Below are 57,671 nucleotides of genomic sequence, written 5' to 3' on the forward strand. Positions count from 1 at the left end.
GTAGTCCGCCGGTGTATCCGAGGAGTACCGGGTCGGTCAGAACCGGCAGGAACGGATGTCGGAGGCGAGAATCGCCTTCGCACCCATCTCCACGAGCTGATCCATGACGCCGTTGTGCGCCTTGCGGGGCACCATCGCACGCACCGCGACCCAGTTCTCGTCGGCGAGCGGCGAAACGGTCGGCGACTCCAGCCCGGGCGTGATCCGCACCGCCTCGTCGAGCAGCGCGCGCGGGCAGTCGTAATCGAGCATCAGGTACTGCTGCGCGAAGACCACACCCTGGATCCGGGCGACGAGCTGATTGCGCGACCGGTCCTGCGGGTCGGCGCCGTTCGCCTCGATGAGCACTCCCTCGGAGTCGCACAGCGAGTCGCCGAATGCGATGAGATCGTGCTGGCGAAGCGTTCGCCCCGAGCCGACGACATCGGCGATGGCGTCGGCGACGCCGAGCTGGATCGAGATTTCTACGGCGCCGTCGAGCCGAATCACTTCGGCTTGGAGGCCGCGGGACTTCAAGTCGGCCAGCACGAGGTTCGGGTACGAGGTCGCGATCCGCTTGTCGGAGAGATCCTCGACCCGCCAGTCCCGGCCTGCGGGCGCCGCGTAGCGAAAGCTGGACCGGCCGAAGCCGAGCGCGAGCCGTTCCTGCACCGGCGCGCCGGAGTCCAGGGCAAGGTCGCGACCGGTGATGCCGAGATCGAGCTCGCCCGACCCGACATAGATCGCGATGTCCTTGGGCCGCAGAAAGAAAAACTCGACCTGGTTGACGGGGTCGAGCACGGTGAGGTCGCGGGAGTCGGTGCGGCGGCGATAGCCGGCCTCGTCGAGGATGTGGGCGGCGGACTCGGAGAGCGAGCCTTTGTTGGGCACCGCGACGCGGAGCATGAAATCGGTCCTTTCGAAGTGGTCGGTCACCATGGGCGCGACCTGGTCGCGACGGTGTCGAAACGGCCGTCTACACGGCGGTGTCGATACGGCCGTCTACAAATGTCGGTAGACGTCTTCGAGGCTCAGGCCTCGACCGACCATCAGCACCTGGACCCAGTACAGCAGCTGGGAGATTTCCTCGGCGAGGGATTCGTCGCTCTCGTGCTCGGCGGCGAGCCATACCTCGCCGGCCTCCTCGAGCACCTTCTTGCCCTGGGTATGCACGCCGGCGTCCAATGCGGCCACGGTGCCCGAGCCCGCGGGGCGGGTGACGGCACGGTCCTGGAGCTCGGCGAACAGGGACTCGAAGGTTTTCACGAGGAGCCATTGTCTCAGGTCGGCTGCGCATCCGAAAATCCGCCCAAGCCCGCCGGTGTGCGGCGCGCGCCCATGAGCGGGCGCCGTCCTAGGGTCGGTGTCGTGGTGGCTGGGGTCATGCGCGCGCAGGTGCAGCACTGGATCGACGCCGGTGCCGCGCGGGGACAACCGCACCTGCTCGGGATCACCGGGCCGCCCGGCACCGGAAAAACGACGCTGACCGCCGCGATCGTGCGGTCCTTCGGCGCCGAACGGGTCGGAGTGCTGCCGATGGACGGCTTCCACCTGGCCAACGCGGTGTTGGAGCGGCTCGGCCGACGCGCGCGCAAGGGGGCGCCGGACACGTTCGACGCGGCGGGATTCGTCGTCGCGGTGCAACGCGTTGCGGCGTTGCGCCCGGGCGACCCGCCGGTATATGTGCCCGACTTCGACCGCGCCCTCGACGAGCCGGTCGCAGGATCGCACGCATTGCTGGCCGGGCTTGGATTGATCGTCGTCGAAGGCAACTACCTCGGGCTCGATACCGCGCCGTGGTCGCGCATCCGCGCGCTGCTCACCGAACTCTGGTATCTCGACAGCAGCACCGACGAGCGACTCGCCCGGCTGACCGCGCGGCATATCGCCGGTGGCCGCTCTGCGGAGGCCGCCCGGGTCTACGCGGCGGAGGTGGACGGGGCGAACGCAGGGCTTGTGGCGGACGCGCGCACCAACAGCGACCGCGTGCTCGGCGGCGAGATCCTCGCGGAGTTCGAGTGAGTCGGGTCAGCCCATCGCGTCGGCGTACACGCGACGCAGACCGGCGACATCGAGTCCGACCAACGACTCGCGCAGCACCACGCCAGGGCGCGGCACCACCGCCACCGTGGACGGAACCACCAGTACGGCGCAGCCCGCGGTTTCGGCCGCATGGGTCCCGGTCGGCGAGTCCTCGACGGCCAGGCAGCGCCCCGGATCGAGACCGAGCAGTTCCGCGGCACGCTCGTAGGGCTCCGGCTCGGGCTTGCCCGCCCTGACCTCGTCCCCACACACGACGGCGTCGAAATACTCGCGGCCCAGCGTGTTGAGCGCCTTCTCGGTGAGCACCCGTTCGGTGTTCGTCACCAGAGCGGCGCGCAGACCGGCGGCACGCACGGCCCGCAGGAGATCCTTCGCACCGGCACGCCACGGCAGGCCGGCGTCGAACATCTCCCCCACCCGGGTGCGTAGCCACTGCGCGGATTCCTCGAACGCGTCCGGTGTCGGGTCCACATCGCAGTAGGCGAAAACCTTGCTCAGCGCCCCGTACATGGAGTTGCCGAGGGTGGTTTCCCGGACCGCGGGGGTGAGCCGACGGCCGAGCCGCTCGGACAGGTCGTAGACGGCGTCGTCCCAGAGCACTTCCGAGTCGAGCAATGTGCCGTCCATATCCCACAGCACGGCGGCCAGGTGAGTGCTCACGCGGACCCTGCGGGATGTTCGGACTCGGTCCGGAAACAGAGGCAAAAGAAGTGCCCGGCCGGATCGCGGAACACCCGGAAACCGGGGTGCTCGGCGGAATCGTCGACGACCTCGGCGCCGAGTTCCACCACCCAGGCCTGGGCGGCGTCCATGTCGGTGACCTCGAAATCGAGGTGCGTATGCACACCTTCGGCCGGCCAGTCGAGCGGTGTGAAGTACGGCGCGAGCTGGAACGCCAACGCATGCCCGGCGGCACTCTTCGCGACGACCCAGTCTTCGTCCGCTCGGACGATCTCCCATCCGAGCACGGCGGAGTAGAAACGGGCCAGACCGATCGGATCCGGGCAGTCCAGGACCGGGTACTCGAGTTCGATCGACGGGCGCGTCATGCGTTGAAGTATTTCGCTTCCGGGTGCAGCAGCACGAACGCATCCGTCGATTGCTCCGGGTGCAGTTGCAGCTCCTCCGACAAGCGGACGCCGATCCGTTCGGCCTCGAGTAGCTCGACGAGCTTGGCCCGGTCGTCGAGGTCCGGGCAGGCGCCGTAGCCGAACGAGTACCGCGCACCCCGGTAGCCGAGCTTGAAATACTCCTGCACATCGGCCGGATCGTCGTCGGCGACCGCGTGGCCCTCGACCGTCAGTTCCTCGCGGACCCGGCGATGCCAGTACTCGGCGAGCGCCTCGGTGAGCTGCACACCGATGCCGTGCACCTCGAGGTAGTCGCGGTAGTTGTTCGCGGCGAACAGTTCGTTGGCGAAATCGGCAATCGGCTGCCCCATCGTCACCAGCTGGAACGGCAGCACGTCGACCCGGCCCGACTCGCGAGCATCGTCCCAGGACCGGATGAAGTCGGCGATGCACAGGAACCGGTCGCGCTGCTGGCGCGGGAAGGTGAACCGGAAGCGTTGCGTCGCATCGGGTTTGGGCTCGGTGAGCACGATGACGTCATCGCCCTGCGATACCGCCGGGAAGTATCCGTACACCACCGCGGCGTGCGCGAGCACACCGTCGGTGGACAACCGGTCGAGCCAGTAGCGCAGGCGCGGGCGGCCGTCGGTTTCGACGAGATCCTCGTAGCTCGGACCGTCGCTGCCCTTTTGACCGCGCAGGCCCCACTGCCCCAGGAACAGCGCCCGCTCGTCGAGCAGGCCGGCGTAGTCCGACAGCGAGACGCCCTTGACGATGCGGTTGCCCCAGAACGGCGGCGTCGGCACCGGGACGTCGGCCGCGACATCGGAACGCTCGGGCACCACGATGGGAACCTCTTCGGCCTTGCGCTTTTCGGCGATCCGCCTGCTGCGTTCGTGGCGAGCCTTGCGCTCGGCGGCCTTCTCGCGCCCGGCGATCGCCTCCGGCGAGTCCGGGTCCAGACCGCCGCCGCGCTTGCGGGTCATGATGGTGTCCATCAGCCGCAGGCCTTCGAACGCGTCGCGGGCGTAGCTGACGTCGCCTTCGTAGACCTCGGTCAGGTCGTTCTCGACGTAGGACCTCGTCAGCGCCGCACCACCGAGCAGCACCGGGAACTGTTCGGCCACTCCCCTCGTGTTGAGTTCCGCGAGGTTCTCCTTCATCACCACGGTCGACTTCACCAGCAGCCCCGACATTCCGATGACGTCGGCGCGCTTGTCGACCGCGGCTTCGAGAATCGACGAGATCGGTTGCTTGATCCCGAGATTCACCACCTCGTAGCCGTTGTTGCTCAAGATGATGTCGACCAGGTTCTTACCGATGTCGTGCACGTCGCCCTTGACGGTGGCGAGCACGATCCGGCCCTTGCCGTCGTCGTCGGTGGCTTCCATATGCGGTTCGAGATACGCGACGGCAGCCTTCATCACCTCGGCGGACTGCAGCACGAACGGCAGCTGCATCTGGCCCGAACCGAACAGCTCGCCGACCGTCTTCATGCCGGACAGCAGCGTCTCGTTGATGATCTGCAGCGGCGGCGTGGTCTGCATCGCTTCTTCGAGGTCGGTGTCGAGCCCGTTGCGGTCACCGTCGACGATGCGCTGCGCGAGCCGTTCGAACAGCGGCATCGCGGCCAGTTCGTCGGCCCGCGAGGCGCGCGCGTCGGCAGCGGAGACACCCTCGAACAGCGCCATCAGCGTCTGGAGCGGGTCGTAACCTTCACTGCGACGGTCATAGACCAGATCGAGTGCCACCTCGCGCTGTTCGTCGGGGATCCGGCTCATCGGCAGGATCTTCGACGCGTGCACGATCGCGGTGTCGAGGCCGGCTTCCACGCACTCGTGCATGAAGACCGAGTTGAGCACCTGGCGCGCCGCGGGACTGAGGCCGAAGGAAATATTGGACAGACCGAGGGTGGTCTGCACGTCCGGGCGCCGTTCCTTCAGCTGCCGGATCGCCTCGATGGTCTCGATGCCGTCCCGGCGGGACTCTTCCTGCCCGGTGCCCAGGGTGAAGGTGAGCGTGTCGATGATGATGTCGCTCTCGCGCAGCCCCCAGTTGCCGGTGATGTCCTCGATCAGCCGCTCGGCGATCTCGACCTTCTTCGCGGCGGTGCGGGCCTGCCCCTCTTCGTCGATGGTCAGCGCGACCACAGCGGCACCGTGCTCGGCCACGAGCGCCATGGTCTGCTGGAACCGCGACTCGGGTCCCGCGCCGTCCTCGTAGTTCACCGAGTTGACCGCACACCGGCCGCCGAGGTGTTCCAGCCCGGTGCGCAGCACATTGGTCTCGGTGGAGTCCAGCATGATCGGCAGGGTCGACGACGTGGCCAGCCGGCTCGCCAATTCACCCATGTCGACGGCGCCGTCGCGGCCGACATAATCGACGCACAGGTCGAGCATGTGGGCGCCGTCGCGGGTCTGGTCCTTGGCGATGTCGAGGCATTTCTGCCAGTCCTGCGCGAGCATCGCATCGCGGAATGCCTTGGAGCCGTTGGCGTTCGTCCGTTCGCCGATCATCATGATGCTGGCGTCCTGCTCGAACGGCACGGCGGTGTACATGCTCGCGACGGCCGGCTCGTGTACCGGTGTGCGCGGCGCCTTTTCGAGACCGTGCACGGCCTCGGCGACCTGCCGGATGTGTTCGGGCGTCGTGCCGCAGCAGCCACCGACCAGGGAAAGCCCGAACTCGGTGACGAATCCGCTGAGCGCGTCGGCGAGTTCCGCTGCGCCGAGCGGGTATTCGGCGCCGTTCGCGCCGAGCACCGGCAGGCCGGCATTCGGCATGACCGAGACCGGGACGCTCGCGTGCCGGGACAGGTGCCGCAGGTGCTCGCTCATCTCGGCCGGGCCGGTGGCGCAGTTGAGCCCGATCATGTCGATACCGAGCGGTTCGAGCGCGGTGAGTGCGGCGCCGATCTCGCTGCCGACGAGCATGGTTCCGGTCGTTTCCACTGTGACGTGGGCGATGATCGGCAGCCGTAGCCCGAGCTGCTGCATCGCCCGCTGCCCGCCGATCACCGCCGCCTTGACCTGGAGCAGGTCCTGGCAGGTTTCGATCAGCAGGGCGTCGGCACCGCCGTCGATCATGCCGAGGACGGCCTCGGTGTAGGCGTCGCGCAGCGCGGCGAACGGCGCGTGGCCCAGCGACGGCAGCTTGGTGCCCGGCCCGAGCGAGCCGAGCACGAAACGCGGGATGCCGTCGCGGCCGGGACCCATCTCGTCGGCGACCTCGCGCGCGATCCGGGTGCCCTTCTCGGACAGCTCCCGGATCCGGTCGGCAATGTCGTAGTCGGCGAGGTTGGGCAGGTTGCAGCCGAAGGTGTTCGTCTCCACCGCGTCCGCACCCGCCTCGAAATACGCGCGATGGATATCGCGCAGCACATCGGGCCTGGTGTCGTTGAGGATCTCGTTGCAGCCTTCGAGGCCCTGGAAGTCGTCGAGCGTGAGATCCGCGGCCTGCAACATCGTGCCCATCGCGCCGTCGCCGATGAGGACGCGCTTCGAGAGCGCATCGAGCAGGGCGGAGTGGAAGGGCAATGGCATGACAACAGGGTAATGGCTAGCCCGAACACTCCCGGTCCGCGGCCCACGCCCATCCGACCCGACTAAACTCGGGGCACCGAGTGGTCGGAGACAGGATGACCGCGTTGCGCTTCGGCGTCCACCTCCCGCAGATCGACTTCGGCGATCAGGCGTTCCACGTCGATCGCCTGGTCGAGTACACCGAAACCGCTGTCGCGCTCGGTTTCGACGCCATCGCTGCCAACGATCACCTGCTGTTTTCCGCCCCCTGGTTGGACGGGCCGACCGCACTGACCGCAGTCGTCGCGTGCTCCGCGGACGCGGCGCTGTTCACCACCGTGAGCAACCCGGTACTGCGCGGCCCGATGGCACTGGCAAAGACGCTGACCTCGATCGATGTCCTTTCCGGTGGGCGGCTCGTCGCCGCGATCGCCCCCGGGTCGTCGGCGGCGGACTACCGCAGCGCCGGGATACCGTTCGAGCAGCGCTGGCCACGATTCGACGAGGCGGTCGCCGCCACCAGGGCGATCCTGGGCGGCCGCGACTTCACCGGTCGGTACTACACGGTCGACGCCGAACCGCGCGCCGAACCGGTGCGCGGCGACGGCCCGCCGATCTGGATCGGGAGTTGGGGCTCGCCGGCCGGTCTGCGCCGCGTCGCCCGGTACGCCGACGGGTGGCTGGCCTCGGCCTTTCACTCGAGCACGGCGACCATCGCGGCCGGCCGCGACCGGTTGGACGACCTGCTCCTCGCCGAGGGCCGCGATCCCGCCGACGTTCCGCTCGCGGTAGCCACGTTGTGGTTCCACATCGCGGACGCCGACGACGCGGCCCGAATTCTGCGTGAACGCGTGGCGCCCGCGCTCGCCCAACCGGCCGACGCCCTGGCCGAGCGGGTCGCCTTCGGCCCGCCGCAGCGGGTGGCGCAACGCCTCGCTGGTTTGCATGCCGCCGGCGCGGGCCGGGTGTTCGTCTGGCCGGTCGCCGATGAGATCGACCAGTTGCGCCGCTTCGCCACCGATGTCGTACCGCTGCTGACCGGGTGACTCGGTCCGCGATCCCCGTCCGGCGCCCCGCATCCCGCGCAACGCTTACGCTGGCGTGGTGAGTGATGCAGAGTTTCCGGCAGTGCCGGAACCCGAACTGCCGAAGCTGCGTGACCCGTTCCTGGTCGCAGCGTTCGAGGGCTGGAACGACGCGGGCGATGCCGCCAGCGGGGCAGTCGAGCATCTGGAACTCATCTGGGACGCCGAACCGCTCGCGGACCTCGATTCCGAGGACTACTACGACTACCAGGTCAACCGGCCCACGGTGCGTCAGGTGGACGGGGTCACCCGCGAGATCCAGTGGCCGTCTTCGAGTCTGTCGGTGTGTTCGCCGCCGGGCAGTGACCGCGACGTCGTGCTGTTGCGCGGTATCGAACCCAATATGCGCTGGCGCAGCTTCTGCTCCGACCTGCTCGATTTCATCGATCAGCTCGGCGTTTCCACGGTGGTCATCCTCGGTGCGCTGCTCGCCGACACGCCGCACACCCGCCCCGTCCCGGTCACCGGCTCCGCGTACAGCAAGGAGCAGGCCGAGCGGTTCAACCTCGAGCAGACCCGCTACGAGGGCCCGACCGGAATCACCGGCGTGCTGCAGGATCAGTGCGTCAATGCCGGTGTGCCCGCGATCTCGTTCTGGGCCGCGGTCCCGCACTACGTGTCGCAGCCGCCGAACCCGAAGGCCACCATTGCGCTGCTGCGCCGGGTCGAGGACGTGCTCGACATCGAGGTGCCGCTCGGCGAACTGCCCACGCAAGCCGAGGAATGGGAGTCCGCAGTCAGCGACATGACCGCGGACGACGAGGAGATCAGCGAGTACGTGCGCTCGCTCGAGGAACGCGGTGACGCCGAGGTCGACATGTCGGAGACCATCGCGAAGATCGACGGCGACGCGATCGCAGCCGAGTTCGAGAAGTACCTGCGCCGCCGGGGACCGGGGAACTTCGGGCCCTAACCCGTGATCTCGACGAAGCCGTTCGGCCGGGCGGCGCTCTACGTCGGTGGATTCCTCGGCCCGTTCGGCGGCGGCGTGGTCAGCGCCATGTTGGTGGAAATGGGCGACGATTTCGACGTCAGCGTCGGGACCGCGGCCTCCTCGCTCACTGCCTACCTGTTCCCGTTCGCGGCGCTGCTGCTCGTCTCCGGCACCCTCGGCGCACGCTGGGGCGCCCGCCGCACTGTCCGGATCGCCTACTTCGTCTACATCGTCGCCTCGCTGACCTGCGCGCTCGCCCCGGTATTTGCGGTCCTGCAGGCCGGTCGCGTGCTGCAGGGCTGCGCGAATGCGTTCACCACGCCGTTGCTGATGGCGGCGCTCGCCGCGTCGACCCCGGCGCACCGGCTCGGCCGCGCGCTCGGCACCTTCGGCGCGTTGCAGGCGGCCGGACAGACCAGCGCACCGCTGGTCGGCGGTATCGCCGCGGAAGTCAACTGGCGGTGGGCGTTCGTGGTGATCGCGGTCGTCGCCGCTGCGCTGTGCGCGGTCGGCGTGCCGAAGTCCATGCGCCCGGACGGCTCCGACACCGAACGCTCCGAAACCGCACGCTCCGATACCCCGGCGCAGCGGCCACGACTGCGGGAGGCGATGCGCCCGGACGTACTGCGGATGGGCGGTGTTGCGCTGCTCGCGTGGGGTGCGCTCGGCGGACTGAGCTTCCTGGTGGCATTCCGGGTGCAAGACGATTTCGGCCTCGGCCCGACCGGTCGCGGCCTGGTGCTGACCTGCTTCGGCCTCACCGGCATCGTCGCGGCGCGGCCATTGGGGTCCGCGATCGACCGGATCGGCCCCCGGCGCGCGGTGCTGATCGGGTCGCTGTCCGGTGCGGTCCTGATCGCGACGACCGGGACCGCCGGCCTCCTCGCGGTCACCGTGGCGTCCTGGGCGGCGGCCGGTATCCCCGGACAATTGATGCTGGTCGGGGTCAACTCCGCAGTGCTCGGCTCCGGCGGCCCGAACCGCGGTGGGGCGGTGTCGGTGGTGCAGTCGTTCCGTTTCGCAGGGGCGGCGCTGGCACCACTGGTGCTGACACCGATCTACACCGAACACGCGGCGGCGAGCTTCCTCATCCCGGCGGTGCTGCTGGCCGTGCTCGCGCCGTTGCTCATGCCGAGACGCGTGTGACGGCTCGGTCAGACGTTCACATCGAAGCCGAGATCGACATCGCAGGCGGCTTGCCCGCCGCGGATTCCCCAGTTCTCGGTCGCGCTCTCGCGCAAGACGATCGTGACGTGGTTCGCGGGAATGCCGAGCGCCCCGAATCGGCCGACGATCTCCCGATAGAGATCGCGCTTGGCTTGCACGGACCGACCGGTGAAGCAATCGATGGAGACGAACGTGTACCGATCGGGATTCGTCAGGCCCGGTGAGTACGACAACCGGTGCGGCGCGTGTACGACCAGCCGCACATGCTTGTCCTGCGGCGGAATACGGAATGCGGCGACGAGCGCGCCGTGGACCGCATCGATGATGGCCGTCTCTTCCGCCTCGGTGTACTGGCGGCGAACCTCTATCTGTGAACTCGGCACGGTCATGATCCTCACACGGTCGAGTCCCCTCGTTCGACCCGTAGCTGGCCGTCAGCTGATCGGCACAGCCGATTGTGGTGCTGCCTGGATCGGTTCGGGTTGTGCGGGCTGCCAGCCCGGGCCACGGAACACGTGGCCGAAGCGATCCCGCCAGCGGCCCGCGGTGCGGACGTCACGCCAGATGTTGGCGTATTCACCGAAGGCGACGCGCACGGGATTGAACGTGTCGATGTTCTTGGTCAGTCCGTAGACGGGCCGTTCGCGCTCGCCGGCGAAGGTACCGAACATCCGGTCCCAGATGATCAGGATGCCGGCATAGTTCCGGTCCAGGTATGCCGGGTTGGACGCGTGGTGCACGCGGTGATGCGACGGCGTGTTCCAGATGAATTCGATGGGCCGCCAGAACTTCCCGACCCGCTCGGTGTGCACGAAGAACTGATAGAGCAGGCTGATCGATTGCTGCAGCAGGATCATCCACGGCGAGAAGCCGAGGAACGCCAGCGGCAGCCAGAACGGCAGCGAGGTCATCGGTGTCCAGGTTTGCCGCAGCGCCGTGGACAGGTTGAAGTAGGTGCTCGAGTGGTGCACGACGTGACTGCCCCACAGCACCCGCACGGTGTGATGTAGCCGGTGGAACCAGTAGTAGGCGAAGTCGTCGAGCAGGAACAGCGCGATCCAGGTCCACGGGTTTGTCGCCGACAAGTGCACCGGTGCAACGAGATACGCGGCCGAGTACACGGCGATCACGACCAGCTTCCAGCCGATGTTGATCACCACGTTGCCCAGCCCCATGCCGATGCTCGTCGAGGAGTCGCGCAGGTCATAGCCGCGGAATTGGCCGGATTGGTCGTCGTCGCGCAGGAAGCGGAACGACACGCCTTCGATGAGCATGGCGATCACGAAGACCGGGATCGCGTGCGCGATGAGATCGAACACTGGCCGGGCTCCCTATTTCGTCGCGACGAGGCGGTCGAGCCGATCGACTACACCACCGAGCAGGTCGGTCGCCATCTCGTGTGCGCGATCCGCGTCTCGGTGTGCGAGATGGCCGGCGAGGACGACGAGCGCGTCGCCGTCGGCGTACTCGTCGAGCAGTCCGGCGATCGTCTCCGGTCCGATCGCGTCGATCGCGGCGACGAGTGTGTTCAAGCCGAGCCGGTAGGCGATGTTCGCGCTGCCGTCGACGACCGCGGTCCAGAAGCGCAGGTTGGCAACGACCAGCACAACCGGATCCGAATCGGGTGGCGGGTAGCTGCGTGCGAGTTCGCCGATCCGTTCGATCGCGGCGTCGGTTCCGGTTTCGGCGCATAGTCGGGCCGCGTCGGCGCCGATCGAACGTCGCATCCGAACCATGTCGCGCAGGATCTGCACGGGATGAACCGGCGCGATTCGCGCGATGTCCACCAGGACGTCGAGGCCGGCACTGGTCCGCCAATCCAGCACACGCGTCGCGCCGCCCTGGGTGATCTGCACCAGTCCGCTCTGCTGCAGGCGCTTCAACGCTTCTCGCACGACATGCCTGCTGACCTGGAAGGACTCGGCGAGATCGCGTTCGGCGGGCAGCGCGTCGTCGGCGACGAAGCGGCCGGCGAGGATCTCCTCCACGAGCTGGGCGTACACCGCGTCGGACAGTGCGGTGCGCGAAACGGGTCCGATGGGCACAGGAAAAGGGTGCCGACCGAATGGCTCACTTGTCAACTGGTTGGACCAGTTGAGTTGTACTAACTAGTCGAGTCCGGTACGGCCCGCGGCCCAGTAGCCCTTGCCCTTTGTTCTCCGGGCCTTGCGCTTCCGTTGTCTGGCGTCGCGTCGCGTCGCAGCGCGTGCAAGCCAGGTTGTTTTGGGTGCTCGCGGCGGCCGACGAAAAACCCGCACCGGCCACTCGTGCGGGGTATGACGTCCCGGCCGGCGCGCCAGGAAGGATCGGCGTCATGAGTAGTCCGGACGACGCTGTCGGGGGTCGGCGGCGACTCGGCACAAGCGGTGTCACCGGACGCACCCTCCCGCGCCGTCGGCTACCGGAAATCGAGTGCATCCAGCAACGCCTTCCGCCGGTGCCACCGGTCAGACGCCCGGTACCTACATCACACCGACACCGCCCAGACCTGACAACACGGCGTACGAGGGTGAGAGGTCTTCCTGACTCCGCCGTTACGTCGCGGCAGTCACGGCGTGACGTCGCAACAGCACAGTCATGCCCATGGGCAGTACTCCGCGATTCCTCCAGGGTGTCTTCGCGTTCAAGGGCACCGGTCTCGACGACCCGCAGCCGATCGACGTATCCACCTCATACACAGTGCCGAGCGGGATCATCGCGCAGCCGTTGTATTTCCGCGGCGGAAACTCGTCGGGCGAACTCGTCGTCGTCACCCTGCTGCGCGACGGCGCACCGATGCGGATCTTCCCGATGGGTGCGCGGTCCTCGGTGAACGTGCCGCTGCGGGTGGTCGAGGATGTGGATCCCGATGTGGTACTCGAACTCGTCATCGCCGCGCCGGCCGGCTGCACCGGTGAGGTCGTGGTCGACTTCGGCCTGATGGAGATCTGATGCGCTTACTCGTTGTCGGCAACGGAATGGCGGGCGCACGCACCGTCGAGGAGATCATCACCCGCGACCCGGACCGCTTCGAGATCACCATGATCGGCGATGAGCCCTACGGCAACTACAACCGAATCATGTTGTCGCACGTGCTGTCCGGCGAGTCGAGCACCGACGACGACGATCTGATGCTGAACCCGATGAGCTGGTACACCGAACACGGCGTCACGCTCTACTCCGGTGACCGCGCGATGCAGCTCGACCGGTTCGCGAAGCAGGTCACCTGCGAGAGCGGCCGCGTCGTGGACTACGACGTGCTGATCATTGCTACCGGTTCGAACACGTTCTTCCCCAACATGGACGGCCTGCGCGAACCGGACGGGCGGCTCGGACGCGGCGTGTTCGGTTTCCGCACCATCGCCGACACCAACGGCATGCTGCAGATGGCGCACTCGCGCGACGACATCCGCGCGTGCGTGATCGGCGGTGGACTGCTCGGCCTGGAGGCCGCATACGGGCTGCGGACCCAGGGCCTCGACGTCGACGTGGTGCACTCCCCCGGCCACCTGATGAACCAGCAGCTCGACGAGCGCGGCGGGCATCTGCTGCGCAGGAAGATCGAAGCACTCGGCGTCGGCGTGCACACCGCTCGACGTACCACCGCGGTGCTGCGCGACGACGCCGGCCGAGTGAGTGGAGTCGGCTTCACCGACGGAAGCTCGCTACCCGCCGACATGGTCGTGGTCACCGCAGGCATCCGACCCAACGTCGAGTTCGGCCGCCGCGGCGGCCTGGTGGTCGAGCGCGGCATCGTCGTCGACGACCAGATGCGCTGCGAGGACGAAGCATCCATCTACGCCGTCGGCGAATGCTGCCAGCACCGCGGCGAAGTGTACGGTCTCGTCGCTCCGCTGTGGGAGCAGGCCGTGGTCCTCGCCGACGTGCTCACCGGGTCGAATCCCGACGCGGCGTACCACGGTTCGCGGCTCACAACCAAGCTCAAGGTGGCCGGTGTCGATGTCGCGGCGATGGGCGTGCAGGGTCCGGAGCGCGACGACGACGAGTTCGTCCAGTTTTACGAACCGCGCACCGGTACCTACAAGAGCGTCGTTGTGCGCGACAACAAGCTGATCGGCGCCACACTGCTCGGCGACGTGAGCAAGGTCGGTTTCCTCTCGCAAGCCTTCGACGAGAAGGTGCCGCTGCCCGAGGAACGCATTTCGATGCTGTTCGACCTCGGCACACCGAGCGCGGCAACCGGCGCCGCGGAATTGGCCGACGACGCGCAGGTGTGCAACTGCAACGGCGTGAGCAAGGGCGACATCGTCGGATGTGTGCATGCCGGTGCGTCCACCGTCGCCGAGGTCGTCGCCAAGACCCGGGCGGGTAAGGGCTGTGGATCGTGCAAGGGACTGGTCGCCGACATCGTTGCGTGCGCGGCGGGTGGCGCGCTCGCGGTCGATCCCAGCGCGGACTGGTACGTGCCGTGCATTCCCATGTCCAAGCCGGAACTGATTGCCGTCGTGCGCGAACGCGGTCTGAAGTCGGTCTCGGAGGTGTTCGCGAAGCTGTCCACCGAGGGCGAGGTGGCCACTGCGAAGATGCCGCTCGCATCGCTGCTGCGGGTGGTGTGGGGCTCGGACTGGGTGCCGGAGTCGGGCGCGCTGTTCATCAACGACCGCGTGCACGCCAATATTCAGCGCGACGGCACGTTCTCGGTGGTGCCGCAGATGAAAGGTGGCGTCACCAACCCGGATCAGTTGCGCCGCATCGCCGATGTGGCCGACAAGTACGCGATCCCGATGGTGAAGCTCACCGGCGGTCAGCGCATCGACCTGTTGGGCGTGAAGAAGGAAGACCTGCCCAAGGTGTGGGGCGATCTGGACATGCCGTCCGGGTACGCGTACGGCAAGAGCTTCCGGACCGTGAAAACCTGTGTGGGAACAGAGTTCTGCCGGTTCGGACTCGGTGATTCCACCAACCTCGGCATCGCGATCGAGGAACGGTTCCAGGGCCTCGAGTCCCCCGCAAAGCTGAAGCTCGCCGTAACCGGATGCCCGCGCAACTGTGCGGAGGCGTTGTGCAAGGACTTCGGTGTCGTCGCGATCGGGGACGACAAGTGGGAGATCTACGTCGGCGGCGCCGCGGGGGCGCATATCCGCAAGGGTGATCTGTTCGCGACCGCGACCGGTGCCGACGAGGTCCTCACCTTTGCCGCGCGCTTCATCCAGTACTACCGGGAGCACGGGAAGTGGCTCGAGCGCACCTACACCTTCGTGCCGCGGGTGGGTATCGAGGAACTGCGCCGGCTGTTGATCGACGACGCGGACGGGATCTGCGCGGCACTGGAGGAGCGCATGGACACCGCGATTGCCGGCTACACCGATCCGTGGTTGGAGCGGGCCAAGCCGCGTTCACCTGCCCAGTTCCAGCCGGCGCTGCCGCTGCTGCCGCTGCCGAAGGTGCCGGTCCGATGACCACGGCGACCGGGACCTGGACGAAGGTCGGTGTGGTTGGCGACCTGACGCCGGGCGAGGGACGCACGTATGTGGTGGCGGGCAGCCAAGTGGCGGTGTTCCTGCTCGCCGACGGCACCCTCCGCGCGACCGCCGCCGTCTGCCCACACCGCGGCGGGCCACTGGCCGACGGCCAGATCGACGGCGCGGTCGTGGTGTGTCCGCTGCATCAATACGCGTTCTCGCTCGACACCGGCATCTGCGCCGATAACGTCGGCGCGGTCGCGGTCTTCCCCGCCAGGGTGGTAGCGGACGCGATCGAGATCGGCGTACCCGGCGCGTAGTAGAACCTTCCTATCCAATATTGAGAGCGCTATTCTCGCCTGGACAGCAATTGACAGCTGAAGGGCGGTGCAGTGTGGCGCTGCAGTTCATCTACCACTACCCGGAGACCGCGGGCGCCGAGGGCGACCTGTTGGACGCGGGCGACCTGCGCGAAGTCGCAATCACCGCCGAACGCGTCGGGTTCGATGCCCTCTCACTGAGCGAGCACCCGGTACCGGGAGCACGCTGGCTCGGCGCCGGCGGGCACCAGACGATCGACCCCCTGGTCGCGCTCGGCTACGTGGCCGGTGCGACCACCCGGCTGAAGCTGCTCACCTACCTCGCCGTCGCGCCCTATCGCAATCCATTCCTGCTGGCCAAGGCCGCCGCGACCTTGGACAAGCTCTCCAGTGGACGCGCGATCCTTGGGCTCGGTGCGGGATATCAGAAGAGTGAGTTTCACGCACTCGGTGTCGACTTTGCCGAACGCAACGCACTATTCGACGAAGCGCTCGACGTGCTGCCCATGCACTGGAGCGGCGAACCGTTCAGCTATCAGGGACTTCATTTCAACGCCCGCGACGTGGTCGCGCGGCCGCGGCCCGTGCAAGATCCGATCCCGATCTGGATCGGCGGCAACTCGCAGTTGAGCCGCCGCCGCGCCGCGGAGCGGGCGCAGGGCTGGATGCCGATGTCGGGTGGCGCGGAACTCAGTACAACGGCACGAACGCCGTCGCTGGGCGGCGTGTCCGATCTCGCCGCAGCCATCGCGGAGCTCCGCGAGAAGGCCGCCGCGACCGGACGTACCGACCACATCGATGTCGTGTACTCCTACAGCGGCAACGGCATCGATGCGCCGACCGTCGATGCGGACCGGCATCGTGACGCGTTCGCCGAGCTCGAAGCCGCCGGTGTCACCTGGGTGGTCGTCTCCGACCGCACCGCAACGGCCGCGGCGACCTTCGAATTCATCGAATCCTTCGGCGCCACCTACCTCGCATGAGCACGGAGATCGATCCGGTGACCCAGACCGATACCGCGGGCTGGTTCGAGCGGCGCAGCGGCTTGGCCGGGACCGTCGCGCTCATCACCGGCGGCGCCGGAGGTCTCGGCGCGGCGATCGCCCTCGACCTGGCCGCCAACGGTGTTCGCCCTGCGGTCATCGACCTCGACCCGACGGCGGTCGACGACCTGCGGGGGACGCTCGCCGAGCTTGGCCACGACTCGATCGTGCAGCACGGCGATGCCCGCGATCCGGACGCGCTCGCGGCCTTGTTCGCCGCCGTCGATGACAGGTGGGGGCGGCTGGACACGCTGGTGAACGTCGTGGGTGGGACCTTCCGTGCGCCGTTCCTCGACACCACGCCGAAGGGCTGGGACGCGTTGCTGCGCACCAACCTGCACCATGTGCTCTATGCCTGCTCGGCAGCAGCACCGCGGATGCAGACGGGGGGTCGCGGCGGCAGCATCATCAATATCACCACCATCGAAGCGCACCGGGCCGCACCGGGATTCGCGGTGTACTCCGCCGCGAAGGCCGCCGTCGAACAGTTCGCCCGCACCCTCGCGGTGGAACTCGCGCCGGACGGCATCCGGGTCAACAACATCGCTCCCGACTACGTGCCGACACCCAACCTCGCCCGGCTGTCCAATGGCGAGGACCCGATGTCGGATCCGGTCGGCGGTGCGGTGGCGATTCCGATGGGTCGCGTCGGCCGGGTCGAGGACGTGTCGGGGTGCGCGGTGTTCCTCGCGTCCGCGCTGTCCTCGTACGTCACCGGAACGACACTGCACCCCGACGGGGGCACCTTCGCCTCGTCGGGGTGGTTCAACTGGCCGGGTGAGGGCTGGGCCAATCACGTTCCGCTGGAACACCTGGGGCGCTGACCGACGCGGGGTTCGCGAGTCGGCGACTCGCAAACCCCGCGCGGTTGAGCTCTATTCGACGAAGCCGAGGTGCCGCAGCAGGTCGGCGTGCGCGAACTGACCGTAGTACTCGCGCATGTGCGCGATCTTGCCGTCGCGGAACGTGACCCGGATCGCCAGCCGGTTCTCGTACGTGTACCCATCGGCGAGTTTCCCGATCATCTTCTCCTCGATGATGGCAACGTCCGGGTCCGCCGTCTGATGGAAGACGAGATCGGTCACGCCGAGCTCCGTCACTGCGGCCGTGAGGCCGCCAAAAACGGCACGCAGCGCGTCGCGGCCGGCGATGACGGCATCGAGGCCCGGCACCGGCAACGCCGCCTCGTATATTCCATCCTCGCACCAGGTTTCGATGAACTCGTCGACCCGGCGGGCGAAGAGCAACCCGCTCGATCGTGTCCACAACTCCTCGTTGCGGGTGCGGACGGCAGCCAGGTCGGCGTAGTTGGTTTCCGTGGTGGTCATCGTGCTCTCCTATCGGGTTGGGTGTTGCGTCTTTGCTGGGCCAGAACCCTGCGGGGTCAGAATCCGGCGCGCGGGAGCGGGCTTGGGGTGCCGTGAATCCGGCTGGCGTAGCGGCGGAACGAGCGCCGCGCGAGCGGCGGCAACACGACGCGGACGGGAGCGGAAAGCTTCGCCGATTCGAGTGCGATGACGTCCGGGTCGCCCTCGTAAAGCATCATTCCGAAGCCGACCAAGGTCATGCGCTTCGGAATCGAGGACATCCCCAGTTCGGTGAAGTGGTCCCACTCGGCGGCGGTGACGTGTCGCGCCATGATCGGCAGCAGGCGCGTCTCCTCGGCCTCGAGGTGCTCGACGAGCGCTGCCGACAGCACGGTGAGCAGGTCCGCGAGTTCCGCGCCGTCCGTCGCCGCCGCGCTGGCTCGCCACCGATTCGTCGCGGCCGGAACCTGGTCCAACAAGCTCGCGACCACCTCGTGCTGGGATTCCATCAGGTGCACCAGCGGTGCGAGGCGATCCGGAACCCGCTCCAGCAGCGGCTCCCACAGCACCTCGTCCTCGATGGTGTGGTGATGGTGCAGCAGCGAGGTGAACAGCAGCACGTGGTCTGCGACGACGCCGGCCCGCCGTCGGTCGCCGTCGCGCACTGCGCGCACCGCGGCGGGGGCCAGCCCGATCTCGCGTCGGAAGCTCGTGTGGGCGACGAGCATCATTCGCACGTCCGTCAGTCCCGTCCCGTGCAGGGCCGGTTCGCCCGCCGTGGCGACGGCCCGTGTCATCTCGGTCTCTGTCATGGCGATCTCCTCGGTAGTCCGGTCCGGTTTCCCGGGTGAACACCATGCTCGGATCCCGACCTCGAGCCGATCTCGAGAAACTCTTGGAAGCCGTCCGATGCCCTAGCATCAGCGCCATGCAGTGCCACGTGCTCGGGCCGGTGCAGGCCACCGGCCCCGGTGGCGCAGTCGCACTCGGCGGAGGCAAGCAGCGCACCCTGTTCGCTCTGCTCGTCGCCCGGGCGGGCGAGGTTGTGCCGGTGGACCGACTCGTGGACGAATTGTGGGGCGAGGACCCGCCGGAAAAGGCGCTCGCCTCCGTGCAGTCCTATGTCGCGAACCTCCGGCGCGCGCTGGCGCCCGCGGGTGGCGGAAAGCAGTTTCTCGTCACGCGCCGCCCGGGCTATTTGCTCGACCTGGATCCGGGGAACGTGGACGCCACCGAGTTCGAGGAACTCATCGGTGCGGCGCGGCTGTGCCTCGACGACGATCCGCACCGAGCCCGATCGCTGCTCGAGCGCGCCGAGGCGCTCTGGCGCGGCGGCGCGTACGCCGATGTCGCGGCGGCGCCCACCCTCGCTGCCGAATCGACCAGACTCGGTGAGTTACGGGCACTCGCGCGCGAGGAAGGCTGGCGAGCCGAACTGGCGCTCGGAGCGCACGAGCGTGTGATCGGTGAGCTGGAATCCTTCGTAGCCGCCGAACCGCTCCGCGAGAGCGTCTGGGGCCTGCTGGCGTTGGCTCTGTATCGGTCGGGGCGCCAGGCAGATTCGTTGGCGGCGCTCGCCCGCGCTCGCACTGTGCTCGGCGATGAGCTCGGCATCGACCCCGGCCGCGACCTGCAGCGCCTCGAGCATCGAATCCTGCGGCAGGACAGCGATCTCGACGTTTCGCCGTTCGTTCCAGTTCCTGCACCCGCAGGCGAGCGCCTCCTCGGTCGGGCCGCCGAGCTCGAGCGGTTGCAGTCGCTGCTGGACGAGGCGGTGGCCGGACGCGGCTCCGCAATCCTGCTGACCGGTGAACCGGGCATCGGCAAGTCCACTCTCGCAACGGCGCTCACCGCAACGGCCGGCGCGCGGGGGCTGCGCACCGGGTGGGGCGGCGCGGACGACTCTCGGTCGGCGCCCACGCTGTGGTCGTTGAGTTTGGCGATCGGCGACCTCCTGACCGGCCTCGAGGGCGATGTCCGCGCACGCCCGGGTGACGCGGATGTACTCACGACGCTGCTACCCGACCTTGCCTCGGGCGCGACGCCTTCGAGCGTCTACGACCTGGACACCGAGAGTTTCCGCCTGGCGCGCGCGCTTTCCTCGGTGCTCACCGAGGTAGTCGGCCCATGCGTGCTCGTGCTCGACGACATTCAATGGGTCGACGACCCGACCTTGCGGACGTTGCGCGCATTGCTACCGCTGCTTGCCCGCGTTCCAGCTGTCGTGGTTGCCATCGCCCGCGATACCGAGACCACCTCGCCATTGCTGTCCGCACTCGTCGCGGACCTTACCCGGCTGAGCCCGCGAATCCACCTCGACGGTCTCGGCGATGCCGACATCGAAGAGTTCAGCGAGCGTCACGCCGGGGTTGTGCCGGCACCGGAAATTGTTGCTGCACTACGAGATCAGACCGCAGGGAATCCCTTCTATCTCGGCGAACTGGTAACCGCGCTCGCCGAACGTGACGGCCTGCACGACCCGGCCCGCATCGCCGACCTCGACGTGCCCGACGGGGTGCGCGACGTGGTTCGCGCGCGGCTGCGCACCCTGCCCGCCGGGGTCGAAACATTCCTCGCGACCGCCGCCATTGTCGGCCACCGGTTCGATTACACCATCGTCGGTTCCGCCGCTGACCTGTCGCCGGCCGTGGTTGCCGACACTGCGCAGAGTGCCCGCGCCAACGGCTTCGTCGTCGCGGTAGGCAGCGAGGGCGCAGCGTTCCGGCATGCCTTGGTACGCCAGGCGATCGAGAGCGGACAACCGGTGCAGGAGCGGCGTCGGCTGCACGCGCGCGTCGCTGCGGCGCTTGCGGCGGCACCTGTCGCCGACTCGTCTACACGAGATTCTGCTGTTGCCCATCACTATTCCGAGGCCGGTCCCGATTTCGTCACGCTGGCCGCCCGAGCCGCAACGGTCGCGGCTGAGGCGGCGGAGGGCCGCGCGGCGTTCGACGAGGCACGTCAGATGTACGAAATCGCGGTCGCGGCAGATGAACTGGACCCGGAGTCGGACAACGGGTACCGGCTCCGTGTTGCCCTCGCGCGCGTCCAGAAGCGCTGCGGAAACGAACGCGAAGCCTGGCGCAATGCGCACCTCGCCGCGCAGGCCGCGCTGGACGCCGGCCGCGTCGTGGATGCTGCCGAGGCGGCCGTCACGGTCAGTGCGGACGCAATCTGGAGTTGGCGCGAATACCGGGAGGTCGACTTCGCGGCGATCTCGTTGTTCGACAAGCTCGTCGACTCGATCCCGCACGAGCAGGCCGCGCTGCGCGCCAACCTGCATGCCGCGCTCGCTGCCGAGCTCTATTACTGGCCCGAACAGTCCGATCGCGCCGTGGCTCTGTCCGATCTCGCGGTGGACCTAGCGCGCGCTCATGGCGCTGCTTCGGACCTCGCCCGGATTCTCGAATTGCGGCACGTAGCCATCGAACGCCCCGCGACGCTCGCGGATCGGCTGCAGACGTCGGCGGAACTCGTCTCGATTGCCGAGACCCGATACGACGAGGTGGGGCTATCCCGCGCGCTGATATTCCGCGGCCGAGACCGCGTCGAAGCCGGCGATTTCGCCGCCGGTGCCGCGGACTACGACCGAGCGGGCCGGATCGCTCGGCGGCTGGAGTTCGCCCCGGTGCTGGTGATCCTCGCGTGGTGGGAGGCAGCCAGGAGCATCGCTGCCGGCCGGTTCACAGACGCCGCTGCGGCCATTGAGCGTGCTGCAGAATTGCACGGCCGTACCAGTCTGCCGGGCGCGGACGCTATCCCGCTGCTGATCACGTCATCGCTGCATATCGCGCGCGGAACGGTGGATCAGGCCGCCGGCTACTTCGCCGAGGTCGCGGCGGCGACCGGGCTCGGCCTGCTCGAAGACCTGCGCGATCTGGCGCTGGGTGAGGGCACAGCAGGCGCATCGCCCCCACCGGACTATGTCTGGCTGGTCCATCAGTCGGTGCGTGCTCGGCTGATCGCCGCGCACGGTTCGGCGGCGGCCGCTGCCGAACTCGAAGCTGAACTGCTTCCCTACGCCGGTCGGATCGCGATCGGTGGGACGGGAATCTGCGTTCTCGGCACGGTCGACCACGACCTCGGCCTGCTCGCGCGTGCGCGCGGCGACCTCGGCACGGCTATCGACCGCTTCCGTACCGCTCTGGATCTGGAGATTGAAAGCGGACTGCACGCCTACGCGGCGGCGACGCTGACCGAACTCGCACGAACGCTGAGGCAGCGAGGCAACGGAGCCGACGGCGACGAGGCCGCCGAATTCACCACCCGCGCACGTGCGATGGCAGAGCGGACCGGGCAAAGCCTGTCCGGCTGACCGGCTAGCGACCGGTCTGATCCACTGTCAGCGCAGCCGCACCCCGAGTAGTGCATCGACCGCACCAACGATTTGCCCCGGTGCGTCCGGGTCCGAACCGCCGTATTCGATTGCGCGATAGGCCCAATCGTCGATGGCGTCGAGCGACTTGGGGGTGTCCAGGTCGTCGGCGAGGTGCTGACGCAGTCGCGCGATCGCATCGTGGGCGGACGGCCCCGTTTCGACCGCAGCCGCCGCACGCCAGCGTTGCAACCGGGCCTGCGCCGCGTCGAGCACATCGGGGGTCCACGGGCGGTCGGTCCGATAGTGCCCGGAGAACAGACCGAGCCGGATCGCGCCCGGATCCACCTGCTGTGCAAGCAATTTCGAGACGAAGACGAGATTGCCGCGGCTCTTCGACATCTTCTCGCCGTCGAGGCCGATCATGCCGGTGTGCACGTAGTGCCGGGCAAAACGCCGTCCCGCGACAACGGCCTCGGCGTGCGCGGCGGAGTACTCGTGATGCGGATAGATGAGGTCGCTGCCGCCGCCCTGCACGTCGAAGCCGGAGCCGATGCGGTTCAACGCGATTGCGGCACATTCGATATGCCAGCCCGGCCTGCCCCGGCCGAACGGCGAAGGCCACGACGGCTCACCCGGACGCGCGGCTCGCCAGACCAACGCGTCGATCGGGTCGCGCTTGCCCGGCCGTTCGGGATCACCGCCGCGTTCGGCGAACAGGCGTTCCATGGTCGCGCGGTCGTAACCGGACTCGTAGCCGAATTGTTCGGTGGCATCGGCGCGGAAGTACACGTCGGGGTACTCGGCGTCGTCGACGACATAGGCGGCTCGCGCGGCGACGAGCTTCTCGACGAACTCGACCACCTCGTGCACCGATTCGACGGCACCGACGTAGTGCCGCGGCGGCAGGACGCGCAGCGCCTGCATGTCCTCGCGGAACAGCGCGGTCTCGCGCGAACCGAGCTGCATCCAGTCCATGCCGTCGCGCTCGGCCCGTTCGAACAGCGGATCGTCGACGTCGGTGATGTTCTGCACGTAGTGCACGTCGTGGCCGGCGTCGCGCCACACCCGGTTGACCAGATCGAAGGTCAGGTAGGTGGCGGCGTGCCCGAGGTGCGTGGCGTCGTACGGGGTGATCCCGCATACGTACATCGTCGCAGTCCGGCCCGGCGTCACCGGCCGCACGCGGCGATCAGCGGTATCGAACAACCGCAACGGCGGGCCCGATCCGGGCACGTCGGGTACGGGTGTCTCGGACCAGGACTGCATAGCAACGAGCCTAGCGAAGCGCGGCAGTGCGGTTTTCCTGGGTCGGAACGCGAGCCGCCGTCAGGGTCGGAATGCGGGCCACTTCTGGGTCGGAATGCGGGCCACTTCTGGGTCAGAATGCGGGCCACGGAATCGGGCGGTGCGTGCGCGGCCTCGGCATCACCGGCCGCTCCAACAATTCGGTGACCCGTGCGGAAAAGGCGTCGATCTCGTCGTCGGTGATATGCGCGGACAGTCGGTCGGCGACCGCGCCCGAGGCGACCCGGCTCAGGGCGAGGACGTCGGCCATCAACCCGTCGTCGATTGCCTCATCTGCCCAGCCCCACAGAACGGTCCGGAGTTTGTGCTCCTCGTGCATGCTGATGCCGTGGTCGACGCCGTACACCTGACCGTCGAGGCCCTCGAGCGCATGCCCGCCCTTGCGGTCGGCGTTGTTGATCAACACGTCGAGCACCGCCACCCGCAGCAACCGAGGATCGTCGGCGTGAATCAACGAGACTTCCTCACCGTTCGCGCCGTAGGCCTGTAGCACCTCGCGGAACCCCTCCGGCACAACACCGCTGGGCACGATGTCGATCAGGTCGAGCCGATCGCCGTCCTCGGTGTGGTTGTCCACCGAATCCACCCAGCGCTGCACCATGCCCGGCCCGAGCGGCCCGTCGCGCAGGATCGTCTCCGGGATCACCCCCCAGCCCAGCGACTGCGACACGATGTAGGCCGCGACCTCCCGGCCGGCGAGCGTCCCGTCCGGGAAGTCCCACAGCGGGCGCTCCCCTTTTACCGGCTTGTAGACGCAGCGCAGCGTCCGGTCACCCGACGTGACGTCGGCGACCAGCGTGACGTTGCTCGCGGTGCTGATCCGGCCGATAACCCGCAGTTCGCCGCGTGCGAGCAGCTCACTGCCGGTGCCGGTGTCGGGTCCTTCGGGTAGCGCGGTCACGTGTCGTCGCCGAACTCCTCGGCGGCATCGAACACCTCGCCGCGTCGGTACCCATTCGTCCGCACGCACATGTGCCCACTCGCCGCCAACGGCTCGCCGCACAGCGGGCACGGCGGGCGGCCCGCGGACACGACCCGCTCGGATCGCGTGGTGAACTCGCGGGCCTGAATCGGGGTGAGGAACACGCGAACTGCGTCGGGTCCCTCCTCGGTGTCGTCGAGCACGACCGACTCGTCCACCTCGGCATCGGTCACGGCAAGCAACTCGACCACGACCGCCTCGGATTCGGCATCCCAGCCCAGACCCATCGTGCCGACCCGGAATTCGACGTCGACCGGCATCTGCAGCGGGCTCGTGTCGACGTCTTCCAGTTCGGGCGGGATGGCGGTGCCGAACCTGCGGTGCACCTCCTCGAGCAGCAGTCCCATGCGGTCGGCGAGCACCTGCACCTGCTGCTTCTCCAGCGCCACGCTCACTACCCGCGCCTCGTGGACGGCCTGCAGGTAGAAGGAGCGATCTCCAGGTTCACCGACCGTGCCGGCGATGAACCGATCAGGAGTGCGGAACACATGGATCGCGCGGGGCAACTTCCACCTCCTGAGATTCGTGCTGTCGGGCTTATCGGGTGGCTACCTGCCTGGCGGCGCACCCGGGTCCACCGACCCATTATCCCCACTTCCGGACGTGCTCACCTCGCCGCCGGGGACGCCCTCGGCGGGCTCGTCCGCGGTCTTCGGTTTCGGAATGAGCGCCGCCAGGTCGGTGCCGGTGTCGTTGAGCCGCCACACGAACGGTGCTGTCGGCGTGTACCGGACGACGCTGATCGACGCGGGTTCCGCGACGATGCGCTGGAAGCCGTCGAGATGTATCCCGAGCGCATCGGCGAGCACGGACTTGATCACATCGCCGTGCGTGCAGGCCACCCACAGCACGTCGCGGTCGTACTCGGCCGCAAGCCGTCGCTCGTATTCGCGAATCGCGGCCACCGCCCGGATCTGCACCTCGGCCAGCCCTTCACCCCCCGGGAACACCGCACCGGAGGCGTGTCGCTGCACCACCTTCCACAGCGGTTCCTTCAGCAGCTCCTTGAGCTCGCGTCCGGTCCAGTCGCCGTAGTCGACCTCCGCGAGCCGGTCCTCGACGATCGGGGTCAGCCCGAGTTTCTCGGCCAGCGGCGCGACGGTCTGCTCGCAACGCAACAGCGGCGAACGGACGATCGCGTCGACGGGCAGCCCGGACAGCCGCTCGGCAACCGCGAGCGCTTGTTCCTGACCCCGCACGTCGAGTTCGACACCGGGTGAGCGGCCGGCCAGGGTGTGCGCCACATTGGACGTCGACACGCCGTGCCTGAGCAGGATCACCGTCATGGTTGCCAGACTAGGCGTTGCTTCCGGGGCGCCGCTCAGTAGTCGACCGTGATCAGGTGGCCGACACCACGCCACCTGCGAGCAGCCCCATGACCAACGCGCCGAGCGCGATCCGGTAGCCGACGAACCAGTACAGCGAGTGCTTGGCGACGAAGCGCAGCAGCCACGCGATCGCCGCATACCCGACCGCGAACGCGATGAGCGTGGCGACGACGAGCTGCGCACCGCTGGCGTTGAGGCCTTCGCCGGCCGGTTCGAATGCGTCCGGCAGGCTGAACAATCCCGAGGCGGTGACGGCCGGGATCGCGAGCAGGAACGAGAAGCGCACCGCAGCCTCGCGGGTGAGCCCGACGAACAGGCCGGCGCTCGAGGTCGCGCCCGAACGCGAGACGCCGGGGATCAGCGACAGACATTGCGTCAGGCCCATCACCACGCCGTCGCGCGTGGTCAGCTGCTCGAGTGGTCGTTCCTTGCGGCCGTAGTACTCCGCGATCGCCATCACGATGGCGAACACGATCAGCATCGTCGAGATGAGCCAGAGATTGCGGGCACCGGTGCGAATCTGGTCCTTGAAGGCAAACCCGAACACCCCGATCGGGATTGTCGCGATGATCACATACCAACCGATGCGGTAGTCGAGTTCGCGCTTGGCGGGGTCGAACAGGCCGCGGAACCAGGCCATGACAATGCGGCCGATATCGCGGGCGAAATAGAGCAGGACCGCCGCTTCGGTGCCGAGCTGGGTAACCGCAGTAAACGAGGCACCCGCGTCGTCGCCGAAGAAGACCTCGGACACGATCCGCAGGTGTCCCGAGGAGGAGACCGGCAGGAACTCGGTCAGGCCCTGGATGACCCCGAGCACGATCGCCTGGACCCAGGTCATCGATTCGCCGACCGCGTTCATCGGCCTCCGCTCCGCACCAGGTTGGTGTCCGTTTCGGACCGTGTGTCCCAATTGTTCCAGCGCACCGCACAATTCACCCGGGCGACAGTACCTGTCCGGCACCGTGCCGCTCCCCCGGCGGTGATCACGAACCCGCGGGCCCGGCACTTGTCGATCACGAGCCCCTGGCCCCTCCGCCGAAGTTGATCACGAACATCCGGCCCCCGACACGCCGAAAACGGGGGCCATTCAGTCGTGATCAACGCGGGGCGGGGGCGGCGAGACTCGGGTCACGACATGCCGACGCGCGGCGCGGTGCACCCGAGCCGGCCCGCTTTCGCTACTACTCTTGCTCGGTGATGAAGCAGCGAACGGTGGGCAGCAGCGGGCTGCGGGTGTCCCGGATCGGCCTCGGCACGGCGAGTTGGGGTCGTGAGACCGACGGCGACGAGGCCGCGGCGCAGTTGTCTGCCTTCGTGGATGCCGGTGGGACACTGATCGACTCGTCACCCGACTACACCGACGGCGCCGCGCAGCGGATCCTGTCCGAGCTGCTCGGCGATGTGGTACCCCGCGACACGCTGGTGCTGAGCTGCTGCTCGGGAATCAACCCCGTGAAGTCCGAGTCGGAGCAGATCGACTGCTCGCGGCGCGCCCTGCTCGGCCAACTCGACGCCACGCTGCGTGCCCTCGATACCGACCACCTCGACATCTGGAACGTCGCGACCTGGGATCCGGCGACGCCGCTCCACGAGGTCGCCGCCACGCTCGAATACGCGGTCACGAGCGGGCGGGCCCGCTACGTCGGGGCACGCGGCTACCTCGGCTGGCAGCTTGCGACGCTCGCGGGCGCATCGTGGGGTGCCGGCATAGCGCCGGTCGCCGGCCAGGCCGAGTACTCCCTGCTCGAACGTGGTGCGGAGCTCGAGTTCCTCCCCGCCGCGCAGCATCACGGCATCGGCTTGTTCGCCGCCGCCCCGCTGGCCGGCGGCATCCTCACCGGCAAGTACCGCGACGGCGTGCCGGTCGACTCCCGCGGCGCGGACGACGATCGGGTCGACGAGATCGGCGCTTATCTCGACAAGCGGGCAACCCGGGTGGTGGAGGCCGTAGTCACCGCCGCGGACGGTCTGGCCACGTCACCGCTGGCCGTCGCCCTGGCCTGGACTCGCGACCGACCGGGCGTGGCCAGCGCCATCGTCGGGGCGCGCGACAACGCGCAGCTGACCGGGATCCTGCTCGCCGAGGAGCTCGAACTGCCGCGGGCAATCTCGGCCGCGCTCGACGATGTCAGCTCGCCGATCCCGCTCGGCGCGTGAGCGAGCAACGTCGATCCGACCGGGTTCATTAGCCTTACCTACATGCGCCGCCGTCTACGCCTGCTCGGATTGCTCACCGCGACACTCACCGGTGTCGCTCTGGTCGCCGGGTGCACGTCGGATGATCCGGCGAGCGACGCCGCCGCGCAGACCGGTCACACCACGGCGACGCTGGATACCCTCGACCCCGTCCCCATCACCGCCGATCCCCCGGCACCGGCATTGCCCGTGACCGTGCACAGTCTGGACGGGACCGATGTCACGATCACCGACGCGAGCCGGATCGTCGCCGCGGACAGGTACGGCACGATCGCGCAAAACGTCTACGCGCTCGGGCTCGGCGACAATCTGGTCGGCCGCAGCACTGCCGCCGCATTCCCGGCGATACAGAACGTGCCGAACGTGACTCCCGGCGGGAACTCGCTCAACGCGGAGGCGATCCTCGCGCTGCAGCCGACCGTGTTCCTCACCGACACGACGATCGGTCCGAAGGCGGTGCAGGACCAGCTGCGGGCGGCCGGCGTTCCGGTCGTCTACTTCGATCCCACCCGGACGATGGCGAATGTGACACCGCAGATCACCGCCATCGCAGACGCGCTCGGTGTCCCCGAGCAGGGCGCCGCATTGGCGCACCGCACGCAGGGCGAGATCGACGCCGCGAGCGCGAGTGTGCCCGAACAGCAGGACAAGCTGCGCATCGCGTTCGTCTATCTGCGCGGCACGGCGATCACCATGCTCGCCGGACCCGGCTCGGGCGCGGACTCGCTCATCGAGGCCCTCGACGCGATCGATGCGGGCACCGATTCCGGGCTGACGCAGCAGTTCGTCCCGATCACCAGCGAGGCGATGATCGCTGCCTCGCCGGACGTCCTGCTCACCATGACCGACGGGCTCGAATCGGTCGGCGGGGTGGACGGCCTGCAGAAGATCCCCGGCATCGCGCAGACACCGGCGGGCAAGAACGAGCGTGTCGTCGACATGGCCGACAGCGTGCTGCTCAGCTTCGGGCCGAACACCGGTCACGTTCTCGCCGCGCTGTCCGCTGCGGTGTACCCGCAGCAGCCGCAATGACGGTCCTCGCCCCCGAACGCGCACCGAGTTCACGACGCGCCACGGTCGTCCTGATCGTGCTCGCTGTGGTGCTGCTCGCGGTCGCAGTGGTGTCCGCATGCCTCGGCCAGATTCCCACCACACCTGCGGAGGTGCTCGGCAGCGTGCTGCACCGCATCGGGTTGGACCTCGGGCCGATGCCGCACCACCCCGCCGGTGAGGTCACGCTCTGGGAGGTCCGCTTCCCGCGCGTCGCGTTGGCGATCGTGGTCGGCGCGTCGCTCGGGTGTGCGGGCGCCCTGCTGCAGGGTGTCTTCGCGAATCCACTCGCCGAGCCGGGCGTGGTCGGCGTCTCCGCCGGTGCTGCGGTCGGTGCGAGCGCGGTGATCGTGCTCGGCGGCGCCTTCGTCGCCAACTGGTCGGTGGCGGCCGGAGCATTCGTCGCGGGCCTGGTCACCACCGCGATGGTGTACCTGCTCGCCCGGTCCGAGGGCCGCACCGAAGTGGTGACGCTCGTGCTCACCGGCATCGCGATCAACGCCTTCGCCGGCGGCCTGATCGCGCTGTTCGTCTTCGTCGCCGAGCCGGCCGCCCGCGATCAGGTGGTGTTCTGGCAGCTCGGCAGCCTCAACGGTGCGACCTGGCAGGCGGTGGCCATCGTCGCGCCGATGGCCCTGCTCGGTGTCCTCGCGGCACAGTCGATCGCGCCGCGCCTGGACCTGCTCGCACTCGGCGAGGGCCCGGCCCGCCACCTCGGCGTGGACGTCGAACGGTTGCGCCAGGTGGCGATCGTGATCGTCGCGGTGCTGACCGCCGCGAGCGTGGCGTTTGCCGGCATCATCCTGTTCGTCGGCCTGATCGTGCCGCACGTGATGCGGATGCTGATCGGGCCTGCGCACCGCACCCTCGTCCCGGCGAGCGCGCTCGGCGGCGCGATCGTGCTGCTCATCGCCGACGTCTGCGCCCGCACCCTCGTCCCGAACGCGGACCTCCCGCTCGGCATGCTGACCGCGCTGGTCGGCGGGCCTTTCTTCTTCTGGTTACTGCGGCGCACCAGGGCCAGCCAAGGCGGGTGGGGCTGATGGCCGAACGCGTCGACGCCCTGCGCACCCGGCTGCGCACAACCTTCGCCCGCCAACTCGACGTCCCCGAACACGTCGAGACCGGGAGCGTGACGCTGCGCGCGCACGACGTGACCGTGCGGCGGCGCGGGGTGACAGTGCTCGACGGCGTGGACTTCCACGTCTCCGTCGGCGAGGTGGTCGCACTGGTCGGGCCGAACGGCGCGGGCAAGTCGACGCTGCTGGCCGCCCTGGCCGGCGAACACCCAGCGGTGCACGGTGACATCGAACTCGACGGGCACCCGCTCGCGCACTGGACGCCGGTGCAGATGGCGCAGCGCCGCGCGGTGCTACCGCAGAGCCACGCCGTCGGCTTCCCGTTCAGCGCCAGGGAGATCGTCGCGATGGGCCGCGCGCCGTGGGCCCGCACCGTCCGCGCCGAGGACGACGACCGTCGCATCGATGCGGCGATGACGGGCTGTGACGTGCAGGCGTTCGCTACCCGTGCCTTCCCGACCTTGTCCGGCGGCGAACGAGCGCGCGTGGCGCTGGCCCGTGTGCTGGCGCAGGACACCACGACCGTGCTGCTCGACGAACCGACCGCCGCGCTCGACCTCGGCCATCAGGAGACGGTTATGCAGATTGCGCGTGGCCGCGCCGGCGATGGTGCGGCGGTGGTGGTGGTGCTGCACGATCTCGGTCTCGCCGCCGCCTACGCGGACCGGGTCGTGGTGCTCGACAGCGGCCGGGTCGCCGCGGACGGGCCACCGGGGCAGGTGTGCACGGCAGCGCTACTCAGCCGGGTCTACGACCACCCGGTCGAGGTCATCACGCACCCGGTCACCGGCGCGTTGCTCGTGCTCCCCCGCCGCTAGCCCCGCATCGAGTCCCGGCTGCCCAGACCAGTTCCGGCTCAACCCGAACCCCGGCCACCAGCACAGGTCACCGAGCATTTTCATCACCGCGGGCACCAGCCACATCCGCAGCACCGTCGCGTCGAGGACCAGCGCGAAGATCATCCCCAGCGCGATGTACTTCATCAACACGAGGTCGGAGAACGCGAACGCGCCGGTCACGACCACCAGAATCGCCGCCGCCGCACTGATCACGCCGCCGGTGCGGGCAATGCCGTAGCGGATCGCCTCCGGGGTGTCCGCGCCGTTCGCCCGCGCCTCCACCATCCTCGACAGCAGGAACACCTCGTAGTCGGTGGACAGCCCGAACACGACGGTGACGATGAGCACGAGCACCGCAAACATCAGTGGTCCCGGCGTGAAGTCGAACAAACCGGATGCATGCCCGTCGACGAACAGCCAGGTCAGCACTCCGAGCGTGGCTCCGAGGCTGAGCGCGCTCACCACGATCGCCTTCACCGCGAGGACAACCGAGCCGAACGCGAACAGCAGCAACAGGAACGACGAGAGCACCAGGATCGTGAGCAACGCGGGGAGCCCGTCGATCAGGCCCTGAATGCTGTCGTATTCGAGCGCGGGCAGCCCGGCCACCATGATCAGCACGCCGGGCGGTGCGCGCAGGTCGCGCAGCGCCTCGATGGCGGGACCGGCGTCGTCGTCGTCCACGAGGCCGGCCTCGAGCACGTTGATGCCGTCGCGGGTCGGGGTGCTCGGCGCGAACGGTGCGGTGAGCCCGGGTGTAGCGCTCGCGGCCACGCGGATCTCACCGAGCTGTGCATTGTCCGCGCCGATGACGACCAGGCGCAATGGCTCGGTCCGGAACTGTGGAAAGGTGCCGTCGAAGTCCTGCTGCGCGACCCGCGCCGGGTTGTCGGCCGCGAGATAGCGCTCGCTCAGCCCGCCGAAGTCGATCCCTCGGATCGGCAGAATCAACGCGAGCAGCACGAGCGTCAACGGCACCGCAACCGCGACGGGCCGGCGCATCGCTGCCGTCGCGATCCGAGAGAACACGCCGGAATCGATCTGTTCGGCGGTCTTGGTGCGGGAGAACCGATGCCAACTGAGCGCGTCGACGCGTCGTCCGAGAATGGCGAGCACCGCGGGGAGCATGGTGGTGGACAGCACTGCGGCCAGCACGACCGCGCTGATCGCACCGTAGGGCACCGAGCGCAGCACCCCATGCGGGTAGATGAACAGTGCGGCGAGACTGACCGCGATGATCGCCGCGGAGAACACGATCGTTCGCCCCGCGCGGGTGACGGTGGTGACCACCGCTTCTTCCACGCTTCGCCCGGCGGCGATTTCCTCGCGGAACCTGGTGACGGTGAACAGGCCATAGTCGATCGCGAGACCGAGACTCACCAGTGTGACCACCGCGCTGGCGAACGCGTTCACCTCGATCCCCGCCGCGATCGCCCGCATGATGCCCTGCGCGCCGAGGATCGTCATGACACCGATCAGCACCGGGAGCAATGCGGCGACCACGCCGCCGAACACGAAGAACAGCAGGATCGCGACGAGTGGCAGCGCGATCAGCTCGGCGCGGTGGATGTCGCTCTGCATTCCTTCGTTGATCTGACCGACGATCGGTTGCAGTCCGGCCAGTTGCACCGTCATGCCCGCGACCCCGAGATCGTCCACGATCGCATCGAAGTTCTCCACCGTCGCGACACCCTCACCGCGCAGACCGATGCTGGCGAACGCGTACCGGTGTGATTCGTCGGCGAAGCCGGAGGTCAGTGCCCCGTCCCAGTAGCTGTCGATCTTCTGAATGCGGTCGGGGTAGCGCGCGAGCAGATCCGCGAAGTGTGCGCGCATCCGCTCGGCGATCTGCGGGTCGTCGACGGTGGCGCCGTCGGGGGCGGTGTAGAGCGCGATGACATCGCTGTCGGTGTCCCGGCCGAAGGTGTCGTCGGCGAGCCGTGATGCGACCGCGGATTCGGCGGTCTCGTCGAACCAGCCCTCCTGGCTCAGATGAGCGGCCAGGTCCCGGCCGAACAGGCCGCCGATCGCGACGAGACCGATGAACAGCACGACGACGACGTGCCGGCGGCGGTAGACCACCCGTCCAAGGGTTGCGAACATGGCGTCGAGGTCGCTTTCGTCCGCTACCCGCAGGCCTGGCTGTGGTAATCCGCGGTGCGCAGGATGCCACACAGGTCGACGCGCGAGATCTTCCAATCACCGTCGACGAGCACGAAGTGCAGGTTCGCGGTGCGCACCCCGGTCCCCGTGCCGTCCTTGTCCAGCCGGGCGGTCGCGGTCAGCGTGCCGTCGTGATTGTCGAAGATCGGATCGACGACCTCGTACACGGCGTTGGGGTGTTCCCGCAGTGCGCGGTAGAGATCGGGGATGCTGGACCGGAACGCCTCACCGTTCTGGATCAACGCGATGCGGGCGTCGTCGGGCAGATCGGGGTCGAGCGCGCCCTTGATCTTCGCGTCGAGTTCGCCCGCGGTCGGGATGGCGGCGGGTGCGGCGGCGAGCGCCGAACTCGTCGCGGCCGCCGACGCTGCCGCGATCGCCGACGAACGGGCCGCTGCGACGGCGTCCTCGTCGATATCCGATCCGCAGGCGGCGACGAGCAGGCCCGCTGCCAGCACCGGCAGCAACCGCCGAGCCCACCACGCGATACCCGTCACCAGCTCATCCGGCCGAGCAGGGCACGGACGATCGTGGTCTCTGCGGTATCGGGCCGCTCCGGAACGGCCGCCGAAATCATGTCTCGCACAAGAGCGACGATACTTCGCACGTCATCGAGGTCGATATCGGTCACCGGAGCCTGCGCGGTGGCGACGATGTCGGTGCGGTCGGGTACCACGTCGGCCGGCAGGTCCTCGCGGTACAGCTCGACCGTCATGGTCGCCCGCACGACCTGAAAGGCGAAGGGCCGTCGGTCGGCCGCGATACCGAAACCATGCGCAAACGGTCCTGCGGTGGCGTCCTCGATGAGGAATTCGTGCGTCCAGTCGCTACGGCCCGCGCGGTCGGACCGAGACGCGCCGGGGCTTGTGCCTTCGCTCGACGAACCGTCGCTGTCGCGTTCGGCCGCATCCCCGTGCTCTGTGCCCACTCGCATCTCCGACTCTGCCGCTGGACGAACCCAGCGTTTCTTACTACACGGTAACCAACGGTTGTGGCCGCTGCGACACGAGTGGCGACCGCGTGCCCGGTCACAATCCGCGGCATGGTCAGATGTACTGCGCAACTCAGCGGCACGGGAGGAGTGGGGTCGGATGCGCTCGTCGCTGCCTCGGCTTACGGTGGCCACCACTGTCGCACTCGCGTTGGCGGCCGGTTCGCTGCTCACCGCATGTTCCGACGGCCCCGCGGGCAGTCTGCCGACCGTCGAGCCCCCGACGCCTGCCGCAGCACCACCCGCTACGTCGCCGTTGCCCGGATCGATTCGCTCGACCGGCAGCGGAATCGACTTTCTCGCCGTGGACGCCGATTCCGGCATCGTGGCGATGCTCGGCGCCGATCGCTCCACCCTACTGCTGACCGCTCATGCCGATCCTTCCGCGCCGATCCGGTCGGTTCCGCTCGGTGCCGCCGGTGCGGGCCTGGTCGCGGGACGCCCGGGTGAGGTCCTCGTCCCCGCCGGCGACCGCGTCGTCCGGGTGTCGGTGGCCGACGGTGCGACCACCGACGTGCCGACTGGCGGCAATGCGGTCAGCGCTATCTGGGCGCCCGACGGCACGCTGGCCGTCGGTACCTCGGACGGGAAGGTCCGCCTCATCGACCCGGAGTCCGGGCAGAGCACCGAGATCGGCGGCTTGGTCTCGGTCGACGGGCTTGCGGTGACCGGCGATTCCCTGGTTGCCCTCGATCGGCGACAGAGCTCGGTTACCGAGATCGACCTCGGCGACCATTCGCTCGGGTTGGCGCTGCGGGCCGGCGAGGGCGCGACCACCATCGACGGCGACCGGCTCGGCCGGTTTGTTGTCGCGGACTCGACCGAAAGCGAATTGCTCGCCTTCACAGCCGATCCGCTCGTCCTGCACCAGCGATTCCCGGTAGGCTCGTCGCCCTACGCGGTCGCAGTCGACGACCGGTCCGGGATCGTCTGGCTGACGTCGACCGCGACCAACGAGGTTGTCGGCTACGACCTGTCCTCCGGCATCCCGAAGGAGACTGCGCGCTTCGCCACGGTCCGCCAGCCGAATTCGGTGGCCGTGGACGACAGCACCGGAGACCTGCTCGTTGGGTCGGCGGCCGGTGAGGGCCTGCAGACGATCCCGGCGAGCAGCACCCAGGGAGGACGCTGATGTCGAGTCGCCGCACCAAGATGCCGCCCGGTTGGGAAGGCGACCAGAACGACGACTACGAGTACGTTCCGTTGCGGCTCCCACCGGATGTCACCCGGGTGACGGCCTCGATGCGTCTGGCCATTCAGGCGGAGTTCGGCGGGTGGGAGTTGTCCCGGGTCCGGCTCTACACCGACGGCAGCCGTCGGGTTCTGCTCAAGCGCCGTAAATCCGCGGCGCCCGCCACCGAACCAGCACTCTGAGGCAGATGTACCAGATCCTGCTGCGGCTGATGTTCCTGCTGCCGCCCGAACGCATTCACCACATCGCGTTCACGGCGATGCGAATCACCGGCGCGCTGGCGCCGTTGCGCCGGCTGGCGGCGAAACTCCTCGTCGTCCGCGACCCGATCCTGGCGAGCCGGGTGTTCGGCGTCGACTTCCCGGCGCCGCTCGGACTGGCAGCCGGCTTCGACAAGAACGGCTCCGGCGTGGACGCCTGGACCCCGCTGGGGTTCGGCTACGCCGAGATCGGCACGGTCACCGCGCAGGCGCAGCCGGGCAACCCCGCGCCGCGTTTGTTCCGCCTGCCCGCCGACCACGGGCTGATCAACCGGATGGGGTTCAACAACCTGGGCGCAGGCAACGCCGCCAACAATCTGCGACACCGTCGCCCCGGCGTGCCGATCGGCGCGAACATCGGCAAGACGAAGGTGGTCACCGCCGCCGACGCGCCCGGCGACTACGAGATCAGCGCAAAGCTGCTCGGCCCGCTGGCCGATTTCCTGGTGGTCAATGTGAGTTCGCCGAACACACCGGGACTGCGCGATCTGCAGGCGGTGGAATCGCTGCGGCCACTGCTGCAGACCGTGCTCGCCGTTGCCACCGTGCCGGTGCTGGTGAAGATCGCGCCCGACCTGTCCGACGAGGATGTGGACGCGGTGGCCGACCTCGCCGTCGAGCTGGGATTGGCCGGCATCGTGGCCACGAACACGACGATCGCGCGCGACGGACTGCGCACCCCGGCCCACGACGTCGAGGCGATGGGTGCCGGCGGGCTGTCCGGAGCTCCCGTCGCCGACCGTTCCCTGCAAGTGCTGCGGCGCCTGCATGCCCGGGTGGGCGACCGGCTGGTGCTGGTCTCGGCGGGCGGAATCGAGACCGTCGATCAGGCGTGGGAACGAATTCTGGCCGGCGCCTCGCTACTGCAGGGCTACACCGGCTTCATCTACGGCGGACCCTTCTGGGCACGACGAATCCACCGCGGTATTGCCGCCAAACTGCGTGCCGAAGGCTATCCGGACCTCGCCTCCGCGGTGGGTGCCGACGCGAATACAGCGGGCTGACCTCGACTCGCCTCAGTTTCCCCCCAGCAACCATGGTGGGTGCTATCTTGGGCGCGTCCGAACGTGCCGAAACTCACAATCCGGACACCTCACACCGTGAGATTTCGATCCATCTGCCTGGGAGCCGTGATGAATCAGCCCGTCGATATCGCCTATCCGCACGCCTCCGGAAAAGCGGTGCGGACGCTACCGGAAGCATTCCAAGCGACCGCCGCGATGCATCCCGAGAAAGTCGCTCTCCGCACGCCGGGTGATATTCAGACCGTCACGTGGCGGGAGTACGCCGAGCGGGTCGAGAAGATCGCTTCCGGCCTCGCGGCGATCGGCGTCGGCCCGCGCGACACGGTCGGCATCATGCTCACCAACCGGCCGGAGTTCCATCTCGTCGACACGGCAGTGCTGCACCTGGGCGCCATACCGTTCTCCATCTACAACACCAGCTCGCCGGACCAGATCTCCTACCTGTTCGGGAACGCCGAGAATCGCCTCGTCATCACCGAACTCGCGTTCCTCGCGGCGATCCAAGCCGCCGATACCCACGTCGAACAGATCATCACCGTCGATGGGCCGGCGACCGACACCGTGACGCTGGCCGACATCGAAGCCAACCCGAAGCAAGACTTCGATTTCGCCGCGTCCTGGCACGCGGTGCAGCCCTCCGATCTGGCGACGCTGATCTATACCTCCGGCACCACCGGTCCACCGAAGGGCGTGGAGATCAGCCATCTGAATCTGATCGCCGAGGGTGTGGCCCTGCACCCGATCTTCGAGGCCGACTTCGATGATCGGATCGCGTCCTATCTGCCCGCGGCGCACATTGCCGACCGCGCGTCGGCGCACGGCCTCAACATGATCGCCGGTATTCAGATCACCTCGGTTGCCGACCCGCGCGAAATCGCCGCGGCGTTGCCGGACACCCGGCCGACGGTGTTCTTCGGGGTGCCCCGGGTGTGGCAGAAGATCAAGGCCGGCATCGAGGCGAAGCTTGCGGCGGAGGAGAGCCCGGTCAAGAAGGCCCTGGCGAACTGGTCGCTCGGAGTCGCGAAACAGTACGCCGCTCGCAAGGTGGCGGGAAAGAGCGTGTCGCTGCCGCTGCAACTGCAGCACCGCGTAGCCGACACGCTGGTGCTGTCCAAGGTTCGGCACGCGCTCGGCTTCGACCAGATCAAGATCGCGTCCTGCGGCGCGGCCGCCACCCCGGCGGAGGTGCTCGAGTTCTTCCTCGGCCTCGGCATCGAGATCAACGAGGTGTGGGGCATGTCGGAGACCACAGGCGCGACGACGAGCACCTTGCCGGGCGATCTGGCATTCGGCACCGTCGGCCGGCCCGTCGAGGGGGTCGAGGTGAAACTCGCCGACGACGGTGAACTGCTGGTCCGCGGCCCGATGATCATGCCCGGGTACCGCAAGTTGCCCGAAAAGACTGCCGAGACGATCGACTCCGACGGCTGGCTGGCCACCGGTGACATCGCCGAGATCGACGATCGCGGCTTCGTCACCATCGTCGACCGCAAGAAGGAACTGATTATCAACGCGGCCGGCAAGAACATGTCGCCGACCAATATCGAGAATGCGATGAAGGGTGCTTCCTCGCTCATCGGACAGGTGGCCGCGATCGGCGATGCGCAGCCCTATATCGCCGCGCTTATCGTGCTCGATCCGGATGCCGCGGCGGTACGGGCCAAGGCCCTCGGTATCCCCGAGGCGGACATGGCCACGCTTGTCGGACATCTCGAAATCCGCGACGAGGTCAAGCGGGCGGTCAAGGATGGCAATACGAAGCTCTCCCAGGTCGAGCAGATCAAACGATTCATCATCGTCCCGCAAGCCTGGGATCCGGGCGGCGAGGAACTGACGCCGACGATGAAGCTGCGGCGCAAGCCGATCGCCGAGAAGTACGCCGGTGAGATCGACGCTCTCTACGCCGATCCGACCGACGACCGTGTGATCGATATGAGCAGAAGCTGACGCTCAGGCCTTCTGCTCCCACGTCGCCGTGATGACGGCGCGGGCGATCGAGTGCATGAAGAGGTTGAACCCGAGGTAGGCACAGGTGGCGTCCGGACCGATATCGAGCGATTCGACGCTCAGGGCGTGCACCGCGGTGATGTAGCGGTGCACGCCGTGCCCGGCGGGCGGCGCGGCACCGATGTAGTTCGCCAGGCCGGCGTCATTGCGCAACGTGATGGCGTTGGCCGGTAGCCCCGTCCCGCCGTCGTCGCCGGCGCCGGAGACCACCGACGTCGTGGACGCTGGGATATTGAAAACGGCCCAGTGCCAGAATCCGGAGCCGGTGGGCGCATCGGGGTCGAGGTTGGTCACGGCGAAGCTCTTCGTTTCGGCCGGGAACCCCGACCACGACAGCTGCGGCGAGACGTCGTGGCCGCCGGCGCCCATGATGCCGCTGACCTGCGGCAGCTTGAACTGGCCGCCGTCGGTGAAGTCCTCCGAGGTGAGCTCGAACGACGGCAGTTTCGGCAGGAAGTCGTACGGGTCGAATCCGAACGGTGCATCGGCCATGTGAACCTCTCTCGTCTCAGCTGTGCAACAGCAGGTGCTCGAGCACGCGGGTGCCGAACTCGAGTGCGTCCATCGGTACCCGCTCGTCCACGCCGTGAAACAGCGCGGAGAAGTCGAGGTCCGGCGGCAACTGCAGCGGCGCGAAACCGAAGCAGCGAATCCCTAAGCGGGCGAACGCTTTTGCGTCGGTCCCACCGGATAGCATATAGGGCACGGTGCGGCCGTTCGGGTCGTTGGCGAGAATCGCAGCATTCATCGCATCGACCAGATGCCCGTCGAAGGTCGTCTCATAGGAGTCGAGCTTGGTAACCCATTCACGGGTCACGTCGGGCCCGATCAGCTCGTCCACCTCCCGCTCGAATTCCGCTTGCCTGCCGGGCAGCACACGGCAGTCGACGACAGCCTCCGCGGTCTGCGGAATGACATTCGCCTTGTATCCCGCGCGCAGCATCGTCGGGTTCGCGGTGTCGCGGAGGGTCGCGCCGATGATTTTGGAGATGGTGCCGAGCTTGGCCAGAGTGCCGTCGATACCCGGCGAGTGCGGGTCGAATTCGATCCCGGTCTCCGTGGAGACCGCGGCGAGAAACTCGGCCACCGAGTCGGCGAGGACCAGCGGAAAGGTGTGCGTACCCAGCCGCGCGACCGCCTGGGCGAGAATCGTCACCGCGTTGTCCTCGTGTAGGAACGAGCCGTGACCGGCGCGAGCCTTGGCCGTGAGCCGCATCCAGGCGAGCCCCTTCTCGGCCGTCTCGACGAGGTAGAGCCGGCGCTCCTCGCCGTCGCGGGTCGGCACGGTCAACGAGAACCCGCCGACCTCACCGACCGCCTCGGTGATGCCGTCGAACAACTCGGGACGGTTGTCGACCAGCCAGTGGGAGCCGTACTTGCCGCCGTTCTCCTCGTCGGCGAGGAATGCGAACACCAGGTCACGTGGCGGCACCGTGCCCTCGGCCCGGAACTGGCGCGCCAGTGCCAGGGTCATTCCGACCATGTCCTTCATATCGATGGCGCCGCGGCCCCACACGTAGCCGTCCTCGACGGCTCCGGAGAAGGGGTGCACGCTCCAGTCGGCGGGTTCGGCGGGGACGACATCGAGATGACCGTGGATCAGGAGCGCCCCTCGGCCGGAATCCGCACCGGGCAGCCGCGCGAACACGTTGCCACGGCCCGGGGCGCCGGACTCGACATAGGTCGTCTCGTACCCGACCTCCTCGAGTTGCTCGGCGACCCACTTCGCGCAGTCCTCCTCCCCCTTGGTGGTTTCGAGTTCACCGGTGTTGGAGGTATCGAACCGGATGAGCCTGCTGACGAGGTCGACCACCTCGGCTTCGGCGCGCGAGCGTTCTGGGCGACCCTGACCTTCCGCTGTCCCTGGCACTCCACTTTCCTACCACCGCGATGCACTGGGCGCGGCGATCGGGGACGCGGTGAACGGGCACCGGTCGCGACCACTGTTTGGCTCGTGACGGGGGCGATTTTGGCTGGCGGAAGTTATCCGATAACCTTTGTCAGCGCGCACGGCAACGTGCGCGAGTCCGAGTGGCGGAATGGCAGACGCGCTAGCTTGAGGTGCTAGTGCCCTATTAACGGGCGTGGGGGTTCAAGTCCCCCCTCGGACACCCACGATCGATTCTCACTCTTCCTTTTCCGTGCCGCGCGGCAAGTCCGGCGACACGGCATCACTGCCGCGACGAGGCCGTCAGCAGAAGAGGCCCTTCGCGAGCACCGCCCACGAGGCCTTGAGGTCGTCCTTCCAGTAGCCCCAGGAATGCGTGCCGGTGTCGCGGAAACTGTAGGTGGCGGGAATTCCCAGTTCATTCAGGCGGGTCTGCATGTTGTGTGCGCAGTAGTTGGTCGCCGCCTCGATGACTCCGCCGACCACAACCTGATTGGCGAGACCGTACGGGCCGGGGATCGTGTACGGACCGTTGAGTGTCTCGTACTGCCCCGGCAGGCCGCTGCCGTTCGAAATGTAAAGGTTGGCCCCGCGCAGCGCTTCCGCATGCAGATAGGGATCGTTGGCTGCCCAATTCGGATCGTCGAGCGGACCCCACATGTTCAGCGTGTTGCCACCGCCCCAGGTCTCCACCGTCAGCTTGACGAACTGCTGGCCAAGGGGGTCACTCGTCTGCGCGCATCCCGAATAGGACGCGACGCTTTTGTACAACCCCGGCTTTGCGATGGCGAGCGCAAAAACGGCCGTCGCCGAGGTGGACAATCCGGCGATCGCGTTGTGCTTGCTCGTGCCGAACGCAGCATCGATCAACGGCGGCAGTTCCTCGGTGAAGTAGGTCTTCCACTTGTTCGGGCCCAGCACCGGGTCGTTCTTGATCCAGTCGGTGTAGTAGCTCCACGGACCACCGATCGGCTGAACGACGTTGATGTTCTTATCGGACAGGAAGGTCAGCGCGTCGGTCTTCTTCTGCCATGACGCGTCATCGACGCCGCCGCCGGCGCCATTGAGCAGGTAGAGCGTCGGCCTCGGCACCGACGTGTCGGTCGGTCGCAGAACGTCCACGGGGAAGGTGGTGTTCATCGCCGTGGAGTGCACCCAGATGCGGATATTGCGGTCATCGACGATCTGCATGTGATCGATGTAGGAGCCGTCCGGCGCGGTCGGCGCCGCGAGCAACTCGCCAGTCTCGATGATCGGATCGGCGGCTGCGCGGGCGGTTCCCCACGCCACCGAAAGCGTCGCTACCAGGGCGGTCAGCACCACCACCAACGCCACACGAATGCTCGTTCTGTCTATCACGACGTCATTCCTCACTGCTTCAGCGTCGGATCAGATCCGGTCGACGACGCAGCGCCGCTGCATCCCAGCCGACCACCCATGATGGGATGTCGCCTCTTGCGAAATCGACCAGAATCTCGGCATCGTTACGGATCCGCCGAGCGCGGACGTAATGCGATCCGTCACCGGCTGTCACCAAAAAATCGGCATCAACCCGTACCGCGCGAGCACCGATTCGATCATATCGATCAACTCGGCTCTGGTCTTCGGGTTCGGCGGGTGAAATGCGGTGACACGTAGGGCCGTTGTTCCACCGGATTCGGTGAGAATCATCGCCAGACACCCCCCGTTCCTGCTGAGGGCTGCGGGTGCTTCTACCGCTCGATTGATCAGCGAACCCGACATGAAGGCGGCCGTTCCACCGTCGATGCGCATAATCGCCGGATGTGTTTTGCCGACCACCGAGCATATGGTGCTGAGGTAGTCGGACACCCGGATATTCGCACCGATGCGCCGCAATCTCCGCCGCGGAATGATTCTGTGCATCGCGACGAAACGATCGTTCGTGCTCCCGTCCACGTCCTGCTGCAGCACCTGCTTCAATTGGGCGCGTAACGGTTGAAGGTCCGTCGCAGGATCGAGCTCCGGTGACACGTTCACGGACACACCACGAACCGCGTTGGCCCGTGCATCACCACGACCGGCTCGGTCGCTGACCGGCATATTGATGCGTGTCATCCCAGACTGCGTCGTCCGCCCGAGCGCAACCGCGATATCGGAGGCTACCGCGACCGCGAGCACGGTCGAAGTTCCTCCCCGATCGGCGGCCGCGGCATGCCATTCGGCGGCGGGGATCACTGCGATCACCCGCGGAATCTCGAACGTATCGTCCAACTCGACAGCGGATTCGGACCTCGGCGCCGTGTCGCGCGGATCCGGCCGGGGAGCCGCGGCGGGCGAGGTGCGATGCCGAGCGAAGGCGACCTGGGCCCGGGCCGCTCGGGCAAGCTCACGAGTCGACGAAGCCAGTTCGCTCAGCGCCGTCGGAAGCGTTGCGCGCTGCTCGTTGGAAACCGGCACATCCACATTTCGGCGTTCCACCGCGTCCTCGACCGCCTGGAACAGAAACAGCGCGTCCGCGATGGCGTGCGACACCAGCAACGACACTACCGCTCGGCCGTCGTCCAACTGTGCCGTCGCCAACCGCCAGGCCGGGCCACCGTACGCATCGATCTCGGCGTGCGACTGCTCCGCCACCCAACTCTCGAGATCCTCCCGGTCGAGCACTCGCGAGGTCACCTCGAGTGGCGCGAATTGCGCCTTCGACGTCCACCGATCGCCCGCGGCGCCCAGCACCGCTGGAGCGATTACGCGACCCAGCATGCCGCGCTGAAGCTCCGCACAGAACGCCCGAAGCGCCGGGAGATCAACCGGTCGGTCGTACATCCACAACACATGCGACGCCGTCACGCCGAAGGCCGTCTGCATTCTCGCCATCACGCTGTCGACGTCGTCCAGACGCTCCCGCACCGCACCACCCTCCTGCCGGACCCGGTACCCGTGCTGGTTTCGCTCGGATGTTGCAGCATCATGACGGCTATCGACAGGCGGCGTGCGCACAGATAAGCGACGGCCGACCGCCGGGCGTGCCGTAGCGTGGTCGAGCGGACCTCTGTCGCACAGTAACATTCCGCGTTCCAGGCGAGATCAGATGCGGACGGTCCGTTGCCTACGTTGGAGAGTCGATGTCAAGTACGCGCGCCGCGGCCGAAAGCGCCAGCGCAGCGGTCTACGTCGCGGACGTCCATAAGTCTTTTGGCGATGTCCAGGCACTACGTGGGGTCAGTTTCGCCGCAGAGCGAGGCACCGTTCTGGGCATCCTCGGCCCCAACGGGGCGGGGAAGACCACCACAATCAAGGTCTTGTCGACGCTGTTGCGTCCCGACAGCGGAACCGCCTTCGTCGCCGGCCATGACGTCGTCAGGGATCCCGCCGCTGTGCGCCGCGCGATCATGATGACCGGCCAGAACGCCGCGCTCGATCAGAATCTCTCCGGTCGCGCGAACCTCGAGTTTTTCGGGCGATTGATGGGCCTGGATCGTAAAGATGCCCGCAAGCGCGCCGACGAACTGCTCGAACTCTTCGACCTGGCTGTCCCAGGGCGACGGCCGGTTGGCAGCTATTCGGGCGGTATGCGGCGGCGCGTCGACCTCGCCTGCGGCCTTGTGGTGCGACCCGAGGTCATATTTCTGGACGAACCGACCACCGGCCTGGACCCTCGGAGCCGGCAGAGCGTGTGGCACCTCATCTCGAGGCTGAAAGATGAAGGCATCACTGTCTTGCTCACAACGCAGTACCTGGAAGAAGTCGATCTGCTCAGCGACAAGATCATCGTGATCGACGGAGGCACGGTCATCTCGGAAGGAACAGCCGACGAACTCAAGGCACGCACCGGAGGCACGTTCTGCGAGGTCGTGCCGCGCGACCCCGCCCAACTCGGCGCGGTGGTGCAGGCCCTGGGCGATCTCATTCCCCAGGCCCTACGAGACGAGGCTGTCGCACTCGGCGATCGCGTCTCCATACCGGCCGCCGACGGATCTGAGACTATGGCCGAGGTGTTGCGCCGCATCCACACCAACGGAATCGCGATCGCCGACGTCGCATTGCGCCGACCGTCGCTCGACGATGTGTTCCTCACCTTGACGGGCCACCCGGGAACACACTCGTGACGGTATCGGTCTTCGGCACGGACAATCGGCGAGTCGAGCCGTCGAAAGTACGCCAGTGGTCGATCCTGACCAATCGGGTACTGCTGAATCTGTTCAACTCCGGCCAGATCTTGATCGCGTTCGTGACCCCGGTAATCTTCACGCTCGGGTTCTACCTGCCGTTGCGTTACGTAATGGGCGTTCAGGGCATCGACTACGCGCAGTTCGTCATGCCGATCATCGCACTACAGACCGTCGGTTTCGCGATGACGTCCAATGCACAGATCGCTGCATTCGAGACGCTGAGCGGCCTGAACGACAGGCTGCACACGATGCCGATCGCCTCCTTCGTCCCGCTCGCCGCGCGTATCACCGGAGGGATGCTGCGGGCCGGCATATCCTTGGCGGTGGCAATCGGCCTCGGGTATCTGATCGGGTTCCGATTCGAAGCCGGGTTTTGGCAGGGCGTGCTCTTCGTGGTGTTCACATTTGCCGTGGGTACCGTCCTGTCGCTCGGCGCCGACGCGCTGGGCGTGCTGACCCGGAGCCCGGAGTCGTTGAGCCAGGCGCTGACACTGCCCATCCTGATCTTCGGCATGCTCTCCGCGGGCTTCGTTCCCGAGACCGGTTTTCCCGAGTGGATTCAGCCATTCGTCCGAAATCAGCCGATCTCACAGTTCGCGGTCTCGATGCAAGACATGACGACCGACGGCGTGACATTCCATGTGCTGTGGCCTGCACTCGCCTGGCTCGGCGGCATGGTTGCGCTGTTCGTACCGCTGGCGATCTGGGCGAGCGGGCGGCGGCAGTGACCTCCACTCGTGATCCCGGCGCGGTTTCAGACATCCGCTCGTTGCGAATGCCTCGCGCGACGGACGTGCGCGGCGAGGCCTCGCCCCTCTCGCTGTGGCGCCACGGCGTCGTCCAGGCCGAGCGCGTGCTCCGCGGCTGGTTGACCGATCCCGCGACCGCTATCCAGACGTTGATCTACCCGGCGCTGACGCTGGTCGTGCTGTGGATCGTGCTCGGCAAGTCGATCACGACGGCGACCGGGTCGCCCAGCGTGTACGGCACTGTCCCGATGATCACACTGATCGCCGCGATGTCGGGATCCATCGTCAGCGCGCTCGGGCTGAACGAAGAGGTCCGCAGCGGACTACTCGCGCGGATGTGGACCATGCCGGTTCATCGCGCCGCCGGCTTGATCGGCCGCATGCTCGCGGAAACAGTCCGCATTACGCTGACCAGCTTGCTCATCGTCGCAATCGGGTATCTGCTGGACTTCCGGTTTACTCAGGGACCCGTGGCGACACTAGCTTTCTTCGGCGTCCCGATTCTTTTCGGATTGGCTTTCGCGGTCGCGATCACCACTGTCGCAACCATCACGGATGGGGCGATTCTGATCAGCCTGGTCAGCCTGGCCACGAGTTTGATGTTGTTTTTCAACTCGGGTTTCGTGCCGGTGTACGCGTACCCGGATTGGCTCCAGGGCGTGGTCGGCAATCAACCGATGTCGTGTGCGATCGACGCGATGCGGGGTCTGTCGTTCGGCGGGCCGGTCGCCGAACCTATGCTGAAGACCGTGGCATGGACGGTCGGCACGATCGTCGTCCTCCTCTACCCGGCGGTCCGCGGCTATCGAAAGGCCGCGCAGAACTCGAACTGAATCGATTTCTGTGACTTAAGTCACACTGGTATCGTCCTCATCAATGGCACCATCGGTTACGGTCGTTGAGTTTTGCCAAGCCCGGACACCGCCGTCGTGAGAGGACCTGGATGAGGTTGGTGAGAGCTGCCTCCGTGGTCGCGGCGGCAGCCATAGTGATGGCTGGGTTCGTCGCACCCACCGCGACGGCTGATCAAGCCTCGTCGGAGCCCGTTCCCGGCTACGCCCGAATGGGCACGCCGCCTCCGGGCACCAACGACTGGAACTGCACGCCGACTGCGGCACACCCCCGCCCGGTCGTACTCGTGCACGGCACAGCGTCCAGCATGCAGACGGCGTTTTCGGTGCTCGGCCCGCAGTTGAAGGAAGCAGGATATTGCGCCTTCACGCTGAACTACGGCGGTGTCGGGGCATGGTGGGATCCCACGCACATCGTGTGGGGTGTCGATGACATCCCACACTCCGCAGCCGAGTTGGCTACTTTCGTGGACGCGGTGCTGGCCCACACCGGCGCGGAGCAGGTCGACATCGTCGGCCATTCGCAGGGCGGGACGTTGGCCCGTCAGTACCTCAAGTTCAACGGCGGTGCCGATCCGGCCGATCCGGCCCACAACAAGGTGCATTCACTCATCGCGCTCGGGGCGACCAGCCACGGGACCACCTTCAACGGATTGCAGCAGCTGTACGCGTTGTTCGCACAACTCGGCCTCGGCAGCGATCTGACGGCTCGGGTCGTGTTCGGGATCGCTGGTCGCCAACAACTCGTCGGCTCACGATTGCTCCGCGACCTCAATGCGACCGGTGAAACCCTGCCGGGCATCGACTACACGATGATCGCGACGAAGTACGACGAGGTTGTCACGCCACCGCAGTATGCATTCCTGGTCCCGCACGGTCGCGTCAACGTCCGCAACATCTGGGTCCAGGACGGTTGCGAGACCAACCGCGTACCGCACGAGAACCTGCTCGGCGACGAGCGCGCACGCTACCTCGTGATGACCGCGCTCGATCCCGCGTACGCCGACTCGCACCGCGCCCCCTGCTGAACGGGCACCCGCTGGTCGGCGAACGCCGGGCGAGCTAGCCGACGTTCCCGTCCGAGACCAAGATCGGACCGACAAAAGCGAGCGCATCGATGCCGAGCAACTCACTGTGCCGCGCCGGCACCGGATGGTTGACAACTCCGTCGGTGACGTAGGGATTCCACTTCGCCGCGGCATCGGCGGCGGTCGGGTGCTCGATTTCTGCACTCACGTACTGCAGGGCACCGCGATACACACCGGGGCGATGGGCGCTCGACAATGTCGCTGACCGAACGGCAGTCGCGTAGAGCCGCTGCACTTGGGCAATGGTCACGGTCGACTCCGCGCCGAGCGCGGCGAGGACCTTCGCGGCCTGCTCGTCGTTCAGGTTGGTGATCTCGCGCGCATCCCCCGCCCCGATGCCCCCCACCTCGATGCCGGCCGCGGCCAGTGTGTCCGCGAGTTCGCTCGTGAACACGTCGAGGTCGATGTCGTGCACGCTGTCCAGCATCGTCAGCGACTCGACTTCGGCCCCCTCGGCTTGCAGCTGCACCGCCATCGCGTGCGCGATGACACCGCCCAGCGACCAGCCGAGCAGACGGTACGGTCCGCGCGGCTGGACTGCCCGAATTTCCGCGACGTACCGCTGCGCAATCGCATCGATGGAATCCGGCACCCAGTCCGCCTCGAGCAGCACCGGCGACTGCACGCCGTAGACCGGCCTGCCGGCCGGGAGGAGTTGGGCGACGGCGGTATACATCCACGCCAGACCCATCAGCGGATGAATGCAGAACACGGCGGCCGCGTCCGCGTCGCCGCCGCGAAGCGGCAGTACGACGTCGAGGCCGACGGTGGCGGTGGCCGAACTGGGTGCGGTCAACTGCCGCGCAACCGATCCGACCGTGCGACAGGCGAACAGCCACTGCAGCTGGAACTCGGCGGTGCTCACGTCCGCAAGCGGCAGGGCACGGATGCGGGCCGCGACCCGGCCGGCGGAGAGCGAGTTTCCACCAAGCGCGAAGAAGTCGTCGTCGAGACCGACCCGCGGTATGCCGAGTACATCGGCGAACACGTCGGCCACCGCGAGTTCGACAGCCGTCTCCGGTTCCCGGAACGGGCGGTCGCTGACGAACTCCGGCGCGGGCAGTCCGTTACGGGCCAGCTTCCCGTTGGGTGTCAGGGGTAACGCGTCGAGGACGACGATCGCATCGGGCACCATGTAGCCGGTGAGGAACTCGGCCACCACGCTGCGCAGTTCGGCCGGATCCAGGGCTGTCCCGGACTGCGGCACGACGTAGCCGACCAGCCGATCGTCGATACCCTCATCGGTACGCACGATCGCCACCGCGTGCGCCACACCGGCGCAGCCCGCGAGCACCGCCTCGACCTCACCGAGTTCGATTCGGAATCCACGCAATTGAACCTGCAGGTCACTACGGCCCGCGTACTCCAGGTGTCCGGCGCTGTTCCACTTGGCCAGGTCGCCGGTCCGATACATCCGATCGCCCGAGCCGAAGGGGTTGGCGACGAAGCGCGCAACGCCGAGGTCCGGCCGGCCGAGATACCCGCGCGACAGCTGCCGACCCGTGACGTAGACCTCGCCCGGAACACCGACTGGAACGGGTCGCAGTCGGTCGTCGAGCACGTACACGCCCAGGCCTGGCAAGCCGCGCCCGATCACGCTCGCCGGGTTGCGCACCATCTGCGCGTCCAGTTCGAGGAAAGACACGTGGACCGTCGTCTCGGTGATGCCGTACATGTTGACCAGCCGGGGCCCCGCGGGACGCCGTTCGAACCAGTTCCGCAAGCGTCGCAGGTCCAGCGCTTCGCCGCCGAATACGACGTGCCGCAGCGCGAGATCCGCGGCGCCGGAATGGGCGCGGTCGGCTTCGGCGAGCTGATAGAACGCTGCCGGTGTCTGGTTCAGCACGGTGACCCGTTCGCGTACGAGCAGCTCGAGGAACTCCTCGGGCGATCGCGCTGTGTAGTAGTCGACCATCACGACGCGGCCGCCGTGCGCGACCGCGCCCCAGAGTTCCCACACCGAGAAGTCGAAGGCGTAGGAGTGGAACATCGTCCAGACATCGGAATCGTCGAAGCCGAACAACGGCTGGCTGTTTCGCAGCAGTTCCACGACATTGCGATGGGTGACGGCGACGCCCTTCGGCCGACCCGTGGAGCCAGAGGTGTAAATCACGTACGCGAGGTTGTCCGGACGCAGCGGGCCGTTTCGTTCGGTGTCACCGATCGGATCGCTGGGCGTCGTGTCGTCGGTATCGACTCGGTGCACCGGAAGATCCGTAGCGGGGAACGCCACGATGTCGGCGGACGTGGAGACGACGCACGTCGGCGCGGAATCGGCGAGGATGAACTCCAACCGCTGGGCGGGGTGGCTGGTATCCAGGGGAACGTAGGCCGCACCGGCCCGCGCAGTGCCGAGAATTGCGACGGCTAGATCGGCAGAGCGCCCGAGCGCGAGCGCGACTCGGTCGTCCGGCCCGACGCCGGCGCGTATCAGTCTGCGCGCCAGGCGATTCGCACGTTTCGACAGCTCCGCGTAGCTGATCCGATCGGGTCCCGCGACCAGTGCTATCGCGTCCGGACGCGCCGCAACCTGTCCATCGAACAGGTCTACGAGGGTGACCTCGCTGCTGCCGGCGGCGGGACTCTGCCACCCGTCGAGCAGGAGTTCGCGCTCGCCCGGTTCGACGATATCGATGTCGCCGACCAGTCCCTCCGGCGCCGCGATCATGCGGTCCAGAACTGCCCGATAGCGACGTGCCAACTGCACAATGGCCGCCTCGTCGAACAATTCGGTCAAGTAGCCGACACGCAGTCGCAGCGTCGTATCGAGCTGGGCGATGACCGTCACCGGGTAGTGCGTCGCGTCGGCGGATTCGATACCGGCCAGTGACATGCCGTCGATCGAACTGGCCCCGGCCGCAATACCTTCCGCGTCGATCGGATATGACTCGAAGACGAACAGCGTGTCGAACGAGGCTGCGGCGCCCGCTGCCGCCGCGACATCCGCGAGTCGCACCGAATGGTGATCGAGCAAGCTCGCCTGTCTCGTCTGCAACTGTGTCAACACCGTGCCGACCGAGTCGCCGGGCTCGCACTGCACGCGCACGGGCAGCGTGTTGATGAACAGACCGACCATCTCCTCGACGCCGGCGAGTTCCGGCGGCCGGCCCGACACGGTGGTGCCGAACACAACGTCCCGGCGCCCGGTGAGCTTGCCGAGCAGCACACCCCACGCCGCTTGCACGACGTTGTTCACGGTCACGCCCGCGTTCGCGGAGAACCGCTGCAGCGCCACGGTTTCCGATTCCTCGAGGGCGAACCGGTACTCAGCGGAAAACGACGTGATCTGCCGCGCACGGTCCGCCGGGGCCAGCAGTGTCGGCTCGTCGACGCCCGCGAGCGCATCGCGCCAGGCGGCCAACGACGCCGCGGAGTCGCGCTTGGACACCCAGTCGAGGTAATTGCGGTACGAACGCGACGGCGGCAAGACGGACGTGTCGGCGTGCGTCGCGTACAGCACCAGCAAGTCTTTCATCAACAGCGGCATCGACCAGCCGTCGAGCAGGATGTGGTGATTGGTGATCACCAGGCGGTACCGATCTCGTGCGAGCGCGACGAAGCGGAACCGCACGAGCGGGGGCACCGCGAGATCGAAGCGCCGACCACGTTCGGCTGCCGCGATCCGGTCGAAGTCCGCGAGCGGATCGGTCGAGCCGGTGAGCTCGCTTTCGGTCCAGTCGATGTCGAGCCGGTCCAGCACCACCGACACCGGATCACCGGCCGAGCCCGTGACGAACGCGGTTCGCAGGTTCGGGTACCGGTCCAATACCGCTTGCGCCGCGGAGCGAAGCCGCCGCCGGTCGACCACGCCGTCGAGTCCGACGACGACCTGTGCCGTGTAGACGTCCACCGATTCCGCCGCCAGCATCGCGTGGAAGTACATGCCGGCTTGCAATGGCGACAGCGGCCAGATGTCCGATGGGGCTGCGTAGCAGCTCTCCCACCCGTCGATGTCTTCCTGGGTCACGTCGACCAGCGCCACATCCGACGGCGTGAGCCCACCCGATCCGGGCTGTTGCACGTGTGCGACCAGTGCGCACAAGGCCGCAACCCAGTGCTGTGCGAGTTCCTCGACATCGTGTTCGTCGAGCAAGGTGGACGGGTAACCGATGTTCGCGCGCAAGCGACCACCGACGACGACGGCGTTGATTTCGAGCGCGGCCATGGCTGGCATGTCGGGATCCGGTGTGCCGCTGACGTCACCGAGGTCGCCGGCCGGCATCCAGCCGGCATCGGCCAAGCCGTGCGGGACATCCTCGGCCGAGATTCGGCCGAGGTAGTTGAACATGATCTGACCACCCGAGTACGCCGCGAGTTGCGCGGCACCCTCCGGGTTGAGATATCGCAGCAAGCCGTATCCGACGCCGCGGTCCGGCACTGCTGCCAATTGCTCCTTGACGGCCTTGATCGCCGCTCCGGCAGCGGGTCCGGCGGCGAAGGCGTCGTCGAGATCGAGACCTGCGAGATCGAGACGGACGGGGAAGATGCTGGTGAACCAGCCCACCGTCCGCGATAGATCTGCTCCCGGTACGAGGCCCTCTTCCCTGCCGTGGCCTTCCAGCGTGAGCAACGTGGATTGCTCCTCGATGCCACGGTCGAGTCGCCAGCGCGTTACGGCGAGCGCGAGAGCGGTGAGCAGGCCGTCGTTCACGCCACCCCGAAACAGCCTCGGAATGGTCGTGAGCAGGTGCTCGGTGACATCTGCCGACGCGTCGACCGTCACCTTCCGTACTACGCCGGCAAGGTCGACGCCGGGGTCGAACCGGCGCGGACCGACCGACGGATCGTCGCCACCCAATGTGGTACGCCAGAACGGGAGTTGGGCAACGATATCGGGCTGCATTGCCCGCTCGGCCAGGGCGTGCGCCCAGCGCCGCATCGACGTCCCGACCGGGTCCAGCCGGACGTCCTGGTCGTGGCTGATCTGTCCCCACGCCGTAATGAAATCGGGAATGAGAATCCGCCAGGACACTCCGTCGACGACCAGGTGGTGGGCGACGACAATCAATCGCCCCGACCGCTCGCCAGATTCCGGATCGAGCCAGACGAACTGCACGACGACGCCCGCCGCGGGATCTATCCGGTCGAGCGCGCCATCCTGGGCCCGGCGGGCCAGTTCCTGCAGCGCCGACTCCTCGATGCCGGGGTCGAAAGCCGTTCGTGTGACGAGGGAATCGACATCGATCGAGCTTGGCGGGACCGTCAGGACCTGCGGAGTGCCCGCCACGGAGATAATTCGCGCACGCAGCATGTCGTGCCGATCCATAACCGCGGTCAGCACGCGGACGAGCGTCGATCGCTCGATACCGACCGGCAGCTTCAGCGCGACCGACTGGTTGTAGCGGGCGTAGCCCCCGCCGCGTTCGACCATGAACGCTGTGACCGGTGTCAGGGGCATCGGCCCGACACCGCCGCCTTCGAGTTCGGTCAGCACCACCGATGGAGCACCGGACTCGCCGGCGACCTGCGCAGCCTCCGCAAGACCCGCGACCGTCCTACGCTCGAAAACGTCCCGCGGCGCGAACGACACACCACGGGCCTTGGCACGTGACACAAGCTGAATGGACACGATGCTGTCGCCGCCGAGCGCGAAGAACGAATCGTCCGCACCAACCGAGTCGACACCGAGAACCTCTGCGAAGACGGCCGCGATAGTGCGTTCCAGCTCGGTCTCGGGAGCCCGGGACACGCGTGAACCGGCGAACCTGGGCGCGGGTAGCGCGCTGCGGTCCAACTTGCCGTTGACCGTCAGTGGCAGTTCCGCGAGCACGACCAGCGCGTCGGGAGCCATGTAGGCAGCGAGGAACTCGGCGGCATATGCCGACAACTCGGGCGGATCGATCGTGGCGCCGACGCGGGGCACCACGTACCCGACCAGCCGTTCTCCCGTCCGGTCGTCCGCCCGCACGATCGCGACCGCGTCCGCGACCGAGTCGTGACGCACCAATGCCGCCTCGATTTCACCCAGTTCGATTCGGAAGCCGCGCAATTGAACCTGCGAGTCGCTGCGGCCGACGTACTCGAGTTGACCGTCGGAGTTCCATCGGGCGATGTCGCCGGTGCGGTACATCAGCGCGCCCGGACCGTCGTGCGGGTCGGCGACGAACCGCACGGCGGACAGGTCGGGCCGCCGCAGGTACCCTCGGGCCAATTGGCCTCCGACGACGTACATCTCGCCGGGCACACCCACCGGCACCGGCTGCAGGCGCCGGTCGAGAACGTACACACCGAGGCCGGGCACCGCCCGGCCGATGATGCTGGCGCCACCGTGCACAGCGGCGTCATTGTCGAGTTCGATATGCGAGACATGCACCGTCGTCTCGGTGATGCCGTACATGTTGACGAGCACCGGGGAGTCGTCGCGATGTCGCTCGTACCAGCTCGTCAGCCTGCGCAGATCCAATGCCTCGCCACCGAATACCACGTGGCGCAGTGCGAGTGCACCCGACTCCGTCGTCTGCTCCATCGCGATCCGGTCTGCTTCGGCCAGTTGGTAGAACGCCGACGGTGTCTGATTCAGGACCGTGACCTGCGCGCGCACGAGGAGATCCCGGAACTCCGCAGGCGAACGGGAGGTGAAGTAGTCGACTACCACGAGCTTTCCGCCGTGCAGCAGCGGGCCCCACAGCTCCCACACCGAGAAGTCGAAAGCATAGGAATGGAACAGCGTCCAGACGTCGGTCTCGTCGAACCCGAACGCGTCCTGCGTATTCGAAAACAGGCGCACGACGTTGCGGTGCGGAATGAGGACGCCCTTGGGCCGCCCGGTGGAACCTGAGGTGTAGATGACGTAGGCAGAATTCTCGGGGCGCAAAGCACCGCGCCGGTCGACGTCGGTAACCCGAGAGCCCTCGAACGCTGTCAGCTCGGCATCTGTCAGGTCGACGACCGGGACCCCCGCGTCGGCCACGACCTCGCCCGAGTCGGCATTGGTGATCACGCACGCCGGCGCCGCGTCCGCCATCATGAAGCGCAGCCGTTCCGCTGGATAGGTCACATCGATGGGCAGATACGCACCGCCTGCCTTCAATACCGCGACCAGCGCAACGACGAGGTCCGCAGAGCGCGGCAACGCAACGGCGACGAGCGACTCGGGTCCAACGCCGAGCGAAATGAGCTTGCGCGCCAGGCGATTTGCGCGTATATCCAGTTCGGCGTAGGTGAGCCGCGCCGAGCCGTGGACGATCGCCACCGCGGTTCCCGAAGCCTCGGCGCGCTCATCGAACAGCTGAATCAGCGTCGAGTCCGCGACCGTGGTAGCCGGGGCGTTCCACTCACGCAGGACGAGTCGCCGCTCTGCGTCGTCGAGCAGCGTGATGTCGCCCGTCACGATCGAGGCGTCCCGTGCGACTGCCGCGAGGATCGCCTGGAACCTCTCGACGAACACGACCACCGTCGATTCATCGAACAGTTCTGTTGCGTAGGTGACGACGCCACGCAAGCCGGCGGGCCGACCGTCGGTGGTGGAGGCTTCCGACAAGGTGAACTGCAAATCGAATTTCGCGAGATCGAAGTCGAATTCGAGACTCACCGCCGTCGCGCCGGGCAGGGTGAGGGTCGTCGGGGCGAGGTTCTGGAACGTGAACATGACCTGGAACAGTGGATGGCGAGCCTGCGATCGCTCCGGATCGAGAATCTCGACCAACCGCTCGAAGGGCAGGTCCGCGTGCCCGAATGCACCGATATCCGTGCCGCGCACCTGCTCGAGCAGTTCGGCGAACGACTCGTTGGGATCCACCTCGGCTCGCAGCACCAGCGTGTTGACGAACATCCCGATCAGCTCGTCGAGTTGCTCTTCGCCACGTCCGGCGACCGGCGTTCCGATGGCGATGTCGGTGGTGTTGCTCAGCCGGGCCAGAAGCACGGCGAGCGCCGCGTGCACGACCATGAAAAGCGTCGCATTCTGGCGCCGCGACAGGTCGAGCAGACCGCGATGCACGTCGGCGGCTACGTCGAAGGACACGTTGCCGCCGTGATTGCTTGCCACTTGCGGTCGCGGCCGGTCGATTGGCAGTTCGATTTCGTGTGGCAGTCCGGACAAACGCTCCCGCCAGTACGCGATCTGCTTGGAAATCAACGATTCCGGATCCTGCTCGGAACCGAACGCCTCGCGCTGCCAGATCGCGAAGTCCGGGTACTGCACGGGCAACGGGCGCCAGCCCGGTTCATCACCGCGACGCCGGGCGTCGTAGGCGACGACCAGGTCGCGGGTGAGCGGGCCCATCGAGAAGCCGTCACCACTGATGTGGTGGACCACCGCGGCAAGCACGAACTCGTCCGGCGCTATCTCGAAAAGTCGGATCCGAAAGGGGATTTCGGTGGTGACGTCGAACCCGGCAACGATGAACTCCGAAACGGTCGCGACGGCGGCCTCGGCCGCTATCGACACCGGTGTGAGATCGGGGACCGCGTCGGCGTCCGAGCGTACAAGCTGATACGGAGTGCCGTCCTGCTCCGGGAACAGCGTCCGCAACGACTCGTGCCGCCAGACGACATCGGCGACGGCCGCTTGCAGCGCGGCAACGTCCAACTCACCAGTCAGGCGGATCGCTACCGGCAGGTTGTTCACCGCCGATTCGGGGTCGAGCCGGTTCAGGAACCACATGCGTTGCTGAGCCAGCGAAAGCGGCACTCGAGTCGGCCGGGGTCGCGGCGCGAGCAGGGCAGTAGGTCCCGGACCCGTGTGCGCTTCGGAACGGGCGGCCAAGGCCGCTACCGTCGAGGCCTCGAACAGCATTCGGACCGGGATTCGGGTGTCCAGCGCCGCGCCGAGCCTGGCGACCGCCTGCGTCGCGATGAGCGAGTTCCCGCCGAGGGCAAAGAAGTCGTCGTCGAGACCCACACGCCGGCCGCCCAGGAGGTCGGCGAACACGCCGGCCACGATCTCCTCGATCGGTGTTGTCGGCGCACGGAATTCCCGGCTCTCGAAGGTCGGCTCGGGCAGCGCGTTGGGGTCGAGCTTGCCGGACGGATTGAGCGGAAATGCGTCGAGCACAATCACGGTCGCGGGGACCATGTACCGGGGCAGGCGGCCGTCCAGCCACGCCACCAGCTCGTCACCGGAGACTTCGGTGCCGGGCAGGGCAACGACGTAGGCAACCAATTGGTCGCCGGTTCCCGTCGCTTTCACCAACGCAACGGACTGCTGCACCACGGGATTGCCGAGCAGTGCCGTCTCGATCTCGCCGAGTTCGATACGTTGGCCGCGGAATTTCACCTGGAAGTCGGTGCGCCCGATGTACTCCAGTACGCCGTCGCGGCGCCACCGCACCAGGTCGCCCGTTCGGTACATGCGCGCGCTCACCGGACCGAACGGGTTGGCAACGAACCGGTCGGCGGTGAGGTCCGGACGCGCGACGTAGCCGCGCGCGAGTTGGATTCCCGCGAGGTACAACTCGCCGGGCACCCCGTCGGGTACTTGTCGCAGCCGATCGTCCAGAACGAAGACCTGGGTGTTCCACTCCGGGCGCCCGATCGCGACGACCGGCTCCTGGGTCTGCTGTTCGCCGAGCCTCGCGGGCCAGTGGGTCACGGACACGGTAGCTTCGGTCGGGCCGTAGAGATTGTGCAGTGCAGCCGAACTCACCGCGCCGAAGGCGGCGACCGTCTCCGGCGGCAACGCCTCCCCGATTACGTAGACGTGCCGCAACGTTTGCAGTGCAACGGCATCGGCGTGCGCCGCGAACACGGCGAGCATCGACGGCACGAAATCGGTAACCGTCACCCGTTGCTCCGCGATCACCTGGCTCAGATACTGGGGATCGTGATGCCCGTCATTGGTGGCGAGGACGAGCGCCGCGCCCACGCGCAGAGGCATGAAGAAGCCCCACAGGGACACGTCGAATGTCGTGGCAGTCTTCTGCAGATACACGTCGTCGGTGCCCAGCCGGTATTCCGACTGCATCCATTCCAGCTGGTTCACGATCGCCGAATGCCCGACGGCGACGCCCTTCGGGCGGCCGGTGGAACCGGAGGTGAAGATCACGTATGCGGGGTGGTCGCCGCGCAACACGCCCGGCTGCTCGTCCGCGCGCAACGGCTGCGTCGAATGGGCGGAGAGATCGAGGGTGTCGACTTCGATGACAGGCACGTCGGATTCGGAGTCGAACGCGTCGCGCGCTGTGGTGAGCAGGCACACCGGCTGTGCCGTCTCGAGGACATAGGCAATGCGCTCGGCGGGATGGTCCGGATCGAGCGGTACGTAGGCTCCCCCGGCACGAACGACCGCGTACATGCAGACAACGAGGTCGACCGAACGTCGGACAGCCAACGCCACCAGCACTTCCGGACCGACGCCGCGCGAGATCAACAGTCGCGCGAGCTGGTTGACGCGCGCGGCGAACTCGCGGTATGTCA

General features: G+C 67.5%; 47 protein-coding genes and 1 tRNA gene (2 of these 48 running past the window's edge). 25 read left to right on the forward strand and 23 right to left on the reverse strand.

Going from position 1 to position 57,671, the window contains the following annotated elements; translation table 11 throughout:
• A protein-coding gene (locus OG921_RS21975; protein WP_266114665.1) for a RecB family exonuclease crosses the window boundary here: on the forward strand, nucleotides 1-4 show its 3' end. Its footprint begins 875 nt before the window's first position; 4 of the gene's 879 nt are visible here — the last part of the coding sequence; the start codon falls outside the window, past its left edge; its stop codon occupies nucleotides 2-4.
• Between the two features lie 32 nt (nucleotides 5-36).
• On the opposite strand, the gene hisG is transcribed toward OG921_RS21975, so the two are convergent.
• Both hisG and OG921_RS21985 read right to left on the reverse strand, forming a co-directional pair.
• The gene (hisG, locus tag OG921_RS21980; protein WP_266114666.1) at nucleotides 37-885 is read right to left on the reverse strand and encodes an ATP phosphoribosyltransferase; all 849 of its coding nucleotides are present in this window, start codon (nucleotides 883-885) and stop codon (nucleotides 37-39) included.
• A 96-nt stretch (nucleotides 886-981) separates the two neighbouring features.
• Nucleotides 982-1,263, reverse strand: coding sequence for a phosphoribosyl-ATP diphosphatase (locus OG921_RS21985; RefSeq protein WP_266114715.1), 282 nt, complete (start codon nucleotides 1,261-1,263; stop codon nucleotides 982-984).
• Nucleotides 1,264-1,347: 84 nt separating this feature from the next.
• Here OG921_RS21985 and OG921_RS21990 point away from each other — a divergent pair, with 84 nt between their 5' ends.
• Complete coding sequence (locus OG921_RS21990) at nucleotides 1,348-2,001, forward strand: nucleoside/nucleotide kinase family protein (protein WP_266114667.1); 654 nt, start codon at nucleotides 1,348-1,350, stop codon at nucleotides 1,999-2,001.
• 6 nt (nucleotides 2,002-2,007) lie between these two features.
• On the opposite strand, the gene OG921_RS21995 is transcribed toward OG921_RS21990, so the two are convergent.
• Genes OG921_RS21995 through metH form a run of 3 tightly spaced genes read right to left on the reverse strand, consistent with a single transcriptional unit; the run spans nucleotide 2,008 to nucleotide 6,634 of the window.
• Nucleotides 2,008-2,682, reverse strand: a complete 675-nt coding sequence (locus OG921_RS21995; protein ID WP_266114668.1) for an HAD family phosphatase — start codon at nucleotides 2,680-2,682, stop codon at nucleotides 2,008-2,010.
• On the reverse strand, nucleotides 2,679-3,071 hold the full coding sequence (locus OG921_RS22000; protein WP_266114669.1) for a VOC family protein: 393 nt from the start codon (nucleotides 3,069-3,071) through the stop codon (nucleotides 2,679-2,681). The genes OG921_RS21995 and OG921_RS22000 overlap by 4 nt, the downstream gene beginning before the upstream one ends.
• A complete protein-coding gene (gene metH / locus OG921_RS22005) occupies nucleotides 3,068-6,634 on the reverse strand; it encodes a methionine synthase (RefSeq protein ID WP_266114670.1) in 3,567 nt (1,188 codons plus the stop codon). Before metH ends, OG921_RS22000 begins: the two co-directional genes overlap by 4 nt.
• 95 nt (nucleotides 6,635-6,729) lie before the next feature.
• Between metH and OG921_RS22010 the strand changes: the two genes are divergently transcribed.
• From OG921_RS22010 to OG921_RS22020, 3 genes are read left to right on the forward strand one after another with little or no spacing between them, the layout of a single operon-like run.
• A complete protein-coding gene (locus tag OG921_RS22010; protein ID WP_266114671.1) occupies nucleotides 6,730-7,659 on the forward strand; it encodes an LLM class flavin-dependent oxidoreductase in 930 nt (309 codons plus the stop codon).
• Nucleotides 7,660-7,714: 55 nt separating this feature from the next.
• Entirely contained in the window at nucleotides 7,715-8,611 is an 897-nt protein-coding gene (locus tag OG921_RS22015) for a PAC2 family protein (protein WP_323182849.1), read from the forward strand.
• A gap of 3 nt (nucleotides 8,612-8,614) precedes the next feature.
• Nucleotides 8,615-9,778 carry an MFS transporter gene (locus OG921_RS22020; RefSeq protein WP_266114673.1) on the forward strand — a complete coding sequence of 388 codons (1,164 nt, stop codon included), beginning with the start codon at nucleotides 8,615-8,617 and terminating at the stop codon, nucleotides 9,776-9,778.
• An 8-nt stretch (nucleotides 9,779-9,786) separates the two neighbouring features.
• On the opposite strand, the gene OG921_RS22025 is transcribed toward OG921_RS22020, so the two are convergent.
• Genes OG921_RS22025 through OG921_RS22035 form a run of 3 tightly spaced genes read right to left on the reverse strand, consistent with a single transcriptional unit; the run spans nucleotide 9,787 to nucleotide 11,844 of the window.
• A complete protein-coding gene (locus OG921_RS22025; protein ID WP_266114674.1) occupies nucleotides 9,787-10,182 on the reverse strand; it encodes a tautomerase family protein in 396 nt (131 codons plus the stop codon).
• A 51-nt stretch (nucleotides 10,183-10,233) separates the two neighbouring features.
• Complete coding sequence (locus OG921_RS22030) at nucleotides 10,234-11,118, reverse strand: sterol desaturase family protein (RefSeq protein WP_266114675.1); 885 nt, start codon at nucleotides 11,116-11,118, stop codon at nucleotides 10,234-10,236.
• A gap of 12 nt (nucleotides 11,119-11,130) precedes the next feature.
• Nucleotides 11,131-11,844, reverse strand: coding sequence for a FadR/GntR family transcriptional regulator (locus OG921_RS22035; protein ID WP_266114676.1), 714 nt, complete (start codon nucleotides 11,842-11,844; stop codon nucleotides 11,131-11,133).
• 538 nt (nucleotides 11,845-12,382) lie between these two features.
• Between OG921_RS22035 and OG921_RS22040 the strand changes: the two genes are divergently transcribed.
• From OG921_RS22040 to OG921_RS22060, 5 genes are all read left to right on the forward strand, one after another.
• Complete coding sequence (locus OG921_RS22040; RefSeq protein ID WP_266114677.1) at nucleotides 12,383-12,730, forward strand: molybdopterin oxidoreductase; 348 nt, start codon at nucleotides 12,383-12,385, stop codon at nucleotides 12,728-12,730.
• Nucleotides 12,730-15,198, forward strand: coding sequence for a nitrite reductase large subunit NirB (gene nirB, locus OG921_RS22045; RefSeq protein WP_266114678.1), 2,469 nt, complete (start codon nucleotides 12,730-12,732; stop codon nucleotides 15,196-15,198). Before OG921_RS22040 ends, nirB begins: the two co-directional genes overlap by 1 nt.
• Nucleotides 15,195-15,521, forward strand: coding sequence for a Rieske 2Fe-2S domain-containing protein (locus OG921_RS22050; protein ID WP_266114679.1), 327 nt, complete (start codon nucleotides 15,195-15,197; stop codon nucleotides 15,519-15,521). Before nirB ends, OG921_RS22050 begins: the two co-directional genes overlap by 4 nt.
• Before the next feature lie 74 nt (nucleotides 15,522-15,595).
• The gene (locus OG921_RS22055; RefSeq protein ID WP_266114680.1) at nucleotides 15,596-16,504 is read left to right on the forward strand and encodes an LLM class F420-dependent oxidoreductase; all 909 of its coding nucleotides are present in this window, start codon (nucleotides 15,596-15,598) and stop codon (nucleotides 16,502-16,504) included.
• On the forward strand, nucleotides 16,501-17,388 hold the full coding sequence (locus tag OG921_RS22060; RefSeq protein ID WP_266114681.1) for an SDR family NAD(P)-dependent oxidoreductase: 888 nt from the start codon (nucleotides 16,501-16,503) through the stop codon (nucleotides 17,386-17,388). The genes OG921_RS22055 and OG921_RS22060 overlap by 4 nt, the downstream gene beginning before the upstream one ends.
• 51 nt (nucleotides 17,389-17,439) lie before the next feature.
• On the opposite strand, the gene OG921_RS22065 is transcribed toward OG921_RS22060, so the two are convergent.
• Entirely contained in the window at nucleotides 17,440-17,892 is a 453-nt protein-coding gene (locus tag OG921_RS22065) for a nuclear transport factor 2 family protein (protein ID WP_266114682.1), read from the reverse strand.
• 56 nt (nucleotides 17,893-17,948) lie between these two features.
• Nucleotides 17,949-18,683, reverse strand: a complete 735-nt coding sequence (locus OG921_RS22070; RefSeq protein ID WP_266114683.1) for a hemerythrin domain-containing protein — start codon at nucleotides 18,681-18,683, stop codon at nucleotides 17,949-17,951.
• Between the two features lie 116 nt (nucleotides 18,684-18,799).
• On the opposite strand from OG921_RS22070, the gene OG921_RS22075 reads away from it, so the two are divergent.
• Nucleotides 18,800-22,186: a BTAD domain-containing putative transcriptional regulator gene (locus tag OG921_RS22075; protein WP_266114684.1), complete on the forward strand. Its 3,387-nt coding sequence runs from the start codon at nucleotides 18,800-18,802 to the stop codon at nucleotides 22,184-22,186.
• A gap of 27 nt (nucleotides 22,187-22,213) precedes the next feature.
• On the opposite strand, the gene mshC is transcribed toward OG921_RS22075, so the two are convergent.
• The 5 genes from mshC to OG921_RS22100 all read right to left on the reverse strand — a co-directional run bounded on the left by mshC (nucleotide 22,214) and on the right by OG921_RS22100 (nucleotide 26,666).
• Nucleotides 22,214-23,455: a cysteine--1-D-myo-inosityl 2-amino-2-deoxy-alpha-D-glucopyranoside ligase gene (gene mshC / locus OG921_RS22080; protein ID WP_266114685.1), complete on the reverse strand. Its 1,242-nt coding sequence runs from the start codon at nucleotides 23,453-23,455 to the stop codon at nucleotides 22,214-22,216.
• A gap of 112 nt (nucleotides 23,456-23,567) precedes the next feature.
• Nucleotides 23,568-24,395, reverse strand: coding sequence for an SCO1664 family protein (locus OG921_RS22085; protein WP_266114686.1), 828 nt, complete (start codon nucleotides 24,393-24,395; stop codon nucleotides 23,568-23,570).
• The gene (locus tag OG921_RS22090) at nucleotides 24,392-24,982 is read right to left on the reverse strand and encodes a DUF3090 domain-containing protein (RefSeq protein WP_266114687.1); all 591 of its coding nucleotides are present in this window, start codon (nucleotides 24,980-24,982) and stop codon (nucleotides 24,392-24,394) included. The genes OG921_RS22085 and OG921_RS22090 overlap by 4 nt, the downstream gene beginning before the upstream one ends.
• Before the next feature lie 42 nt (nucleotides 24,983-25,024).
• Nucleotides 25,025-25,762: a histidine phosphatase family protein gene (locus OG921_RS22095; RefSeq protein WP_266114688.1), complete on the reverse strand. Its 738-nt coding sequence runs from the start codon at nucleotides 25,760-25,762 to the stop codon at nucleotides 25,025-25,027.
• Nucleotides 25,763-25,814: 52 nt separating this feature from the next.
• Nucleotides 25,815-26,666 carry an undecaprenyl-diphosphate phosphatase gene (locus OG921_RS22100; RefSeq protein ID WP_266114689.1) on the reverse strand — a complete coding sequence of 284 codons (852 nt, stop codon included), beginning with the start codon at nucleotides 26,664-26,666 and terminating at the stop codon, nucleotides 25,815-25,817.
• Between the two features lie 338 nt (nucleotides 26,667-27,004).
• Here OG921_RS22100 and OG921_RS22105 point away from each other — a divergent pair, with 338 nt between their 5' ends.
• Genes OG921_RS22105 through OG921_RS22120 form a run of 4 tightly spaced genes read left to right on the forward strand, consistent with a single transcriptional unit; the run spans nucleotide 27,005 to nucleotide 30,950 of the window.
• Complete coding sequence (locus OG921_RS22105; RefSeq protein WP_266114716.1) at nucleotides 27,005-27,964, forward strand: aldo/keto reductase; 960 nt, start codon at nucleotides 27,005-27,007, stop codon at nucleotides 27,962-27,964.
• Nucleotides 27,965-28,006: 42 nt separating this feature from the next.
• Nucleotides 28,007-29,035, forward strand: coding sequence for a hemin ABC transporter substrate-binding protein (locus OG921_RS22110; protein ID WP_266114690.1), 1,029 nt, complete (start codon nucleotides 28,007-28,009; stop codon nucleotides 29,033-29,035).
• Nucleotides 29,032-30,096, forward strand: a complete 1,065-nt coding sequence (locus tag OG921_RS22115) for an iron ABC transporter permease (protein WP_266114691.1) — start codon at nucleotides 29,032-29,034, stop codon at nucleotides 30,094-30,096. The genes OG921_RS22110 and OG921_RS22115 overlap by 4 nt, the downstream gene beginning before the upstream one ends.
• A complete protein-coding gene (locus OG921_RS22120; RefSeq protein WP_266114692.1) occupies nucleotides 30,096-30,950 on the forward strand; it encodes a heme ABC transporter ATP-binding protein in 855 nt (284 codons plus the stop codon). The genes OG921_RS22115 and OG921_RS22120 overlap by 1 nt, the downstream gene beginning before the upstream one ends.
• On the opposite strand, the gene OG921_RS22125 is transcribed toward OG921_RS22120, so the two are convergent.
• The 3 genes from OG921_RS22125 to OG921_RS22135 are packed head-to-tail and all read right to left on the reverse strand — an operon-like array spanning nucleotide 30,867 to nucleotide 34,062.
• On the reverse strand, nucleotides 30,867-33,074 hold the full coding sequence (locus OG921_RS22125; protein ID WP_266114693.1) for an MMPL family transporter: 2,208 nt from the start codon (nucleotides 33,072-33,074) through the stop codon (nucleotides 30,867-30,869). The genes OG921_RS22120 and OG921_RS22125 overlap by 84 nt on opposite strands.
• A gap of 23 nt (nucleotides 33,075-33,097) precedes the next feature.
• Nucleotides 33,098-33,631 carry a hypothetical protein gene (locus OG921_RS22130; RefSeq protein ID WP_266114694.1) on the reverse strand — a complete coding sequence of 178 codons (534 nt, stop codon included), beginning with the start codon at nucleotides 33,629-33,631 and terminating at the stop codon, nucleotides 33,098-33,100.
• On the reverse strand, nucleotides 33,628-34,062 hold the full coding sequence (locus OG921_RS22135) for a hypothetical protein (RefSeq protein WP_266114695.1): 435 nt from the start codon (nucleotides 34,060-34,062) through the stop codon (nucleotides 33,628-33,630). Before OG921_RS22135 ends, OG921_RS22130 begins: the two co-directional genes overlap by 4 nt.
• Nucleotides 34,063-34,225: 163 nt before the next feature.
• Between OG921_RS22135 and OG921_RS22140 the strand changes: the two genes are divergently transcribed.
• The 4 genes from OG921_RS22140 to OG921_RS22155 all read left to right on the forward strand — a co-directional run bounded on the left by OG921_RS22140 (nucleotide 34,226) and on the right by OG921_RS22155 (nucleotide 38,549).
• Complete coding sequence (locus OG921_RS22140) at nucleotides 34,226-35,257, forward strand: hypothetical protein (protein ID WP_266114696.1); 1,032 nt, start codon at nucleotides 34,226-34,228, stop codon at nucleotides 35,255-35,257.
• Entirely contained in the window at nucleotides 35,257-35,499 is a 243-nt protein-coding gene (locus OG921_RS22145) for a DUF5703 family protein (protein WP_266114697.1), read from the forward strand. Before OG921_RS22140 ends, OG921_RS22145 begins: the two co-directional genes overlap by 1 nt.
• A gap of 5 nt (nucleotides 35,500-35,504) precedes the next feature.
• Nucleotides 35,505-36,581, forward strand: coding sequence for a quinone-dependent dihydroorotate dehydrogenase (locus OG921_RS22150; protein WP_266114698.1), 1,077 nt, complete (start codon nucleotides 35,505-35,507; stop codon nucleotides 36,579-36,581).
• 129 nt (nucleotides 36,582-36,710) lie between these two features.
• Nucleotides 36,711-38,549, forward strand: coding sequence for a long-chain fatty acid--CoA ligase (locus OG921_RS22155; RefSeq protein ID WP_266114699.1), 1,839 nt, complete (start codon nucleotides 36,711-36,713; stop codon nucleotides 38,547-38,549).
• Nucleotides 38,550-38,552: 3 nt separating this feature from the next.
• Here the strand turns inward: OG921_RS22155 and OG921_RS22160 are convergent, their stop codons facing one another.
• Together OG921_RS22160 and OG921_RS22165 are read right to left on the reverse strand one after the other, a co-directional pair.
• Nucleotides 38,553-39,101, reverse strand: a complete 549-nt coding sequence (locus OG921_RS22160; RefSeq protein WP_266114700.1) for a YbhB/YbcL family Raf kinase inhibitor-like protein — start codon at nucleotides 39,099-39,101, stop codon at nucleotides 38,553-38,555.
• Nucleotides 39,102-39,117: 16 nt separating this feature from the next.
• A complete protein-coding gene (locus tag OG921_RS22165) occupies nucleotides 39,118-40,479 on the reverse strand; it encodes a M20/M25/M40 family metallo-hydrolase (RefSeq protein WP_266114701.1) in 1,362 nt (453 codons plus the stop codon).
• 155 nt (nucleotides 40,480-40,634) lie between these two features.
• On the opposite strand from OG921_RS22165, the gene OG921_RS22170 reads away from it, so the two are divergent.
• A tRNA-Leu gene (locus OG921_RS22170) sits at nucleotides 40,635-40,720 on the forward strand.
• Nucleotides 40,721-40,800: 80 nt separating this feature from the next.
• Here the strand turns inward: OG921_RS22170 and OG921_RS22175 are convergent.
• Nucleotides 40,801-41,814, reverse strand: coding sequence for an alpha/beta hydrolase family protein (locus tag OG921_RS22175; protein WP_266114717.1), 1,014 nt, complete (start codon nucleotides 41,812-41,814; stop codon nucleotides 40,801-40,803).
• A 213-nt stretch (nucleotides 41,815-42,027) separates the two neighbouring features.
• Entirely contained in the window at nucleotides 42,028-42,729 is a 702-nt protein-coding gene (locus OG921_RS22180) for a hypothetical protein (RefSeq protein ID WP_266114702.1), read from the reverse strand.
• Nucleotides 42,730-42,801: 72 nt separating this feature from the next.
• Between OG921_RS22180 and OG921_RS22185 the strand changes: the two genes are divergently transcribed.
• The 5 genes from OG921_RS22185 to OG921_RS22205 all read left to right on the forward strand — a co-directional run bounded on the left by OG921_RS22185 (nucleotide 42,802) and on the right by OG921_RS22205 (nucleotide 47,255).
• Nucleotides 42,802-43,461: a hypothetical protein gene (locus tag OG921_RS22185; RefSeq protein WP_266114703.1), complete on the forward strand. Its 660-nt coding sequence runs from the start codon at nucleotides 42,802-42,804 to the stop codon at nucleotides 43,459-43,461.
• Nucleotides 43,462-43,580: 119 nt separating this feature from the next.
• The gene (locus OG921_RS22190; protein ID WP_266114704.1) at nucleotides 43,581-44,564 is read left to right on the forward strand and encodes an ATP-binding cassette domain-containing protein; all 984 of its coding nucleotides are present in this window, start codon (nucleotides 43,581-43,583) and stop codon (nucleotides 44,562-44,564) included.
• Nucleotides 44,561-45,355, forward strand: a complete 795-nt coding sequence (locus OG921_RS22195; RefSeq protein ID WP_266114705.1) for an ABC transporter permease — start codon at nucleotides 44,561-44,563, stop codon at nucleotides 45,353-45,355. The genes OG921_RS22190 and OG921_RS22195 overlap by 4 nt, the downstream gene beginning before the upstream one ends.
• Nucleotides 45,356-45,402: 47 nt before the next feature.
• The gene (locus OG921_RS22200) at nucleotides 45,403-46,209 is read left to right on the forward strand and encodes an ABC transporter permease (protein WP_266114706.1); all 807 of its coding nucleotides are present in this window, start codon (nucleotides 45,403-45,405) and stop codon (nucleotides 46,207-46,209) included.
• 110 nt (nucleotides 46,210-46,319) lie between these two features.
• Complete coding sequence (locus OG921_RS22205) at nucleotides 46,320-47,255, forward strand: triacylglycerol lipase (RefSeq protein WP_266114707.1); 936 nt, start codon at nucleotides 46,320-46,322, stop codon at nucleotides 47,253-47,255.
• A gap of 34 nt (nucleotides 47,256-47,289) precedes the next feature.
• On the opposite strand, the gene OG921_RS22210 is transcribed toward OG921_RS22205, so the two are convergent.
• Nucleotides 47,290-57,671 carry the 3' portion of a non-ribosomal peptide synthetase gene (locus tag OG921_RS22210; RefSeq protein ID WP_266114708.1) on the reverse strand. The gene runs 3,346 nt beyond the window's last position, so 10,382 of the gene's 13,728 nt are visible here — the last part of the coding sequence; its start codon lies beyond the right edge, outside the window; the stop codon is at nucleotides 47,290-47,292.

This window comes from Aldersonia sp. NBC_00410 (genome assembly GCF_026342035.1).
Lineage (GTDB): Bacteria > Actinomycetota > Actinomycetes > Mycobacteriales > Mycobacteriaceae > Aldersonia.

Excerpts from the sequence above, each read along its gene's own strand:
- OG921_RS22200 (WP_266114706.1), top strand. The coding sequence starts at position 45,403 with ATGCCTCGCGCGACGGACGTGCGCGGCGAGGCCTCGCCCCTCTCGCTG.
- OG921_RS22120 (WP_266114692.1), top strand. The coding sequence starts at position 30,096 with ATGGCCGAACGCGTCGACGCCCTGCGCACCCGGCTGCGCACAACCTTC.
- mshC (WP_266114685.1), bottom strand. The coding sequence starts at position 23,455 with ATGCAGTCCTGGTCCGAGACACCCGTACCCGACGTGCCCGGATCGGGC.
- OG921_RS22155 (WP_266114699.1), top strand. The coding sequence starts at position 36,711 with ATGAATCAGCCCGTCGATATCGCCTATCCGCACGCCTCCGGAAAAGCG.
- OG921_RS22205 (WP_266114707.1), top strand. The coding sequence starts at position 46,320 with ATGAGGTTGGTGAGAGCTGCCTCCGTGGTCGCGGCGGCAGCCATAGTG.
- OG921_RS22150 (WP_266114698.1), top strand. The coding sequence starts at position 35,505 with ATGTACCAGATCCTGCTGCGGCTGATGTTCCTGCTGCCGCCCGAACGC.
- OG921_RS22050 (WP_266114679.1), top strand. The coding sequence starts at position 15,195 with ATGACCACGGCGACCGGGACCTGGACGAAGGTCGGTGTGGTTGGCGAC.
- OG921_RS22145 (WP_266114697.1), top strand. The coding sequence starts at position 35,257 with ATGTCGAGTCGCCGCACCAAGATGCCGCCCGGTTGGGAAGGCGACCAG.
- OG921_RS22100 (WP_266114689.1), bottom strand. The coding sequence starts at position 26,666 with ATGAACGCGGTCGGCGAATCGATGACCTGGGTCCAGGCGATCGTGCTC.
- OG921_RS22070 (WP_266114683.1), bottom strand. The coding sequence starts at position 18,683 with ATGACAGAGACCGAGATGACACGGGCCGTCGCCACGGCGGGCGAACCG.
- OG921_RS22140 (WP_266114696.1), top strand. The coding sequence starts at position 34,226 with ATGCGCTCGTCGCTGCCTCGGCTTACGGTGGCCACCACTGTCGCACTC.
- OG921_RS22185 (WP_266114703.1), top strand. The coding sequence starts at position 42,802 with ATGCCGAGCGAAGGCGACCTGGGCCCGGGCCGCTCGGGCAAGCTCACG.
- OG921_RS22125 (WP_266114693.1), bottom strand. The coding sequence starts at position 33,074 with ATGTTCGCAACCCTTGGACGGGTGGTCTACCGCCGCCGGCACGTCGTC.
- hisG (WP_266114666.1), bottom strand. The coding sequence starts at position 885 with ATGCTCCGCGTCGCGGTGCCCAACAAAGGCTCGCTCTCCGAGTCCGCC.
- OG921_RS22105 (WP_266114716.1), top strand. The coding sequence starts at position 27,005 with ATGAAGCAGCGAACGGTGGGCAGCAGCGGGCTGCGGGTGTCCCGGATC.
- OG921_RS22095 (WP_266114688.1), bottom strand. The coding sequence starts at position 25,762 with ATGACGGTGATCCTGCTCAGGCACGGCGTGTCGACGTCCAATGTGGCG.
- OG921_RS22110 (WP_266114690.1), top strand. The coding sequence starts at position 28,007 with ATGCGCCGCCGTCTACGCCTGCTCGGATTGCTCACCGCGACACTCACC.
- OG921_RS22190 (WP_266114704.1), top strand. The coding sequence starts at position 43,581 with ATGTCAAGTACGCGCGCCGCGGCCGAAAGCGCCAGCGCAGCGGTCTAC.
- OG921_RS22115 (WP_266114691.1), top strand. The coding sequence starts at position 29,032 with ATGACGGTCCTCGCCCCCGAACGCGCACCGAGTTCACGACGCGCCACG.
- OG921_RS22065 (WP_266114682.1), bottom strand. The coding sequence starts at position 17,892 with ATGACCACCACGGAAACCAACTACGCCGACCTGGCTGCCGTCCGCACC.
- OG921_RS22010 (WP_266114671.1), top strand. The coding sequence starts at position 6,730 with ATGACCGCGTTGCGCTTCGGCGTCCACCTCCCGCAGATCGACTTCGGC.
- OG921_RS22075 (WP_266114684.1), top strand. The coding sequence starts at position 18,800 with ATGCAGTGCCACGTGCTCGGGCCGGTGCAGGCCACCGGCCCCGGTGGC.
- metH (WP_266114670.1), bottom strand. The coding sequence starts at position 6,634 with ATGCCATTGCCCTTCCACTCCGCCCTGCTCGATGCGCTCTCGAAGCGC.
- OG921_RS22160 (WP_266114700.1), bottom strand. The coding sequence starts at position 39,101 with ATGGCCGATGCACCGTTCGGATTCGACCCGTACGACTTCCTGCCGAAA.
- OG921_RS22060 (WP_266114681.1), top strand. The coding sequence starts at position 16,501 with ATGAGCACGGAGATCGATCCGGTGACCCAGACCGATACCGCGGGCTGG.
- OG921_RS22000 (WP_266114669.1), bottom strand. The coding sequence starts at position 3,071 with ATGACGCGCCCGTCGATCGAACTCGAGTACCCGGTCCTGGACTGCCCG.
- OG921_RS22040 (WP_266114677.1), top strand. The coding sequence starts at position 12,383 with ATGGGCAGTACTCCGCGATTCCTCCAGGGTGTCTTCGCGTTCAAGGGC.
- nirB (WP_266114678.1), top strand. The coding sequence starts at position 12,730 with ATGCGCTTACTCGTTGTCGGCAACGGAATGGCGGGCGCACGCACCGTC.